Source organism: Eionea flava (genome assembly GCF_055393785.1).
The window spans coordinates 529,013-586,683 of the sequence record NZ_AP036018.1; the positions used below are offsets into that span (position 1 = coordinate 529,013).

The 57,671-nt window shown below is 43.6% G+C and carries 49 protein-coding genes and 1 pseudogene (2 of these 50 running past the window's edge); 40 read left to right on the forward strand and 10 right to left on the reverse strand.

From position 1 onward, the window contains the following. Together ACZ5O6_RS02465 and ACZ5O6_RS02470 are read left to right on the forward strand one after the other, a co-directional pair. Positions 1 to 881 carry the 3' portion of a DUF4166 domain-containing protein gene (locus ACZ5O6_RS02465; RefSeq protein ID WP_447092132.1) on the forward strand. It extends 127 nt beyond the left edge of the window, so 881 of the gene's 1,008 nt are visible here — the last part of the coding sequence; its start codon lies off the left edge, out of view; the stop codon is at positions 879 to 881. Next, positions 878 to 1,981, forward strand: coding sequence for a saccharopine dehydrogenase family protein (locus ACZ5O6_RS02470; protein ID WP_447092131.1), 1,104 nt, complete (start codon positions 878 to 880; stop codon positions 1,979 to 1,981). Before ACZ5O6_RS02465 ends, ACZ5O6_RS02470 begins: the two co-directional genes overlap by 4 nt. Positions 1,982 to 1,997: 16 nt before the next feature. Here ACZ5O6_RS02470 and hrpB read toward each other — a convergent pair whose 3' ends face one another. Next, positions 1,998 to 4,664 carry an ATP-dependent helicase HrpB gene (hrpB, locus tag ACZ5O6_RS02475; RefSeq protein ID WP_447092130.1) on the reverse strand — a complete coding sequence of 889 codons (2,667 nt, stop codon included), beginning with the start codon at positions 4,662 to 4,664 and terminating at the stop codon, positions 1,998 to 2,000. Positions 4,665 to 4,863: 199 nt separating this feature from the next. Between hrpB and ACZ5O6_RS02480 the strand changes: the two genes are divergently transcribed. Next, positions 4,864 to 5,250 carry a DUF6157 family protein gene (locus tag ACZ5O6_RS02480; RefSeq protein WP_447092129.1) on the forward strand — a complete coding sequence of 129 codons (387 nt, stop codon included), beginning with the start codon at positions 4,864 to 4,866 and terminating at the stop codon, positions 5,248 to 5,250. Between the two features lie 220 nt (positions 5,251 to 5,470). On the opposite strand, the gene ACZ5O6_RS02485 is transcribed toward ACZ5O6_RS02480, so the two are convergent. The 3 genes from ACZ5O6_RS02485 to fabA form a co-directional block, all read right to left on the reverse strand. Then, positions 5,471 to 10,291: an NAD-glutamate dehydrogenase gene (locus ACZ5O6_RS02485; protein WP_447092128.1), complete on the reverse strand. Its 4,821-nt coding sequence runs from the start codon at positions 10,289 to 10,291 to the stop codon at positions 5,471 to 5,473. A gap of 507 nt (positions 10,292 to 10,798) precedes the next feature. Next, positions 10,799 to 12,010 carry a beta-ketoacyl-ACP synthase I gene (gene fabB / locus ACZ5O6_RS02490; protein WP_447092127.1) on the reverse strand — a complete coding sequence of 404 codons (1,212 nt, stop codon included), beginning with the start codon at positions 12,008 to 12,010 and terminating at the stop codon, positions 10,799 to 10,801. A gap of 112 nt (positions 12,011 to 12,122) precedes the next feature. After that, positions 12,123 to 12,650 (reverse strand): bifunctional 3-hydroxydecanoyl-ACP dehydratase/trans-2-decenoyl-ACP isomerase, encoded by a 528-nt coding sequence (gene fabA, locus ACZ5O6_RS02495; RefSeq protein WP_447092126.1) that lies wholly within the window; start codon positions 12,648 to 12,650, stop codon positions 12,123 to 12,125. 10 nt (positions 12,651 to 12,660) lie between these two features. Between fabA and ACZ5O6_RS02500 the strand changes: the two genes are divergently transcribed. Genes ACZ5O6_RS02500 through ACZ5O6_RS02510 form a run of 3 tightly spaced genes read left to right on the forward strand, consistent with a single transcriptional unit; the run spans position 12,661 to position 15,075 of the window. Continuing rightward, the gene (locus tag ACZ5O6_RS02500) at positions 12,661 to 12,801 is read left to right on the forward strand and encodes a hypothetical protein (RefSeq protein WP_447092125.1); all 141 of its coding nucleotides are present in this window, start codon (positions 12,661 to 12,663) and stop codon (positions 12,799 to 12,801) included. A gap of 31 nt (positions 12,802 to 12,832) precedes the next feature. Further along, positions 12,833 to 13,663 carry a UTP--glucose-1-phosphate uridylyltransferase GalU gene (galU, locus tag ACZ5O6_RS02505; protein ID WP_447092124.1) on the forward strand — a complete coding sequence of 277 codons (831 nt, stop codon included), beginning with the start codon at positions 12,833 to 12,835 and terminating at the stop codon, positions 13,661 to 13,663. Positions 13,664 to 13,716: 53 nt separating this feature from the next. Continuing rightward, positions 13,717 to 15,075 (forward strand): phosphohexomutase domain-containing protein, encoded by a 1,359-nt coding sequence (locus ACZ5O6_RS02510; protein WP_447092123.1) that lies wholly within the window; start codon positions 13,717 to 13,719, stop codon positions 15,073 to 15,075. An 87-nt stretch (positions 15,076 to 15,162) separates the two neighbouring features. Here ACZ5O6_RS02510 and ACZ5O6_RS02515 read toward each other — a convergent pair whose 3' ends face one another. Continuing rightward, entirely contained in the window at positions 15,163 to 15,660 is a 498-nt protein-coding gene (locus ACZ5O6_RS02515) for a hypothetical protein (RefSeq protein WP_447092122.1), read from the reverse strand. Positions 15,661 to 15,788: 128 nt separating this feature from the next. Then, positions 15,789 to 17,216 (reverse strand): O-antigen ligase family protein, encoded by a 1,428-nt coding sequence (locus ACZ5O6_RS02520; RefSeq protein WP_447092121.1) that lies wholly within the window; start codon positions 17,214 to 17,216, stop codon positions 15,789 to 15,791. A 201-nt stretch (positions 17,217 to 17,417) separates the two neighbouring features. Between ACZ5O6_RS02520 and ACZ5O6_RS02525 the strand changes: the two genes are divergently transcribed. From ACZ5O6_RS02525 to ACZ5O6_RS02535, 3 genes are read left to right on the forward strand one after another with little or no spacing between them, the layout of a single operon-like run. Beyond that, the gene (locus ACZ5O6_RS02525; RefSeq protein WP_447092120.1) at positions 17,418 to 18,845 is read left to right on the forward strand and encodes an undecaprenyl-phosphate glucose phosphotransferase; all 1,428 of its coding nucleotides are present in this window, start codon (positions 17,418 to 17,420) and stop codon (positions 18,843 to 18,845) included. A 20-nt stretch (positions 18,846 to 18,865) separates the two neighbouring features. Further along, positions 18,866 to 19,267 (forward strand): hypothetical protein, encoded by a 402-nt coding sequence (locus tag ACZ5O6_RS02530; protein WP_447092119.1) that lies wholly within the window; start codon positions 18,866 to 18,868, stop codon positions 19,265 to 19,267. Beyond that, positions 19,260 to 19,673, forward strand: coding sequence for a hypothetical protein (locus ACZ5O6_RS02535; protein ID WP_447092118.1), 414 nt, complete (start codon positions 19,260 to 19,262; stop codon positions 19,671 to 19,673). Before ACZ5O6_RS02530 ends, ACZ5O6_RS02535 begins: the two co-directional genes overlap by 8 nt. A 12-nt stretch (positions 19,674 to 19,685) precedes the next feature. Here ACZ5O6_RS02535 and ACZ5O6_RS02540 read toward each other — a convergent pair whose 3' ends face one another. Then, complete coding sequence (locus tag ACZ5O6_RS02540) at positions 19,686 to 20,672, reverse strand: glycosyltransferase family 2 protein (RefSeq protein ID WP_447092117.1); 987 nt, start codon at positions 20,670 to 20,672, stop codon at positions 19,686 to 19,688. Positions 20,673 to 20,791: 119 nt separating this feature from the next. On the opposite strand from ACZ5O6_RS02540, the gene ACZ5O6_RS02545 reads away from it, so the two are divergent. The 15 genes from ACZ5O6_RS02545 to ACZ5O6_RS02615 all read left to right on the forward strand — a co-directional run bounded on the left by ACZ5O6_RS02545 (position 20,792) and on the right by ACZ5O6_RS02615 (position 38,239). Further along, entirely contained in the window at positions 20,792 to 22,969 is a 2,178-nt protein-coding gene (locus tag ACZ5O6_RS02545) for an AMP-binding protein (protein WP_447092116.1), read from the forward strand. Continuing rightward, the gene (locus ACZ5O6_RS02550) at positions 22,962 to 23,966 is read left to right on the forward strand and encodes a glycosyltransferase family 2 protein (RefSeq protein WP_447092115.1); all 1,005 of its coding nucleotides are present in this window, start codon (positions 22,962 to 22,964) and stop codon (positions 23,964 to 23,966) included. The genes ACZ5O6_RS02545 and ACZ5O6_RS02550 overlap by 8 nt, the downstream gene beginning before the upstream one ends. Positions 23,967 to 24,003: 37 nt before the next feature. Next, a complete protein-coding gene (locus ACZ5O6_RS02555) occupies positions 24,004 to 25,347 on the forward strand; it encodes an oligosaccharide flippase family protein (RefSeq protein ID WP_447092114.1) in 1,344 nt (447 codons plus the stop codon). A 3-nt stretch (positions 25,348 to 25,350) separates the two neighbouring features. Then, positions 25,351 to 26,580: a glycosyltransferase family 4 protein gene (locus ACZ5O6_RS02560; protein WP_447092113.1), complete on the forward strand. Its 1,230-nt coding sequence runs from the start codon at positions 25,351 to 25,353 to the stop codon at positions 26,578 to 26,580. 51 nt (positions 26,581 to 26,631) lie between these two features. After that, positions 26,632 to 28,077 (forward strand): O-antigen ligase family protein, encoded by a 1,446-nt coding sequence (locus ACZ5O6_RS02565; protein WP_447092112.1) that lies wholly within the window; start codon positions 26,632 to 26,634, stop codon positions 28,075 to 28,077. Positions 28,078 to 28,128: 51 nt separating this feature from the next. Further along, positions 28,129 to 29,190, forward strand: a complete 1,062-nt coding sequence (gene rfbB, locus ACZ5O6_RS02570) for a dTDP-glucose 4,6-dehydratase (protein ID WP_447092111.1) — start codon at positions 28,129 to 28,131, stop codon at positions 29,188 to 29,190. Positions 29,191 to 29,239: 49 nt separating this feature from the next. Further along, complete coding sequence (gene rfbA, locus ACZ5O6_RS02575) at positions 29,240 to 30,106, forward strand: glucose-1-phosphate thymidylyltransferase RfbA (RefSeq protein ID WP_447092110.1); 867 nt, start codon at positions 29,240 to 29,242, stop codon at positions 30,104 to 30,106. A gap of 108 nt (positions 30,107 to 30,214) precedes the next feature. Next, positions 30,215 to 30,775: a dTDP-4-dehydrorhamnose 3,5-epimerase gene (gene rfbC / locus ACZ5O6_RS02580; protein ID WP_447092109.1), complete on the forward strand. Its 561-nt coding sequence runs from the start codon at positions 30,215 to 30,217 to the stop codon at positions 30,773 to 30,775. Continuing rightward, positions 30,772 to 31,674: a dTDP-4-dehydrorhamnose reductase gene (gene rfbD / locus ACZ5O6_RS02585; protein ID WP_447092108.1), complete on the forward strand. Its 903-nt coding sequence runs from the start codon at positions 30,772 to 30,774 to the stop codon at positions 31,672 to 31,674. The genes rfbC and rfbD overlap by 4 nt, the downstream gene beginning before the upstream one ends. Then, complete coding sequence (locus ACZ5O6_RS02590) at positions 31,671 to 32,426, forward strand: 4'-phosphopantetheinyl transferase family protein (protein ID WP_447092107.1); 756 nt, start codon at positions 31,671 to 31,673, stop codon at positions 32,424 to 32,426. The genes rfbD and ACZ5O6_RS02590 overlap by 4 nt, the downstream gene beginning before the upstream one ends. A gap of 118 nt (positions 32,427 to 32,544) precedes the next feature. Continuing rightward, a complete protein-coding gene (locus tag ACZ5O6_RS02595; RefSeq protein WP_464283530.1) occupies positions 32,545 to 33,750 on the forward strand; it encodes an outer membrane beta-barrel protein in 1,206 nt (401 codons plus the stop codon). Between the two features lie 47 nt (positions 33,751 to 33,797). Continuing rightward, positions 33,798 to 34,358, forward strand: a complete 561-nt coding sequence (locus ACZ5O6_RS02600; RefSeq protein WP_447092105.1) for a polysaccharide biosynthesis/export family protein — start codon at positions 33,798 to 33,800, stop codon at positions 34,356 to 34,358. A 51-nt stretch (positions 34,359 to 34,409) separates the two neighbouring features. Continuing rightward, positions 34,410 to 36,710: a GumC family protein gene (locus ACZ5O6_RS02605; RefSeq protein ID WP_447092104.1), complete on the forward strand. Its 2,301-nt coding sequence runs from the start codon at positions 34,410 to 34,412 to the stop codon at positions 36,708 to 36,710. Positions 36,711 to 36,767: 57 nt separating this feature from the next. Continuing rightward, on the forward strand, positions 36,768 to 37,493 hold the full coding sequence (locus ACZ5O6_RS02610) for a tyrosine-protein phosphatase (protein WP_447092103.1): 726 nt from the start codon (positions 36,768 to 36,770) through the stop codon (positions 37,491 to 37,493). Between the two features lie 32 nt (positions 37,494 to 37,525). Next, positions 37,526 to 38,239, forward strand: coding sequence for a hypothetical protein (locus ACZ5O6_RS02615; protein WP_447092102.1), 714 nt, complete (start codon positions 37,526 to 37,528; stop codon positions 38,237 to 38,239). A gap of 76 nt (positions 38,240 to 38,315) precedes the next feature. Here ACZ5O6_RS02615 and pgi read toward each other — a convergent pair whose 3' ends face one another. Next, positions 38,316 to 39,929, reverse strand: coding sequence for a glucose-6-phosphate isomerase (gene pgi, locus ACZ5O6_RS02620; protein ID WP_447092101.1), 1,614 nt, complete (start codon positions 39,927 to 39,929; stop codon positions 38,316 to 38,318). Between the two features lie 67 nt (positions 39,930 to 39,996). After that, complete coding sequence (locus ACZ5O6_RS02625) at positions 39,997 to 40,962, reverse strand: polyprenyl synthetase family protein (RefSeq protein ID WP_447092100.1); 966 nt, start codon at positions 40,960 to 40,962, stop codon at positions 39,997 to 39,999. 311 nt (positions 40,963 to 41,273) lie between these two features. On the opposite strand from ACZ5O6_RS02625, the pseudogene rplU reads away from it, so the two are divergent. From rplU to ACZ5O6_RS02655, 6 genes and pseudogenes are all read left to right on the forward strand, one after another. Next, positions 41,274 to 41,576: pseudogene (gene rplU / locus ACZ5O6_RS02630) on the forward strand (50S ribosomal protein L21); the annotation flags it as partial. Then, on the forward strand, positions 41,574 to 41,849 hold the full coding sequence (locus ACZ5O6_RS02635; protein WP_464283554.1) for a helix-hairpin-helix domain-containing protein: 276 nt from the start codon (positions 41,574 to 41,576) through the stop codon (positions 41,847 to 41,849). The pseudogene rplU and the gene ACZ5O6_RS02635, both read left to right, overlap by 3 nt. A 12-nt stretch (positions 41,850 to 41,861) precedes the next feature. After that, positions 41,862 to 42,119, forward strand: coding sequence for a 50S ribosomal protein L27 (rpmA, locus tag ACZ5O6_RS02640; protein ID WP_447092099.1), 258 nt, complete (start codon positions 41,862 to 41,864; stop codon positions 42,117 to 42,119). A 125-nt stretch (positions 42,120 to 42,244) separates the two neighbouring features. Beyond that, positions 42,245 to 43,465: an Obg family GTPase CgtA gene (cgtA, locus tag ACZ5O6_RS02645; RefSeq protein WP_447092098.1), complete on the forward strand. Its 1,221-nt coding sequence runs from the start codon at positions 42,245 to 42,247 to the stop codon at positions 43,463 to 43,465. A gap of 157 nt (positions 43,466 to 43,622) precedes the next feature. After that, positions 43,623 to 44,783, forward strand: a complete 1,161-nt coding sequence (gene proB / locus ACZ5O6_RS02650; RefSeq protein WP_447092168.1) for a glutamate 5-kinase — start codon at positions 43,623 to 43,625, stop codon at positions 44,781 to 44,783. A 106-nt stretch (positions 44,784 to 44,889) separates the two neighbouring features. Next, positions 44,890 to 45,951 carry a pyridoxal phosphate-dependent aminotransferase gene (locus ACZ5O6_RS02655; RefSeq protein ID WP_447092097.1) on the forward strand — a complete coding sequence of 354 codons (1,062 nt, stop codon included), beginning with the start codon at positions 44,890 to 44,892 and terminating at the stop codon, positions 45,949 to 45,951. 140 nt (positions 45,952 to 46,091) lie between these two features. Here the strand turns inward: ACZ5O6_RS02655 and rpsT are convergent, their stop codons facing one another. Next, complete coding sequence (gene rpsT, locus ACZ5O6_RS02660) at positions 46,092 to 46,361, reverse strand: 30S ribosomal protein S20 (RefSeq protein WP_447092096.1); 270 nt, start codon at positions 46,359 to 46,361, stop codon at positions 46,092 to 46,094. A gap of 400 nt (positions 46,362 to 46,761) precedes the next feature. Here rpsT and murJ point away from each other — a divergent pair, with 400 nt between their 5' ends. The 10 genes from murJ to ACZ5O6_RS02710 all read left to right on the forward strand — a co-directional run. Continuing rightward, positions 46,762 to 48,375 (forward strand): murein biosynthesis integral membrane protein MurJ, encoded by a 1,614-nt coding sequence (gene murJ / locus ACZ5O6_RS02665; protein ID WP_447092095.1) that lies wholly within the window; start codon positions 46,762 to 46,764, stop codon positions 48,373 to 48,375. A 201-nt stretch (positions 48,376 to 48,576) separates the two neighbouring features. Beyond that, complete coding sequence (gene ribF / locus ACZ5O6_RS02670) at positions 48,577 to 49,527, forward strand: bifunctional riboflavin kinase/FAD synthetase (RefSeq protein WP_447092167.1); 951 nt, start codon at positions 48,577 to 48,579, stop codon at positions 49,525 to 49,527. A 224-nt stretch (positions 49,528 to 49,751) separates the two neighbouring features. Continuing rightward, complete coding sequence (gene ileS / locus ACZ5O6_RS02675) at positions 49,752 to 52,571, forward strand: isoleucine--tRNA ligase (protein WP_447092094.1); 2,820 nt, start codon at positions 49,752 to 49,754, stop codon at positions 52,569 to 52,571. Then, complete coding sequence (lspA, locus tag ACZ5O6_RS02680; protein ID WP_447092093.1) at positions 52,564 to 53,151, forward strand: signal peptidase II; 588 nt, start codon at positions 52,564 to 52,566, stop codon at positions 53,149 to 53,151. The genes ileS and lspA overlap by 8 nt, the downstream gene beginning before the upstream one ends. A 219-nt stretch (positions 53,152 to 53,370) precedes the next feature. After that, positions 53,371 to 53,823, forward strand: a complete 453-nt coding sequence (locus tag ACZ5O6_RS02685) for an FKBP-type peptidyl-prolyl cis-trans isomerase (protein WP_447092092.1) — start codon at positions 53,371 to 53,373, stop codon at positions 53,821 to 53,823. 42 nt (positions 53,824 to 53,865) lie between these two features. Beyond that, the gene (gene ispH, locus ACZ5O6_RS02690; RefSeq protein ID WP_447092091.1) at positions 53,866 to 54,801 is read left to right on the forward strand and encodes a 4-hydroxy-3-methylbut-2-enyl diphosphate reductase; all 936 of its coding nucleotides are present in this window, start codon (positions 53,866 to 53,868) and stop codon (positions 54,799 to 54,801) included. 128 nt (positions 54,802 to 54,929) lie between these two features. Beyond that, a complete protein-coding gene (locus ACZ5O6_RS02695; RefSeq protein WP_447092090.1) occupies positions 54,930 to 55,433 on the forward strand; it encodes a GspH/FimT family pseudopilin in 504 nt (167 codons plus the stop codon). Continuing rightward, a complete protein-coding gene (gene pilV / locus ACZ5O6_RS02700; RefSeq protein ID WP_447092089.1) occupies positions 55,430 to 55,954 on the forward strand; it encodes a type IV pilus modification protein PilV in 525 nt (174 codons plus the stop codon). The genes ACZ5O6_RS02695 and pilV overlap by 4 nt, the downstream gene beginning before the upstream one ends. Next, on the forward strand, positions 55,951 to 57,102 hold the full coding sequence (locus tag ACZ5O6_RS02705; protein WP_447092088.1) for a PilW family protein: 1,152 nt from the start codon (positions 55,951 to 55,953) through the stop codon (positions 57,100 to 57,102). The genes pilV and ACZ5O6_RS02705 overlap by 4 nt, the downstream gene beginning before the upstream one ends. A 15-nt stretch (positions 57,103 to 57,117) precedes the next feature. Further along, positions 57,118 to 57,671 carry the 5' portion of a pilus assembly PilX family protein gene (locus ACZ5O6_RS02710; protein ID WP_447092087.1) on the forward strand. Its footprint extends 115 nt past the window's final position, so the window shows 554 of its 669 coding nt (coding positions 1-554); it begins with the start codon at positions 57,118 to 57,120; the stop codon falls past the right edge of the window.

Below are 57,671 nucleotides of genomic sequence, written 5' to 3' on the forward strand. Positions count from 1 at the left end.
GAGACGATGCAGAGCATCCGTTAATGCAAACAATCAATGCTGAAGGGTTTGATTTAGATGAAGGGATGATTATTTATGATGGAGAATGTTTTTATCATGGTAAAACGGCTCTACGCTTCATGGCAAAGTATAGTGAAAATAAAGGCTTGTTTAACGTCGCGACAAAAATAGTGTACTGGTCTGATGTTCTTGCCAAGCTGACTTATCCTTGGTTGCGGGGAATGCGTAACTTATTACTACGCAGAAAAAATATCTCTAGAATTGATAATTTAAAGCAAAAAAATCAGCCTATTTTTAAACGCGTGTTTGGTGAAGGCTGGGATAAGCTTCCTGCTGTGATGCATAAACATTACGCTAACAAACCTTATTCTCAAGATATTACGGTGGTTGATGGTGTCTTAGACGTGTCGTGTTCAGGCCCGTTTAAATATTTTGCGCCACTATTTTGGTTGCTTCATGGTATTCCTCCTGCTAATGAAAAAGAGGTTCCTGTTACGGTTCGTTTTCAAAGCGATAAAAATACCCAGTCGTTCACATTTAATCGTATGTTTCAGTTTGATAATCGTAAGCCATATCATTTTCGATCTTACATGATTCCCATAAAAGAAAATGAAGTGATAGAAGTTATGCCATTGGGTTTATGCTGGAGAACGAATGTTGTTTGGGAAGATAATCGGGTTAAGTTAAAACATAAAGGTTATGCCTTACGTATTGCAGGGCATTTTATTCCATTGCCACTGACGCCACTGATGGGTGCAGGCAACGCAGAAGAAATAGCCATTGATGATGATAGCTTCGATATGCAAGTAGAAATCACTCACCCTTGGTGGGGCCGTATTTATGAATATAAAGGACGATTTACAGTGAGGAGTGCACCATGACTCAGCGCGTCTTAATTATTGGCGGTTACGGAAACTTTGGTCGCTTCATCGCCAAAGAACTCGCTAAAGAACACAATATTCAACTAATTATTGCTGGCCGCTCATTGTATAAAGCAACGTCGATGGCTGAGGAGATCGAAGCGCATTACTCTATTGAAGCCGTAGATTTGGATATCACTCAAAATTTACCCGCATCGTTAGCTAGTATTAATCCCCATGTGGTTATTCATACATCGGGTCCATTTCAAGATCAAGGCTATGATGTAGCAAAAGCCTGTATCGATCAGAGCGCCCATTATATTGACTTAGCCGATGGCCGTGAATTTGTTGCCGGTATTACAACGCTTAATAACCGTGCGAAAGCAAAAGGCGTATTGCTCATCAGTGGCGCGAGCTCAGTGCCATGTTTAACGTCGGCACTAGTTGATGATTATGAGCGAGAATTTACCCTGCTAGAATCGCTCGATTATGGTATCACCACCGCACAAAAAACAACACGGGGTTTAGCAACAACAGCAGCGATACTAGGTTATACCGGTAAGGCCTTCACCACTTTACTCGAAGGTAAAGTGAGCAATATATTTGGTTGGCAAGGGTTACGTGCTCGTAAATATCAGCATTTAGGCTGGAGGCTATTAAGTTATTGTGACGTACCTGATTTAGTATTGTTTTCTAAGCGATACACTAGTGTAAAAACAATACGATTTTACGCCGGATTAGAAATCCCGTTTATACATATTGTTTTATGGTTATTGTCTTGGGCGGTACGTTTGGGGGTAATCCGAAATCTACAATCTATTGCCCCTACGCTGTTGAAACTTTCCTTTATGTTTGACTGGCTCGGCACAGATAACAGCGGTTTTCATATGGAATTGAAAGGCAAGGGGAGTGATGGAAAAGAAAAAATAATGGTGTTTGAGTTGATTGCCCGTTCAGGTGATGGTCCTTATATACCCTGTATGCCCGCGATATTAATGACCAAAAAAATAATCAATAACGTCGTCACTGAAAGGGGCGCTTACCCTTGTATGGGCTTTATATCGAAAGATGAATACCTTCATGCACTTAAAGATTTAGATATTTCATGGTTAGAATTATAAAAATTAGAGTCGGGTATTATTTCCTTCGTGGCTTTCGTGAATGCCCAGGTGTGGCAAGCAGTGGCTCTTCGGGCCAGCGGTGCCGTGGATATTTGGCGCGCATATCTTTAGCGACTTCAATATAGGATGATGCCCAAAAATTAGCTAGATCACTGGTGGTTTGTATGGGCCTGCGCGCAGGGGATAACAGTTCAAAACGCAGTTGTACTTGATTATAAGCGAGTACGGGTGATGCTAATTCTCCAAACATCTCTTGTAATACAATAGACACCATCGCCCCTTGGTTTTTATCGTAAATAATATCTACGTTTTTACCGCTTGGGCTGGTGTAGCTGGTGGGGGCTTCAGTATCTAGTGCTTGTTGTTGCTCCCATGATAAGTTCGCGGTGAGTAAATCAAAAATATTCGTTGTTTTTAATTGCGCTAAGCTAGTAATGTGTGAAAGATAAGGCAGCAACCAATCGCTCACGGTATTTTGTAAATGCTCGCGGGATAATGGAGGAAAATCGCCAGAATAAATGGCTAGCCATTGCACGCGCTGTAACCATTGTTCACAACGTGGTGTCCAATTCAGTAATGCCAGCCCTTCACTGATAAATAAATCACTTAGGCATTCTATAAAAGCCTCTTGTGGGATATGCGACAGCGCTGTTTCCGATACGGTGATCGCTTGGTAACGTGTTTGTTTACGTCCGACGATTTTTTGTTTTTTATTATCCAGCGCATAAATATTGGTTTCAATGAGCTCATCACTTAGTAGTGAAAGCACATGTGTTGGCTCGATAGCATAAGCGGCATAAATTTTTCCTTCGCGTTTTTGCCCGTCACAATCGCTTACTACTAACCATTCGCTACCACACAAGGCATCGTCATCCGCTAATATCACGCCTTTACCATTCGCCATAATATAACGGTTGCTGTTCGATCTACGCTTGGCGAGTCGGTCAGGGTAGGCTCGTAGTAATAGCGCTGGAATGTGATTTTGCCAATCTTGCAATGAATCTATTATCGGTGTTGTTTGTGGCGAAGAATACTTGGGATATTTACTTAGGCTTTGATATAAGCCTTTCGCTAAGTGGGTTACCTGTTTCAATATATTACGTTTGACTCCGTAACGTTTAAGCGCAGCTTGTCTATCATTTTTATTGGTTGTTTTGCAGTCTTGTAGCGCCATAAAACGCTGACCAATATCGACATTATTTTCGCTGCTTTTGGGGCGACTTATTATATCTTGTTCGTTTAATAGCGCCGCTAAGTCACAGGCAATGCTCATTTCTGTTGCATTATCACAACTCAGTAGCATCGTCGCTAAACGGGGGTGTACACCTAAATGCACGGCCTGCTTTCCTGTGGCACTTAACGTGTTATTACGAATTAAACCTAATGCATTTAATAAGTTAACGGCGGTTTGATAATGGCCCAGCGGCGGGGCGGTTAGCCATGGCGTTTTGTGATAATCCGTTAGTCCCCATGCGTATAGTTCGAGTACGGTAGTGGCGAGTTCGCTGTTGATAATCTCTTCAGCTTGGTAATCGATGAGCGTGGCATGTGTGGCTTTTGTCCATAGGCGAATACAGTGGCCTTCTTGCACACGGCCCGCGCGGCCTTTACGTTGCTCAGCTGATGCCTTAGAGATAGACACCGTCGCTAAGCGACTCATGCCGCTGCTGGGATCATACTGTAAGCGCTTTTCTAAACCGCTATCAATCACCCATGTTACGCCATTAATCGTTAAACTGGTTTCGGCAATATTGGTGGTAAAAATAACGCGTTGACGACCATCGGGGTCGGGTTGTATGGCTTGTTCTTGCTGCGCCAAACTTAAGCCACCAAACAAGGGTAAAAATAGTGGAGAAGAAGCGGCGTTTTGCGCGCTCCCCCAACGTTGTTCAGCGGCGTTAATACAACGCATAATATCCGCTTGGCCGGGTAAAAATACGAGTACATCGCCCTGTGGCTTTTCGGTTGTATTGTGTTCATCTAGCGGTGTTTGTAGCGCCGCCAGTACCTGATGACAAAGGTGTTCGGATGGGTTCCCAGAACGCTGTGAGGGATAAGGGCCTTGATAGTCCACCGATACTGGAAATGCCCTTCCGGGACATTTTATCACTGCTGCCCCGTCTAAATAATTAGCAATACGTTGTGTGTCAATGGTAGCCGACATCACTAATAGTTTAAGGTCATCTCGTAAGGTTTGCTGTACCTCTAGTGCTAACATTAAACCGACATCCGCCTGTAATGAACGCTCATGAAATTCATCAAAAATAAGTAAGCTTATATCGTGTAGTTCAGGATCGTGTTGTAAACGGCGAATGAGTATTCCTTCAGTCACAATTTCTAACTGAGTATATTCACTGACTTTACGATCATTTTTCACATGATAGCCAATGCGCTCGCCGACATTTTCGCCTAATTGTTTCGCCAAATAATGGGCAATAGAGGTAGCGGCTACGCGCCGTGGCTCTAGCATCATTATTTTTTTAGCGTTGCTATTCCCATGATTTTTTAACCAAGGGGCATTCAATAAATGTAACGGTACTGCTGTCGATTTACCCGCGCCCGGCTCAGCTTGTAACACCATATTATTTTGCTTGCCAAGAGTTTGCTGAATGTCGTCTAAAAAGGCATGTATGGGTAACGTGTTTGTTGAGGTGATAGAGGAAGGCTTGTGAGAAGAAGGCATTAATAATCTCTGAATTAGTTATTCCGGTGAAAGTTGGAATCGACTAGATGTTTGTTTTACATGGATACCGGAACAAGCTCGGTACGACCGAATGCTCTTAATCAGAAGTATTGTAAGTATAAAACAAGGTATGAACCATAGTTTATTTTTACTTAAGTATGTGCTTTTTAATCAGCATCTTCCGTGTTACCGTTGATGTATGAGAACGACTAATTATCACAACACTTTTGTTGCCGTGGCCGAAAACTGCCGAAAAATGGTGGGTACAGTTCCACCTAAAAAAACGCCTCCTACCGTTGCTCAATTAACCTTCGATATTGTCAGTCAAAACCCTTATCAATACAGTTCAGATGAGATCTTATTACAAGTACATCGCCAGCGTAACGACGATTTTTCACTAGAAGACTACCAGCGAAAAAGTCAGGCATGCTTTCGCTGTTCGCCATTATCTAAAACGTATGGCTGGGGTTTTCACTTTAATGGCGATTGGAAAGTAGCTATCTACGGTATGGAGTCTCAGGAATATCACCGACTGTTACATGATACAAACATCAAACAGCGTAGGGCTTTTTCGTCTAAAAAATAGAACTTATATTCATTGTGGTGAGCCCAGCTCTTTTAATATTAATGCTAGAGTATACCAATCCTCCGGTTTTACCTTACGCTGTCTACTATGCGGGGTCGTATGGTCTTGTTGGGGGTGAATAATAAAGCGGAGGGATAAAATAAAAACGGGGGCTAGTATTAGCCCCCGTTTTAGTTGTCATAAAAAACGCTGTCAAAAAATGATGGCGTTTTTTTATGTGTTAGTTGTTGACCGTTGCTTGGCTCAAGTCTGACAGTTCACGTATTGCGATGCTTAGCATTGAAATATCGCCATCATTATGGCTATTGAGTTCAGTGATCATGTGTTTCCAGCGCGCGGTCAAGACTTCTTGTTCGCCCAACCAGTCATCCACTTTAGCCTGAACATCATCCGCATCGCAGGCATCAATACTGCCGAGCATATTCTTTGTGAGTTGGCGTTGTTGCCACTCAAGATCGTCGCGTAATGATTCGCGAGCGAGTGATTGCCAGTGTGTGGCTGTCGGCATTTTCTTTTCTAGATGGTCAGAAAAGTCATCGAGGTCGAGTCTTTCTGCCAGTGTGAAGAAGCTGCTGGCAACGACGGTGATGTCTTTGTCTAGCGAGTTGCTGGCTGAAATGATGCCGAGGAAGTCATAGAGGTATTCACAAGACGATAATGTTTCGGCCAGTGATTCAGGCGCGCCCATATTCATCAAGCCTTCTTTAGCGGCCTTCCATTGGTCATGCAATGCTTCGGGTAACAGAGTGGGTAATTTGCTACCTAAATTTTGAATACGCTCTGCATATAGTTCGATAAGTTTTGAAGCGTGCAATTGAGTTCGGTGGTTTTTGATCAGCCAGCGACTTGCACGTCGCACAAGGCGGGATACACGCAGCATCATATGATACTGTGACTCGCTGTCTACGGTGTAGTCGAGGGATTCAATAGCCGTCCAAATATCATTGAGTGCAAAAATTTCTTTCGTTGCAATGTAGGCCTTAGCAATATCGGCATGAGTGACACCTGTCGATTGCTGCATACGGTCAAGGTAAGAAATACTCATGTGATTGAAGATATCGTTAGCGATTTGAGTGCCAATAATTTCTTTTTTCAGCGGGTGATTGTTAACGGCCTCTGGAAATTTTTTCACGAGCTGAGCCGGAAAAGCGGTTTCGACAGGTTGTGACATGTAGTTGTCATCACCTAAGTCAGCATTCATTAATGCCTCTTTCATATCCGCTTTTACATACGAAATAAGAATGCTCAACTCAGCTTGCGACAAGCCTTCTTGACGAGCTTTACGTTCGACAAGAACTTCATCGCTCGGTAAAAATTCAAGCGCACGGTTCAGCTTACCTGTTGATTCCAAGTAATGAATGACGCGCTTGTATTCTTCCGTGCGGCGGTGAGTTTCGATATGGCTAAGAGAGATGGCTTGCGTTTGTTGGTAGTTGTTTTTAAGTACCAAATCGGCCACATCGTCAGTCATACTTTCTAAGTAACGATTACGTTGCTTTTCGGTCATCTCGCCATCAGCGACTTGCTTGTCGAGCAGGATCTTGATGTTGACCTCATGGTCAGAACAATCAACACCGGCGGCATTGTCGATAAAGTCAGTAAATACCGATCCTCCTAATAGACCATATTCTATCCGCGCTTTTTGGGTGATGCCTAAGTTACCGCCTTCACCAATCACTCGGCATTGAAGGTCTTGTGCATCGACACGAAGAATATCATTGGCTTTATCGCCCACATCGGTGTGTGTTTCGGTACTGGCTTTAACATAAGTACCGATACCACCATTCCACAACATGTCTACAGGGGCTTTAAGCAATAGCGAAAGCAATTCGGTCGGTGGCATGGTTTTTTTCGAGGTGCATACCAGCGATTGAATTTCCGGCGTTAAGGTAATCGATTTAGCTGAGCGACTAAAAATTGCCCCGCCTTTTGAAATTAACTTTTGATTGTAATCCTGCCATGTTGAACGCGGGAGATTGAATAAGCGTTGACGCTCTTCAAAGCTGCTGGCTGGATCGGGGGTTGGATCAACAAAAATGTGTAGGTGATTAAAACCTGCGACGAGCTTAATTTGGTCAGACAGCAACATGCCGTTACCAAAAACATCACCAGACATATCGCCTATACCCACAACACTAAAAGGCTCTTTTTGGATGTTCATGCCTTTTTCGCGGAAGTGACGCTGTACGCTTACCCATGCGCCACGGGCGGTAATGCCCATCTTTTTATGGTCATAACCATTGCTGCCACCAGAGGCAAAAGCATCACCTAGCCAATGACCATATTCATTAGAAATTTCGTTGGCAATATCCGAGAAAGTTGCTGTACCTTTGTCAGCCGCGACAACAAGATAAGTATCATCCTCGTCGTAACGAACAAGATCTTTTGGTGGTATAACTTCTTCCCCATTGAGGTTGTCAGTAAGGTCGAGTAGACCGCGAATAAATAATTTATAGCAAGCAATGCCTTCCTCTAAGAATGCATTGCGATCCGATGGCGGCGGTAGTTGCTTAGCAATAAAGCCACCTTTTGCACCAACAGGCACAATAACGGCATTTTTAACTTGCTGTGCTTTAACTAATCCTAATACTTCGGTGCGGAAATCTTCCGTACGATCTGACCAGCGGAGTCCACCGCGAGCCACTTTGCCGCCACGTAAATGCACACCTTCCACACGAGGTGAATAAACAAAAATTTCAAACTGTGGACGTGGTAAAGGAATTTCTTTGATAGCGTGAGGGTTCAGTTTTAAACTTAAATACTCTTTGTGACTTGCGCTATCGATACCTTTCTGAAAAAAGTTAGTTCGTAGTGTTGCTTGAATAAGCTCTATATACTGACGAAGTATTTTATCTTCACTTAAACTTTCAACTTGTTCGAAGAGGCTTTCTAACTGCTCGATAATACGTTGAGCGGTTTTTTCTGAGCGCTTTTTGCTAGGGTTGAAGCGACAATCAAATAGGCCAATAAGTTTTTTAGCAATGCTAGTGTGGTTGACTAGCGAATTGGCGATATATTTTTGGCTGAAGCCCATTTTTATTTGCTTCATATAGCGCGAGTAGGCTCGCAGCATACTCACTTGTCGCCAAGTTGCTCCTGCTTTTAAAACGAGCTCATTAAATGTGTCGTCATCCGCTTGTTTCTGCCAGATAGCACTAAAAGCATCTGCCAGATTTTCTTTGTGTTCATTCGGGTCAAGGTTAGGGTCAAAAGGCGACTCTACAGTAAACGTATGTATCCAAAACGTTTCCTTTTCTTGCTCAATTTCATAGGGGAGTTCTTCGAGTACCTTAAGGCCAAAGTTCTCCAGTACGGGAATCATATCTGATAAAGAAAGTTGCGTTCCTTTATGATAAATTTTTATTTTGAGTTCGTTTTCTTGAGCCGTAACGAGACGGTAAAAACTGACGGTTAATGCATTGTTGTCGCGAGATAAGCGTTGAATGCGTTCAATGTCAGCAACAGCAACGCGAGGGTTATTTTCTTCGATATAACTCGCGGGGAATGCATTGCGATACTTACGATAAAGTGTAATGCCTTTTTCTTCGCCGACGGCATCATTCAGTGCTGCTTGTAAGTCCTCGCTCCAGTCTTTTGCTAGCTCGATGATTTTGTTTTCAATGTCTTGCTGATCGAGGGTCTGCTTGAGCGGAGCTTTTAATCGAAAAACAAAACGGCAGCGCGCAAGTGATGATTCGCTGAAGAAGTTACTTGTGGTCGAACTTTCACTATCAATATGTTGAGCGAGTAGGTCATAAATTTGCTCTTGAAGCTTCGATGTGAGTCGATTTCTTGGCGCATATAAGATGGCGGTAATGAATTTGCTGTCAACACTTTCACGTAAGAATAATTTTATTTTGGCGCGCTCGCGCATAAATAAAACGCTGCGACCCGCATTTAATAAATAATCATTGGATGCGAGGAATAGTTCATCTTTAGGGAATGTATGAAGAATTCGTGATAGCTCAAAGTAGTCGTAAGTATCTGTTGCAATCGATGACTCATCAAGTATAGCTTGGATTTTTTGTCGGATTACCGGAATGTTGTTTGCACTGTTTGTATAGACATTGTGTTTATACAAACCCATAAAACGGTAGCCGCCAATCACATTGCCTTTGCTGTCAAATTTCTTAACGACAATGTAATCTGAATAAGAGGAGCGATGTACTGAAGAAATATGCCCCGATTTGGCAAAGATAATCGGTTCATGCGTTTTAGCAATATCTAGCTGGTCTTGGGTCATTTTCTCAAAGCGCTGCGCTTTAGGCTGACCGTATTGACGGAATAAGCCCAACTCTGTGCTTTTTACCGGCTTAACACCTTCTTTATCAACGGTGTATTCATCATAAGCAAGAAACGTGAAATGCCCATCGTTCATCCAATGTAAGAACGTTTTGCATTCTTCAAGTAACTCGGCAGGGATATGCTTGCTACTTTTGTTGAGCTCGTTGGCGATGTTGTCTACAGTGGAAGACATTGCGATATAATCTTGTGCAACTGCGTCAGTATCATCAATGGTTTGGTTAATGATTTTTCGTAGCTCTTTCAGATTATCGCTATGAGAGTGGTGGTCAATTTCTATATAGAGCAGCATCTCATTAATGTTAGACGCGTCGTGAGTGATGTTCTTTACTTCGCCTTTCGCTGAGCGCTCTACCGATAAATATGCATGGAATAGGTTGTGTATTTTAATGTCGCGTCGCGTCAAAGTGTTGCGAATCGAATCAATTAAATATCGAATATTGGGGTGATGTAGAAGGATAATTGTGTGCGGGCTTTGCCAGCCGTGCTCTTCCACATTAGGGTTAAATATGGTGGCTTTATCTTCCGGAGTATTTTGTATTTTGCGGTATAGCGATGTCATTAGACCCTGTAGGTCTTCATCGGTGTAGCGAGCAATGTCTTCATTGTCTATATGGCTAAAGAAGCTAGTCGTTAGCGTGTTGAACAAAGATTGGTCTTTTTTGGGGATGCGGGCGCTGATTTCAGCAGCGGCTTCATTGATTCTCACCTTTGGTTTAATAGGCGTTTGAATAGTCATTGATTCCTCGTGACGTATAGGTGTTGTTATTTAGGAGTAAGTAAAAAACGAATGTCACTAACGTATCTCTTATTACTTTTGTGATGGCGTAAGATGAGTCACGGTAGTGAGTAGAGAAGATAATTCTGTGTAAGCGGGGCGTTTGGATTGCACGGCCGATGCTCACTATTGGTCGATTTAGTGCTGCAGGGATGAATGTCTCTATAACGCAAGGTATAGAATAGACAATATTTTTCATCTGAGAGTATGTCTTATGACCAAGGAAAGTAGTGCCTTTCAGTAAATTAAGGCTATTCGCACAATATAGGTGCATCCTTTTTCATTGGCAAGTTTTTTTTGGTTTTAGACTAGAAAAAGTCATCATTTAGGTAGAATTCACTACGGCTCTATTTTATGAGCTGATGTCGTTAGGTTTATTTGGGGCTAGTTGGGAGTGGTAAGTAGTATGTTGGATAGTGAGGAAAGATAAAAAGGCCTTTATTGTCAGTGCAATAAAGGCCTGTACTATTATAGTTTTTTAAATGCTAGCGAAGCGTTGGTGCCGCCAAAACCAAAGCTGTTAGATAAGGCGTAGGTGATGTCGACATCGTCTTGTCTCTCGGTAACGATAGGTAAGCCGGTAGCTTCATCATCTAGCGTATCTACATTGGCAGAGGCACAGATAAAGCGATTTTTCATCATTAGCAAAGTGTATATAGCTTCTTGAACACCGGTTGCTCCTAATGAGTGGCCTGCTAGGGATTTTGTTGAACTAATCGCTGGAATTGTGTCGCTGAAAACTTCTTTGACTGCGCGTAGTTCTGCAAGGTCACCGACAGGTGTGCTGGTGCCGTGTGCGTTGATGTAATCAATCGGTGCGTCAATATCGGCAATAGCCTGTCTCATGCAGCGTGCCGCGCCTTCGCCAGAAGGGGCTACCATGTCATATCCGTCAGAGGTAGCGCCGTAGCCAACCAGTTCTGCATAGATAGTGGCTCCACGTGCTTTGGCGTGCTCATATTCCTCAAGAACTAAGCAGCCACCGCCACCAGAAATAACAAAGCCGTCGCGATCAGCATCATAAGCACGCGATGCCTTTTCAGGTGTGTCGTTATATTTAGTGGATAAAGCGCCCATTGCATCGAATAAGCAGCTCATTGACCAGTGCAGTTCTTCTGCTCCACCAGCAAATACGACATCTTGTTTGCCGAGTTGTATTAACTCCATGGCGTTGCCAACGCAATGTGCGCTAGTCGCACAGGCAGAGGAGATCGAGTAGTTGACGCCTTTGATTTTGAAAGGAGTCGCTAGGCATGCTGAAGTTGTACTGCCCATTGTTTGGGTGACGCGGTAAGGGCCGACGCGCTTTAATCCGCGTTCCCGTAATACATCAGCCGCTTCGACGAGATTTGACGATGATGCGCCACCTGAGCCAACAATGATTCCTGTTCGTTCGTTAGATACTTGTTCTTCGCTTAAGCCTGAATCATCGATTGCTTGCTTCATAGCGATATAGTTATACGCTGCGGCATCACCCATGAAGCGTAATGTTTTTCTATCGATATGCTCTTTAACATCGATATCGATTTGTCCGGCAACGTGGCTACGAAAGCCCATTTCGGCATAGTCTTCTTGAAAAGAAATGCCTGATTTGCCATTTCTGAGGGCGTCTAGAACCGTTGCTTTGTCATTGCCTAAACACGATACAATGCCCATTCCTGTAACAACAACGCGTTTCATAGGTATACCTCTTTATTATTAATCAAACGATGGTAAAAAATACGCAAAGATAGGCAGTGGTTACTCTGCCCACGCGGGTGGCATTATGCCATAAAATTATTGCTAGCTTATTTTAGAAGGCATCGGTGTTGGTAAACAAACCTACACGAAGATCCTTGGCAGAATAGATGTCTTTGCCGTCAACCGATACACGGCCGTCAGCAATGCCCATGACCAGTTTGCGCTCGATGACGCGTTTAAGATCGATGTGATAAGTCACTTTTTTTGCTGAAGGCAAAATTTGTCCGGTGAATTTCACCTCGCCAGAACCTAGTGCTCGGCCACGCCCCTGATTACCTTTCCAGCCTAAAAAGAAGCCAACCAGTTGCCACATGGCATCTAACCCTAAACAGCCGGGCATTACTGGGTCACCGGGAAAGTGACAATCGAAAAACCATAGCTCAGGTGTGATGTCTAGCTCAGCAATAATACTGCCTTTACTAAACTCACCGTCGGTCGCATTGATGTGTGTAATGCGGTCAAGCATGAGCATGTTGGGTAGCGGTAGTTGAGCGTTACCTGGGCCAAAGAGGTCGCCATTGCCGCACGCGATAAGTTCTTCTTTGGTGAAGCTGTTTTTGTTGTCGTCGGCTAAAGACATATTGCCCTCAATGAGTAGTTGTCATGAAAAATGGCAGGATTTTATCCCAAAGGCCGGTATTGTAGCGGCTAAATGCGCCTTGTCTAGCAGTATTGCTGTTATTGTCATCACATATACACAGAAAATTCGTGATGAATATGCTATCGTCTAAGTTTAAGTCTGTATTTATAGTGAGCGAATTTATGATTAAAAAATGCCTTTTTCCTGTAGCGGGTTATGGTACGCGTTTCCTTCCTGCGACCAAGTCGATGCCTAAAGAGATGTTACCTATCGTTAATAAACCGTTGGTTCAGTACGGTGTGGAAGAAGCACTAGAGGCTGGGTTAACTGATGTTGGTTTTGTGACTGGGCGGGGTAAGCGTGCCATTGCCGATCATTTTGATGTCAATTATGAATTAGAGAGCGAGATAAAAGGAAGTAGTAAGGAAGGTTACTTGGATAGCATTCGACAAGTCATGGAAAAAGGTAAATTTTCGTTCACTCGACAAACTGAAATGCGCGGTTTGGGTGATGCTATTCTTAATGGTCGCCGCCTGATGGGGGATGATCCTTTTGGTGTTGTTCTGTCTGATGACTTGTGTCTGACGGGTGATGATGAGGGTGTTTTAGCGCAAATGGTGCGATTATATAATCAGTTTCGTTGCAGTATTGTGGCGATTCAAGAAGTCCCTGATGACCAGGTGAGCAAGTTTGGCGTGATCGCGGGTGAAAAAATGAAAGAGGGGCTTTATCAAGTGTCGGATATGGTTGAAAAGCCTGATATCGCTGATGCGCCAAGTAACCTAGCTATTATTGGTCGGTATATTTTAACGCCCGATATTTTTGACGTGCTAGAAAATACACCACCGGGTAAAAATGGTGAAGTGCAGTTAACCGATGCCTTGCTGACTCAGGCGCAAAACGGTTGCGTCATGGCTTATAAGTTTAAAGGGCAGCGCTTTGATTGCGGTAGCGTTGAAGGCTTTGTTGATGCGACAAATTACGTTTACAGCAATGTTTATCGACCGCTGTAGCTGACTGCTAGCGGATTAGTCAATGATTGTGTCGTTCACCAATAGAGAAAAATATGAGTACTGAGATTACCTGTTTTAAAGCCTATGATGTGCGTGGGCGTGTGCCTGATCAATTAAATGAAGATGTGGCTTATCGCATAGGCCGTGCTTTTGCCTTGTTCCTTAACGCGAAGAAAGTGGTGGTTGGTCATGATATTCGTACCAGCAGCCCATCGCTGACCGAAGCGCTGATTGAAGGTATCACCGATGCGGGGGCAGATGTCTTGCATATTGGCCAGTGTGGCACCGAAGAGGTGTATTTTGCAGCCTTTCACCATAGTGATATTGATGGTGGTATTTGTGTGACCGCGAGCCACAACCCCATTGATTATAATGGTATGAAGTTTGTTCGAGAAGGTGCTCGCCCTATCAGTGGTGATACAGGCCTAATCGATATTAAGCTTATGGCTGAAAAAGCCGATTTTCCTGCAGTGGAGCGAAAAGGCACGGTAAGTGAGCTTGTGAGCCGCCCGAACTATATTGATCATTTGATGACATATATAGAAGATTCAGCCGCTCTTAAGCCGTTAAAGATTGTTGTTAATCCTGGCAATGGAGGAGCGGGTTTGGTGATGGATGAGTTGATTCCTCGCTTGCCTTTTGAGTGCATTAAAGTTAACTACGAGCCCGATGGCTCTTTCCCCAACGGCATTCCAAACCCTCTAGAAATAGATAATCGAAGTTCAACCATTGATGCAGTGGTAGCCAATAAAGCTGATCTAGGTATCGCTTGGGATGGCGATTTTGATCGATGCTTCTTCTTCGATGAGAACGGTCGTTTTATCGAAGGTTATTATGTGGTCGGCATGTTGGCAGCCGCTTTCTTAAGCAAGGCGCCCGCTAAGGTCGTTCACGACCCGAGGTTGACATGGAATACACAGGCGCTTGTCGCGAGCGCTGGTGGCGAAGCGATACAGAGTAAAACGGGGCATGCCTTTATTAAAGAGCGTATGCGTGCAGAAGATGCGGTGTATGGCGGTGAAATGAGCGCGCATCACTATTTTCGAGATTTTGCTTACTGTGACAGTGGAATGATTCCTTGGTTGTTGGTTGTTGAAATGTTATCTCGGTCAGGAAAGTCACTATCGCAGCTAGTTGATGATCGAATGAAAGCATTTCCTTGTAGTGGCGAAATTAATACGAAAGTATCTGACCCTAAAGCGTTGCTCAATAATATAGAGCAGCGTTATACAGCAGATGCTGAGAGTATTGATCATACCGATGGGCTCTCAATGGCTTTTGCTCATTGGCGCTTTAATGTGCGGATGTCAAACACTGAGCCGGTCGTTCGATTGAATGTGGAGTCAAGAGGTGATGAAAACTTAATGCAGCAGAAAACGGATGAATTGCTGGCTATGGTTTCTGTAGGGTAATCAGTTTCTTTTTACTGTAAATCGTAGACATAAAAAAACCAGCGTTAGCTGGTTTTTTTATGTCTTTGGTAAATGCCTAGCGTCTAACTAGCAAGCACTTGGTGGTGGCTCATAGTGGCAGTGACCATAACCGTTTCCATTGCCGTGACTATGATGGCCGTTTCCATATTTGTTATAACCGTTCCCATATTTTTTGTAACTTTTATGGCCTTTACCGTTGTTTCCGTATTTGGTGTATTTGCCATGGCATTTGTATTTGTTGTAACTACCATACTTATTGTAGCCATTGCCGTACTTGCTATAACCGCTGCCATATTTATTGTACGAGCCGTACTTACTGCCGCCGCTGTACTTGTTATGCGAACCGTAGCTGCTACCATATTTTTTATGGCTCGATGAACCGTAACTTGAAGAGCTATAGCTATCATATTTATTATAGCTCGAAGAAGAGTAGCTTGAAGAGCTATACGACGAACCGTAACTGCCGTAGGACTTATACGAATGATAGCCGTAAGTCGCTAGTGACTGTTGTGACAAGACTAGGGCAAATGCCGCTATCATGCTCATAATAATCGTTTTTTTCATTGTTCTATCCCCTCGGAGGGCACTTGTGTGTATGTCGATGTTTGAATTCTAGCAATGACATCCTTTGATTTCAATAGGAAAGTGAACTGCGTCACGTTTTTTTGGTGATTTTTTATACTGTTTAATGCTTAAGCTATGCCGCTCTTATGCTTATTTTGGCGCTGAATGTCTCTTTGATTCGATCGCCCCTTTGCGCTTGTCAAGTGCCTGGCAACCCATGCTAATGCCAGCAATATGGTTGCGGATGCAGCATTAGCCATAATTTGGAGGTTGAAATCAACAAGGCTGTGCAGCAGTAATGCGATAATTGTCATAAGAGCCGCAAAACTGGTTGCTTGCATCGTGGGGTTGTTTCTTTTAAAGAGAGTCACTATGGCGGTAAATAAACTAGAGATGACTAGTAGGGCAATAAAGGCAGTTCCAATAAGGCCGTATTCGCTAACAAACTGTAAGTAATCGTTGTGCGTGTAGTCGTAGTAGCCATTGACGTCGGGGCTCTTGTAATAGCTGTAAACTGAGTAGTAGCTGCCTCCGCCAGTGCCAAGCATTGGATTTTCTTTGATATAAACTAGGGTGTCACGAAGTACTTCATCTCTGGTTTCTGTGCTTGCGGAGGTATTTTGAATGCGAGCGGTGACTTCTTCAAAACCAAACCAGTTACCGACTACCCACAGGTCGATAATAATCAAGCTTGTGAGGAATATGATGGCATTTCGGCTTACTCGCTTGGTCAGGATCATCCAGATAAACCCAGCGCTGACTAAGCTGATAAAAAAAGCGGTATTTCCCATTCTTGAGCGGCTTAACACAATGCCAACAACGATGAGAGCGAGCCCAATACGAAATAGCATTTTACGGCTAAGCATAAAATGCAATAATCCGATAAGCATATTCTTAAGACCTTTTACTTTTTTCTTTGATAAGTCGATAAGAAGTAGTGCTGTACCCGCAGCGGCACACATCGATAAATAGTTAGCAAAGTGGTTTCTATTGATAAATGTGCCGGTTGCTCTACCGATGTAATGCTCTTTGGGTAGCCAAAGAACATACTCAATGCCGCTTAATGTCATGAAGGCGCCATAGCCTGCCTGGAATACCCCGCAAAAGAAGAATACTTGCAAAACGGTCTTGATGCGTTTCTCTGTGTTAACAAGGGCGATGGTAAGAATGAATAGGCCAATATAAGCGCTAGTTTTCAATAGTTGTTCTATAGTGGCATGAGGGTCGAGACTGAAGGTTGCCCAGTTTAGATCATTAAGCACGCTAATATTGTGAGATGAAGAGTTCAGAGGGGTGAGTTGTAATAAGCTGATCGCTGCAAAGCCGGTAAGGGCGAATAGCGCCGGCCAGCATTTTTTCCAATATTCCGGCATGCGTGCTTTTTGCTGAAAGCAGAGAAATATCCATACGAATAAAACGCTAAAAACCCAAGCTTCCAATATTGACCATGCTAAAAGCCGATGACTACCCAGAGGTAAAGGGAGGTAAATAATCATTCCTAATAAATTGTAAAACAGGAAGGGGTGATTATTATGTGCTGAGGCTGAATAATTCATATTTTCGGCTTTATGGTTAGGTGGCGTCTATTATTAGAGCAGGTCGCCATATTGTTGCATTGGTGTGCTAGGCTTTCTGTGTGATAATTGTCGTTTTGCACGCCATTCTTGCCATTAAGTTAAGAATGCTAATTATACACTAGATCCGGTGAGGCGCCTTACTGGTTGGTTTTTTGTTCGCGTTATTTCAAAGTGCACATTATGAAGACATATGATCAGCTATCCAAGCGGCGACAGTTACTCAAAAAGCGTGAGTCTATTGTTTATGTTTTTCAGATAGCCGTAGATATTATATTAACCGTGTTGCTTTTGGCTATTTTGGTGCAAGTTAAGTTGGGGGAAATACCGGCTGGCTACCGTATTTTAATGATCACAGCGGCATTGTTGCAGTTTACGACTTATAGCATTTTTGGCGTCTATCGGCGCTTTGGTTCATTCTTTGAGGCTGTATACCGATTGTTTGTGGCTTGGATGCTGTTTTTACTAGTGCTGCTTGCTATTGGCTTTGTGACTAAGGTTTCAGACTTTTTTTCACGAGAAGTATTTTTACAGTGGGCATTGCTTGGCTTTGTAATGCAAGTTATCACCTATGGTTTAACATCGAGGGCAATAGGTTTCTATCGGGAAAAGTTCTCTGATAGAACGGAGTGTGTCATTGTCGGGCAGGGTAGGCTTGCGGAGCATTTGTTTAGTAGTGTTAATGGTAATAAATGGTTGCCTGATAAAATTGTCGGCTTTGTCTCGTTTGGTGATGGTAATCCTGCCGGTCAGGAAGAGCGAAGAGAGCGACAAGCGCCATTGCTAGGGCATATTTCAGATATTCGCGGGATTATAAAGTATCACGATATTAAGCGGGTGTATTTTGCTGTTCCGTTAAATGATTCTGGCATGGTTGAAATGCTTCATGTGGAGTTACTGGATAGTAATGTTGACCTTATTTGGGTGCCTGATATTTATGCCTTAAAGCTGTTAAACCATTCTATTAGAGAGGTCGCGGGCTTGCCGCTGATCTTTCTTAATGAAAGCCCTATTACATCGACAAGAACCAGTATTTTATTCAAGGATGTTATGGATAAGGTTTTGTCCTTTTTGTTGTTGCTAGTGTTATCGCCTCTGTTTTTGGTGGTCGCTATTGCTATTCGAGTTGGCTCTAAAGGCCCTGCATTTTTTAAGCAGCAGCGGCATGGTTGGGATGGCAAGGTCTTCAATATTTGGAAATTTCGCACCATGTACCTTCATGATGATCTTAATGTAAAGCAGGCGACAAAAGATGATCAGCGAATTACAAAAATTGGTCGTTTTTTGAGAAGAACATCAATCGATGAATTGCCGCAGCTATTTAATGTGTTATCGGGTGAAATGTCGCTTGTAGGGCCTAGGCCTCATGCGGTTGCGCATAACGATTATTATGATGACCATATCGAAAACTACTTGTTACGTCATCGCATTAAGCCGGGTATTACTGGTTTGGCTCAGGTGAATGGTTGTCGTGGTGAAACAGAAGAGATGAATAAGATGCGTGAAAGGGTGCGTTTTGATGTTGAGTATATCAATAACTGGTCTTTGTGGTTGGATGTGAAAATATTGTGCAAAACCCCTTTTACGCTCACATCTAAGAATATTTATTAGGTGTTTATTAGAGGCTTAATGTGGCTGACTATTTAACGGGCATGGGGCATTTTGGCATTAGTTTTATGGCGGGTTATTGCCTGTTTCTATTACTTTTGCTTATATGTTCGCGGGTATTAACGGTGAGACTTTATAGTCCATTCCTGCCTTTTTTGTTGGGTTTTTTGGGTGCGGCGCCTTACTTTTTTATTGATCGTTTTACCTGTGAGTTGCCCGTTTGGCTGAACGCTTTCTTTTTTTATTCACAATTACATTGTCAGCCATTTGCGGTTCAGTGGTTAGGTAATATCCATGCGGTTGTGCTTGCTTGTGGTTTGTTATACATAATAATTATTTTGTACTACATTCATACTGTTAAGCAGTTGAGGCGGCGCGGTTTTAAACAGGTGCGTGTAAAAAAGCGAAGGAGGTCGCATGCCTGAAAAGCATTTTTATTTTGCTGTGGGTGGCGTCGTAGGTGCTGCGGCATGTGCGGTCATTGCTAGAAAGCGTCGGCAGTGGAAAGAAACTAGTCGCTTCTTTCAATGGCTATATCGGAAGGAGCCGCATTGGTTTTTGTATTGTCCTGTCGTCATTTTTTTGGTGGGTATGTGGGGGTTAATACCTGATATTGTTCATTTCTTGGGTCTATTGCCGAAGGAGATAACACGTAGTGCGCTATTTGACATATTCTTCTTTCATTCCACATTTGAGCATATAGAAAATACGATGCCGGTGGTTGATAAATATTTGAATTTTCTGGGGCAGGTATTGCTATTATTCATTTGTTTAGGTGTGATGATTTTTTATGTGGTAGAGGCTAAAAAAGCAGCTCCTGCTGACTCTTAATTGCTCAAATAGTTATTTCTTTTTAGTGATTATTGTTGCGAGGTAGCTGTGCTTTATAATGTCTCTGAGTAAGCATTTGGCCGTGTCATCATGTTTTTTTTGCAGTTTTGTGCGTAATTTCCATACCAGTAAACAAGTCACTTGGAGAAAATCGAGCAAAATAAAATATAGTCTGCCGTAGTTTTTTAGATAAAAGTAGCGTCTAGATTCAAACCAGTATTTTGGTTGGCGCTTAGGTCTTAGGTGGCTTTGCTTTTTTTGATTGATACCCGTGGATGCGCCTGATATGTGGAAGACTTTGCTGTCTGGAGCGCACCATGCGGACAGCCCTGACTTTTTTGCTCGATAGAATAGGTCAACTTCCTCGAAATATAAAAAGTAATGCGGGTCAAATGCTTCTAATTTCGTTATTGCTGACTTTTTAGCCATGAATGAAGCGCCAGTCAGCCAGTCAGCACGATAAGGCTTTTTTTCTATCGGTATTGCTGTTGTGTGTTGTGTAAATAAGCTGTCTAAAATGCGAAGTCTAAGAGTTGATAAGCAAATGTTTGTAATGGTGGGAAAGCGGAATGCGCCGGCTCGGATTTGTTGTTGTTCATCAGTTAATACACTTCCGACAAAGTCGGCTTCTTTGTGTTGTTGAAAGGTATCTAGGAGTTTTATTGCACTGTCAGCTAATGCCTCGGTATCTGGATTTAAAAACCAATAATATAAAGCGTCGCTTTTGGCGGCGGAACGTACCCCTTCATTACAGCCCCTGCCGAAGCCTATGTTTTTTTTCAGTTTGATAATTTGCACGCAAGTTTCTGGCAGTTTTACTGTTTGTGTAAACTGTTTTATGCGATCAACGGTGTCGTCGGTCGACGCATTGTCGACAATGATTAACCGGAAAGAAGAATCCGTTAAGTAACAGGATAGCGCGTTTAAATAGTTGGTGATAAAGCCACTGCTATTGAAGGTGACAGTAATAATGGCAACCTTGGCCTGTGTTATACTCATGGCAGTGTCTGGCCTGTAGTGATGCAGTTGTAATGTGACGACGTTAATGCTGCTAAGCAGCAACTATTTAGTTAACTAACTGTAATATTATCCATCAATGATAGCGATTGATACATCAAATGAAAAATAATCCTTCTTCTGACATCGTGGGTGTTGTTGAGCATCAGTCTACCTCTTATGTGCGGTCGGTTTTTGCGGCGCTAAATGCGGGCAAAACTGTGGTGCCTCTACGATCAAATCAAGATGAACAGCGTATTAGGGTTGCGGGTGTATCTGATGTCGTTACCGTCACGTCAGATGATAATAACTGGTATGAACCAAAGTTGGATATACCTTCGGCAGATTCTATTGTGTACATTGCTTTTACATCCGGTACCGAAGGCCTGCCAAAAGCCGTTCGCATATCCGGTGGCGCGTTAAATAATACTGTTGAGCGTTTGCAGGCTATTATGCAAATGGATTCAACCGTGAAAGAGTATATTGGTGTGCCTGTTTACCATTCATTTGGTTTTGGGCGTTGCCGGCATGTTGCTGCTGTTGGCGGTTGTTGCTATGTCCCTCCTAATGGTTTTGACCCTAGAGAATTAGCGTCTCTATTGGCGAAAGGTCGTGTCAATGCGCTTTCATTAGTTCCGAGCTTGTTGCGGCTATTGATCCAGTCACCGAGCTTATTGGATGGTCATGGGGATAAACTCCGTTGGCTCGAAATTGGTAGTCAAGCGATGACTGCAGCAGAAAAACGACAGATCAAAGTGTTATTTCCTAATGCAAAAATTATTCAGCATTACGGACTGACAGAAGCGTCTCGAACAACATTGTTATCGTTGGATAGTGTAATTGCCCCCCAGCTTGATAGCGTAGGTTGTTGCTATGGTAGTACGGCGATCAAAATTAATGATAATAATCGAATTTGCATCCGTGGTGAACATCTCGCCACGGATGTGCATAATGGCGAGCAGGGTGTCAGTGTTCCGGGGAAAGATGGTTGGTTTGAAACAACCGATCTTGGTCGTATCGATGAAGATGGCTTTCTCTATTTCTTAGGTCGTGCAGATAACGTCGTAAACTGCGGAGGGCAGAAGCTCTCAACGGAGCGTTTAGAAGTGGTGCTTCATCAGCGCTTATTATCCGAAAAAATAAATGGTGTAGAGCTTGCGGTTTCTCGTATTCCGAATGCCAGCTATGGAGAAGGCTTTTTAGTTTCTTACGTTATCACCGGTGTTGATGGTAATGCTCTTTCCCGCATTAAAGCGATTGCTCAAAAAGCGTTGGTCGAATTGGGTATTACAGCAAACAGTGCATTAAGCTATCAGGTTGTTTCTCAACTGCCAAAAACATCGACAGGTAAGGTTCAGCATCATGAGTTAACAAAGTCATACATGCAAAGCGAACATGATAGTCAGCAAGGGGATGATGCAGAAGTGATAACTGCATTGAGCTGGCATCAATTGATGAGTGATGTCGCTGCTGTGATTGGTGTGCCGATGGAGGATGTTGATTATGATCAAACGATAAAAAGTATTGGTGTTGATTCGTTACAAACAGTACAGCTCTCGATAAAAATCGAATTGTTTTTAGGGTCACTGCCGCCTAACTGGAGAGAGATTTCTTTTTCAGGTTTTAAAGAAATATCACGGACGGAGCGTTTGGTCTCGTCAGATTTTAAATCATCTGATGCTGCAGAAAATTCTGGCAAGTATAGCCATGCATCAACACAAGCATGTCGAACAAAAGCGCCTCCTCTTTGGGATGGTTCATCCAATAGAAACCCTAAAGAAGTGAGCTTTGTTGAGCTAGTAAAAGAAGATTACAGAACTCACGATAGTGCCTTTTTCTCTCAAGGTTTGTTTGCGCTTTTTGTGAATCGCTTTGGTAATTGGAGGATGGGTATTCGCTATCGGTTGCTTCGTTTTCCTATGACATTGATGTATCGTTTATTGCGTAAAATGGCTCAAGTGTGCTGTGGCATTAAGCTAGACTATACTGTGCAGGTAGGGCGTAGAGTGAAGTTAGAGCATTTTGGCGGGATGATAATCGGTGCTCGTCAAATAGGCGATGATGTTATTATTCGACAAAATACAACGCTAGGCATCCGTGATCTAACCGATTTGTCCGCTAAGCCAACGATAGAGCAGGGTGTTAATATTGGTACAGGTGCTGTCATTGTTGGCGATATTGTCGTAGGTCGCCACAGTGTCATTGGTCCTAATTGTGTCGTCACTGATAATATTCCCGCTTTTTCTGTCGTGTCTGCTGGTAAACCAACAATAACCTCGCTTGCTTCCGTTAATGAATAATTCGATAAAAACAGAATCCATGAGCCGTGTAGGCATTGTTGTGATTGGCCGTAATGAAGGCGAACGCTTAAGGGCTTGTGTTCATTCTCTAGCGACTTCTGATGTCCGTGTTGTTTATGTCGACTCTGGATCCACTGACGATAGTGTTCAATTCGTTAAAATGCTGGGCTACGACAGTATTGAGTTAGATATGTCTACCCCTTTTAGTGCTGCTAGGGCGCGTAACGAAGGTTATCGTTATTTGTTGGAGCACTACCACGATATATGTTACATCCAGTTTGTTGACGGCGATTGTGAAGTTAGTAAGCATTGGTTGTCGACGGCTGTCTCTCATCTGCAGTCTCACTCGCAAGTGGTTGCTGTCTGTGGCCGTAGGCAAGAGCGTTACCCCGAAGCGACTTGGTACAACTGTTTGTGTGATATTGAGTGGAACACACCTATTGGCTTGGCAATGGCAACCGGTGGCGATTTTATGTGTCGTGCGCATGCACTACGTGATGTCGGTGGTTTTTCTTCGCAAGTGATTGCTGGCGAAGAGCCTGAATTGTGCTACCGATGGCGACAAGGTGGTTGGTTGATTGAGCGTATAGATGCGCCGATGACTTTGCATGACGCGGCAATGACCAGTGTTAGTCAGTGGTGGAAGCGCTGTGAGCGGGCAGGACATGCCTACGCTCAAGGTTTTGATCTTCATGGGGCTGGTGGTGAAAAATACTACCGGGCTGAAGTGCTAAGGGCTGTGTTTTGGAGTGTTTTGGCACTGCTTATTATCACCTTGTCTATGACTATATCAGCCTGGGTGCTTATGTTTTTGGGAATATACTGCGCGAAAGTGATTCAGTTATCACTGAAAAATAAGAAACGGTTGGGCTTTATGACATCCTTTGTGTATTCGCTTTCGTTGGTACTGAGTAAATTCGCGGAGGCAAAAGGTGTGGCTACGTTTTACTACAAAAAGTTACTGCGCCGTGGGTTTCATATTATTGAATATAAGTAGTTGAGATTGCATCATTAATCGTTGTTGTTGAGTTTATATGTCCACTATTGTATCTACATTATTTAATAAGTTACCGCTTTCTTTTAAAGATAGCGGTATGCAAGCACTGGTAGTGACCAAGCTATTTGGTAATGTTATTCGTCTATTGAGTAACTTACTATTGGCGCGTTTTTTAAGCCCTGACGCTTTCGCTATATTTGGCCTTGCGTTTACTGTTATTTTTGCTTTTGAGATGATTTCTGATGGTGGTTTTCGTGCATTTATTCTTAAGCATAAGGATGGTGACGAAAAGTATTTGCTCAAAACATTATGGACGATAAAGCTGATCCGTAATGCCATATTAGCCATTTTGTTATACACCTCTTCTGGGTATGTTGCTGAATTCTTCATGATTCCAGAGCTGTCTTTAGTTTTGAAAGTAATGTGTTTATGTTTTTTTGCTGAAAGCCTAATTCCTATCGGTTTTATCGCTATCGAGAGACAGAATAGAATTGCTAGAGTGATGTATGTTCGTTTTGCATGCATGTTACTTTCGGTTATTTTTTCTGTCGTTGGTGTTTATTTAACGGGTAGCTACTGGCTTGTGATTGCATCTATGGTGCTTAACCCGACCTTGCAAATTATTTTGGGTTTGATTTTTATTGGTTCGCATGGAACCGGTTTTTATTTTGATCGAGCGATCATTTTTGAATTTTTGCATTGGGCTAAATTTATTATTCCTTCAAGTATTATTACTTTATTGCTGCTGCAGTTTGATAAGGTTGTGTTAGGGCGAATACTCAGTGTTTCTGAATTGGGGCTATATTTTATTGCTTTTAGTGTTGCTTCTGCAGCAAAAAGCTTCACTGTTGAATATGCTCGTGGAGTTTTGCAGCCCTATTTGTCGATCGTATACCGAGAGATGCCTGAGCAGTATCTTGAAAAAAACTATGGTAAAAAACAAAAAATCATATTGTTTATCGCTGTTGGTTTAGGTGCGCTATGTGGTGCGAGTTACTTATTTTTTGATCTTCTATATCCTGATGAATACATCTCAGCAGGCTTTTATCTGTCGCTGTTGTTGGTTACACCTATAATGACATTAATTACCTATCCTTCAGAAGTCTCTTTGATATTATACGGACAGTTAAAAACGACACTTATTGCTAATATTATTCGGTTGGTATGGTTTGTTGTTGGCGCTGCTTGCAGTTACTTTTGGTGGGGTGCAATGGGGCTGCTAATTACCATAGCGTTAGTGGAGGTACTTCCTGCTATTTATATGATGGCGCGTTTATATGTTCTTAAAGCAGTTAGTTTATCGAAAGAGTTGTATATTATATTGCTAGCATTCGGAGGTTTTATTTTTTCTCGAATGGTTTGGTCATCCTTAGGCTATTAATTTATGCACATTGTTATCATATCCCCATCATGGCCGCGGCAAGGTGCAGCTAATGGCATTGTGACTTATAGTGATAATATGGTGGTAGCTTTGCGAGCTCAAGGGCATGAGGTCTCTGTGTTAGCAAGAAGACGAACATGTCCCGATAGTGATGATTCCTTTATTGCTAATGATAATTGCACGTTTATTACCGACTATCAGCCCACATTTTTTGAAAAATTGATTGCTCGTATTGGAGAGGCTATATCAATCGGTTTTTCAGTTTATTACATTGGCGGGCGATCAATATTAGCGGGTATTCGTCGTATAGAAAAAAAGCGTACTATTGATATTCTAGAAATGGAAGAGTCCTTTGGTTGGCATTATTTTTTACAGCCTAAGGTGAATTTTCCCATCGTTATGCGTTTGCATGGGCCGCACTATGTTAACGGTACGCTCAGTGATAGACCACTCAATGAGTGGGACTCTCAGCGTTTTAAAAGAGAGGAACGAGCATTTAAGTCTGCACAATATGTTAACTCACCTTGTCAGTGGATGCTTGATGAGGTTCAGGCGAAGTATAATGTCCGATGGCCTTTGCAAGCGGTTTTTTTCAATCCATTACCTGTTCTCGATAAAGACGACTGTTGGCATTCTAAGTCATATACACCTAAGCAAATTTTGTTCGTTGGTCGTTTTGACTCCCATAAGGGTGGCGACATTGTCATTCAGGCGTTTGCTAAAATTATCGCTAAAGAGCCTAGTGCTACTTTATTGTTTGTCGGGCCTGACCCCGGCGTTGAACATGCAGATGGGAAAATGCGTATACAAGAAGCCATTGATAATTGTTTGCCAAAAGAGCAGCGGTCTAGTCTTCGTTACATAGGTCCGTCGAGTGGCTCACTTATTCAGCAATTAAGGCGGGAGTCGCATATTACAGTGATGGCTTCGAGGAATGAAATTTTAGGCTATACGGTTGTTGAGTCTTTGGCATCGGCGGCTCCTATTGTTGCACCTTATGTCGGGGGGGTGAGAGAAGTTTTTGACGATGGTGTTAGTGGTGTGTTTTTTCGTGGAGGCGATGCCGATGATTTGGCTCAAAAGGTCATGACACTATTTGATGATACCCCTACACTAGAAAAAATCGCGGCAGAAGGGTACAAGCATTGTCGGCAGGCTTTCTCGCTAGAAAAGATTGGCCGGCAAGCATCAAATTTTTATACCTTAGCGGTCCAGCAATATGAACAAGAATAGTCAGCGAGCTCTATTTAATATAGCCGCTATTCACAGGGCGAAGATGTAAATATGCTTATTTATGGTTTGAAACTCGCTTTGTTTATCGTTTTTTCAATGGCTTGTTTTGTCGCGGTCAATCATAGGATTTTTATCTCTGGCTTTGGTCGGCAGGCGCTCATATTTTGGGTGTCGATTCTGCCTTTTATTTTCTTGATTCATAATGAAACACTAACGTTGCTTGTTGCTATTCCATTGCTAGTCCTGCTTAATAAAGAGCATTCGCCAGTTATCGCTATTGCATTTTTTATTGCAATAGTTAGTGCCGTGCCAGATTGGGTAGAATATCGAATGTCAGCGCCAGGTATTAACCACTTGCTAGTGTTGTCATTCGATAAGGTTGCGGTGCTATCAATATTGTGTCCGTTACTATTTATGGCGTTTAAACAGTATAAAATTTCTTGGAATTTGACGGATGGATTGGTGTTAGCTTTTGTTGTGTTGACGACATTGTTGACTTTTCGTGAAGGTAAATTTACTACAGTTTTGCGTTACTTCGTGGATAGTATGCTTACCTATGCGATCCCCTATTTTGTCATGAGTCGTATTATTCGTACTGATAAGGATATGCATTACTGTTCACTAGCCTTTGTCATTGCTGCTGTTTTACTGGCTTCTGTTTTTATTATCAGCCAAGTGATAAAAATAGATATTTATGAGGCGCTTAACCCCCGTAGTCGTTACAACATGTTACGTGAATTTCGCGGTGGCTTTTTGAGATTGTCGGGGCCTCTGTCTGGTGTCTTGGTCAGTTTTTTAATGCTAGCAGGCTTTCTTGCGCTAGAAATGCTGAAAAAGTATCGATTCATTCCTTTAGCTGTTTACTTTCTATTACTTGGCGCTTTTGCGTTAAGTGTTTTGTTTGGCGGCTCTAGAGCAGGCTTGTTCGGATTTATTATGGGCGTTGGCATGTACTTTTATTTCCTTAGATTACAAGGCGCGCAACGAGTAATCTGTAGTGCGTTGTTAGTGTTGTTTATGGTGCTGGAATTTACTTTAGATATAACCAGTTTCTTTGTGTATGAGGATGAATATGGAACCTTTGATTATCGATCGTCCCTCTACGATACAGCTTGGCTGTATTTGCAGCAGCACCCTTTATTTGGCTCGCCATTTTATCTGACAAGTGGCTATTTTGATCACTTGGTGACGGGGCTGGGTATCATTGATATCGTAAGTGCTTACCTTCAGATAGCGCTTCAGTACGGTTATGTTGGTTTAGCATTATTTGTGGGGATTTATCTTTCTGTCATCATACCGCTGCTTAAGCAAGTGATGTTGGGATATGACCCGAATAATGATAGGGATAGATATATTATTATGTATTTGATCTTAAATGTTGTGATGGCTTTTATTCTTGTAACAACGAGTATGATTTCATTATTCCCAATATTTATGATGGCGAGTTTAGCGTTGGGCCGATCTTTATTAGTGGCTGAACCTCGTGTTCCAGGCTGAGAAAATCGGGCGGTATAGCCTGTACTTTTATTTTTTAGTAGAGCAAAAAACATGAACACAATTTTAGTAACCGGTGGCGCAGGATTTATTGGATCTGCGGTTATTCGACATATTATTAATAATACAAATGATCATGTTGTTAATGTTGATAAGCTGACGTATGCCGGGAATTTATCTTCTCTAAAAGAAGTTTCCCAGTCTGATCGCTATCATTTTGAGCAATCAGATATTGGCGACTCTGCGGCTATGCGGCGTATATTTGAAACGTATCAGCCGAATAGAGTGATGCATTTAGCGGCTGAATCTCATGTTGACCGTTCAATTGATGGTCCCGGTGAGTTTATGGCGACTAATATCATGGGGACTTATGTGTTGCTGGAAGCTGCCCGTAAATATTACGCTTCATTGGCAGACGTTGAGCAGCAAGCCTTTTTGTTTCATCATATTTCTACTGATGAGGTATATGGTGATTTAGAGGCTGAAGGCTTATTTACTGAAACGACCAGTTACGAGCCGAGCTCTCCTTATTCTGCGAGTAAGGCTGCATCTGATCATCTTGTGAGAGCGTGGCATCGCACTTATGGCCTGCCAACGCTGGTTACGAATTGCTCGAATAATTATGGCCCGTACCATTTTCCAGAAAAGCTTATTCCTCTTATTATTCTTAATGCATTAGCGGGTAAGCCGTTACCTGTTTATGGTGATGGTTCACAGATTCGTGATTGGCTTTATGTTGAAGACCATGCAAGAGCGCTTTATTGTGTTCTGTGCAGTGGAAGTGTTGGTGAGACTTACAATATTGGTGGGCATAATGAACGTAAAAATATTGAAGTCGTGGAAACCATATGCGGAATTTTAGATGAATTGCGACCCAATAAGCCTGATGGTATTGATAGGTATCATGATTTAATCACTTTTGTGGATGATCGTCCTGGTCATGATGTACGTTATGCAATTGATGCCTCAAAAATTCAAAAAGAGTTAGGTTGGGTTCCCGAAGAAACGTTTGAGTCGGGAATACGCAAAACTGTTGAATGGTATTTAAGTAACGAGTCTTGGTGGCAAAGCATTTTAGATGGTTCTTATCAGGGGCAGCGCTTAGGGCTTGTCTAGCGCCCATCGCTTACAATTCATTATCTTGATGATCTAATGAGGGTATAACGTGAAAGGTATTATTTTAGCGGGTGGCTCTGGCACACGCTTGCACCCCGTGACTATAGGGGTATGTAAGCAATTACTACCAGTATATGACAAGCCAATGATTTATTATCCGCTCACTACGCTGATGTTGGCGGGTATAAAGGATATTTTAATCATTTCTACGCCTGAAGATATTGGGCGCTTTGAGAAAATTTTGGGTTCTGGCCGTCAATGGGGTTTGTCAATTGCCTATAAAGAGCAGCCGTCACCCGATGGTTTGGCTCAGGCATTCCTCATTGGTGAAGAGTTTATTGGCGATGATTCTTGTGCGTTGGTATTAGGTGATAATTTATTTTTCGGACATGGTTTGAGTGAGTCTCTTCAGCGTGCGGCGCGCTGTGAAAAAGGCGGGACGGTATTTGCGTACCCTGTCAGAGATCCTGAGCGTTTTGGCGTGGTCGCATTTGACGATAACGGCAAAGCGACGTCGATTGAAGAAAAGCCAGAGAAACCAAAATCTCGATACGCGGTGACCGGTTTGTATTTCTATGATAATCAGGTGGTAGATATTGCTAAGTCGATCAAGCCATCGCCTCGTGGAGAGCTGGAAATTACAGATATCAATAAAGTCTATCTGGAGAAACAGCAGCTTGCGGTTGAGATGATGGGGCGAGGAACGGCGTGGTTAGATACAGGTACACACGATTCGCTAATGGAAGCTGGGCAGTTTGTACAAACACTTGAGCAGCGCCAAGGCTTAAAAATTGCCTGTCCCGAAGAAGTGTCGTGGCGAATGGGATGGATTAGTGAGGAGCAGCTGCGCGATTTGGCTAAACCGTTGATCAAAAGTGGCTACGGTAAGTATTTGCTTGATGTGCTGGAGTTTTAAGTGGTTCCGCTCTCTTTAAGTCTGGCTTTGTCCTTTTAGATGCCCGCCGTGTGTGGTTGGGAGGTTAAACGGAGCAGCCGCTAATTTTCAGTGAAAGAAGATAATTTAATGAATGTAATAGAAACAACTTTGCAAGACGTATTGATTATAGAGCCTAAGGTTTTCGGTGATAACCGTGGTTTTTTTATGGAAACGTATCAGCGAGAGCGCTATCAAGAGTGTTTGGGGGATGATGTCGAGTTCGTTCAAGATAACCACTCGCGATCATCAAAAGGTGTGCTTAGAGGCTTGCACTTTCAAAAGACCAGGCCCCAAGGAAAGTTAGTTCGCGTAGTTACTGGAGAAGTCTATGATGTGGTTGTTGATATTAATCCACAGTCTCCAACGTATGGGCAGTACGAAGGTGTAATGTTAAGTGCTGACAATAAACGCCAGCTTTGGGTACCGCCGGGTTATGCGCACGGCTTTTTAGTGCTCTCGGAAACCGCCGATTTTGAATATAAGTGTACAGATTACTATGATCCTAGTGATGAAGGCGGCGTCTTGTGGAACGATCCGTCGATTAATATTGCTTGGCCGCTTCTTGATGATATTTCTCTGTCCGAAAAAGATAAGTCTTTACCGTTATTGAAAGACCTGTCATTTATGACGAGTCGCGGCTCATCATGAGTTCTCAAGCAAAGGTATTATTAATCGGTGCTACGGGCCAAGTTGGCTCAGCCTGCCATGAATCTCTTGCCCAGGCAGGATATAACGTGATTGCGTTATCTCGGTGTGAGCTAGATATGACAGCGTTGGATAAGATTGCTGGCGCTGTAGCGCAATATGATCCCGCTATTGTGGTTAACGCCACGGCATATACAGCCGTTGATAAAGCGGAGTCAGAGGCCGATTTAGCCGATACAATCAATCATCTAGCGGTAAAGCGCTTGGCGGAAGTCTGCGTGAGCCGGTCTATCCCTCTCATTCATCTATCGACAGATTATGTATTTGATGGCGCTGGTTCTGAGCCCTATACCGAGGATAGCCTTGTCGGCCCCCAAAGCGTCTATGGTAAGACCAAGTGCTTAGGTGAGTTAGCTGTACAGTCTACAATGTCGGATTACCTTATATTGAGGACGAGTTGGGTCTTTGGTTTTCAAGGTAATAATTTTGTAAAGACAATGTTGAGACTGGCCAAGGAAAGAGATGAGTTGGCGGTGGTTGCTGATCAATATGGTTGCCCAACTTACGCTGGTGATATTGCTGACGTGATCACTATCTTTGCCAATCGTTACCTGTTGCAACAACCAATAAGCTGGGGTGTTTATCATTGTGTGTGTAGTGGTAGGGTGAGTTGGCATGACTTTGCTGTGTCAATATTTAATAAAGCTCACGCATTAGGCGTGATTGAATCTATGCCTATTGTGCGTCCTATTGCTACGAGCGATTATCCCACACCCGCTAAGCGTCCTAAAAATTCGACTCTCGATAATCACAAATTAGAACGGGTGCTGGGCTATCCAATGCCGTCTTGGGAGATAGGGTTATCTTATCTGCTGGGTACTTTCCTTGATATTAGAAGATGAGTAACGCACCTGTTAGTGTAGAGTTTCTTAATGCTCACGCATCGACCATTTATTTCGCTAAGACTGCAGACTTTGATGTTGATTCTTTATCTGTTGTCTTATCGGAAGAGGAGAATGCTAAAGCCGGCCGATTTCGACAGCTTGAGGATCGGCAGCTTCAGATACTCGCTCATAGTCTAAAGCGTGCTGTACTCTCAAAATATTTAAGTGTTTCTCCAGCTTCTTTAGAGTTTTCTACAGAGTTTAATGGCAAACCGGTCTGCGTCTACCCTAATGCCCCTTATTTTAATCTCACGCATAGCCATGGTTGGGTTGCTTTGGCTGTATCAATGTACTCCCAGGTTGGCGTCGATATTGAGTTTGAGCGATCGAACATTCGAATTGATGATATTGTAGCTAGGGTAGCATCACCGCAAGAGCTGTCTATTTATCAGTGTTCAGAAGATCCTATGCAAGCTTTTTTGTGTTTATGGACGCAAAAAGAAGCATTAAGTAAAGCGTGTGGTTTAGGGTTGTCGGTAGGGCCGCCCTCGATTCCGAGTTCCAGTGTTACGGGAAAGGCTCGGTTGGAGTTTTTACATACTAGCTATACATCTTATACCTATTCGATCCACTCTAAAGCTGTTTTGACTTATGTTGAAGAACATTACGAGAGTAATAATCATTCGCCCCCAGTTCTCCTCTATGCTAAACCTCATAAAGAGCTAGATACCGAACAATTGTTTGAGTTTGATGTATTTACACTATACTAATATTGATGGTGCTTTTTAACAGAGCCAATCATAATTCCCCGTGCAGCACTAGCGTGATAGAATTGTCACCTAAATAGGCAGTCTGATCTCTGTCGTGTTACCCAAACAGGCATTTTATATGATATCCCGCTTATCGCATCAATCCATGAAATATTATTTTGCCGCCATGTTCGCGAGCTTGAGTTTTAGTGTTTCTAATGTTTTTGCTCAAGAACAGGAACCTGCAGCCATCTATGTAGGCCCTTTTGATGTAACGCCAACGCTGGGCGTGAATGCGGAGCGTAACGATAATGTTTTTTTGGAGCAGGCAGGTAATGAAACATCCTCTACATTAACACGCATTACCCCTCAATTATCAGCGGTAGCTGATAATGAAGTGACACGGTACGAAATAGCTTATGGTTTGGAAAATGGCCGTTACTCAGGTATTGATAGCAACGATTACACGGACCATACTCTTGAGGGGAAGCTTGGTTGGCGGCCTAGTATCAGGCATTTAATTGAGCTGGGAGTGAGTGAAGTAAGAGGTCATGATGAACGAACTGTGGATAGTGTAACAACAGGGCTCAATCTCACCGAACTTGATAAAACAAAGCGGCGTGGACTATCAGCTAACTATACCTTTGGTAGCGAAGGAGCAAGAGGCCAAGTAGTTATTGGTTTTACGACCAATAGCTTACGTTATACCACTAATCAGTCTGAAACAAACATCTTGGAATCTGATACAGATAGTGTCAGCGCTCGATTTTCTGTAGGTGTGGGTGCAAGTACGCGAGCACTAGTAGAAGTTAGGCGTTCGGAGAATACATTTCGAGCGAATAGCGCTAATGACCGAGAGGATCGTAGTTATTCGGTAGGAGTGGAGTGGGAAATTACGGACCTTATTAAAGGTGAGCTCAGTGTTGGCCGAGCCAATAATAATCTAGTAAATCAAGTGGGTGACACCTCTTCATCAGTAGGTGAAGCTTCTATTATTTGGTCTCCAGTGGATCATTCTTCGCTCACGTTAACAGCAAATAAGAGTGCTGAAAATAGCGAGAATAACATCGGCTCCTTTGTTGATCGTAATAGTGTTGAATTAGGCTGGAGGTACGATTTCAACGATCGCTTTTCGACAACTACAACGTTGGGCCGACAGCGTGATACCTTCGTTGATGCCAACCGTCAGGATACGACAAACGAATCACAGATTCAGGTTAATTATGCTTTTCGCCGTTGGATGTCTCTTGGCTTGGGACTTTCAAGAGAAAAAAGGGCGTCGAGTGACTCATCACGTGATTATGATAACAATAAGCTGATTCTATCTATCAGTAGCTCCCTGTAGTGACTGTCTTTCTATGTTAGTGCTACTCGACAAAATTTTAGGTCAATATGAATAGTCAACTCGCCAAATTAATGCGCCTTTGCCTCAATGCTCTTGTTTTTATGTTTTTGAGCGGTACTTCAGGCACAGTAGTTGCAGACTTACCTCCTGCTTATTCATTGGGCTATGGTGATGTAGTTAGTATTCGCGTTTATGGCGAAGAAGATTTGACGGTTGAGACTCAGCTTAATGATCTTGGCGTTATTTCTTACCCTTTTTTGGGGGAGCTCAATGTTTTTGGGTTGACGGTTACTGAAATTCAGGAAAAGATAGAGATAGGTCTTAAAGATGGCTATTTAGTAGATCCCAAGGTGAGTGTCACCGTGGTAACCTACCGGCGGTTTTATGTTAATGGTGAAGTAAGACAGCCCGGAGGTTTTGCCTTTCTCCCCGGATTAACCGTCAGAAAAGCAATTAGCTTAGCTGGAGGTTTTACTCCGCGAGCTTCTCAAGGCAAGATATATATTATTTCTGATACAGAAGAAGGGCGCTCTTCACCTCAGCGCGTCGATTTAAATTCTTCCGTGAAACCTGGTGACGTGATTACAGTAAAGCAGCGCTTTTTCTGAGTAACTTTCACATGTTATTTTATGTAATAACCTAAATAGGTTTTTCTTTTTATGAACGAAATTAATTTTTCTTCACCTAATAATAGTAACCAAAGTTATGGTGACGTTGTTAATAAAGCGCCTAACGATAGCTCGATGGATCTTATACATTATTATCGCTTGATGTTGCGCAATCTTTGGAAAATTGTATTGTTTTCCTTATTTGTGGGCGGATTTTCTATATTTTACGCGCTGTCTTTACCGCCGATCTTCTTTGCCAAAACAACGTTACTCATTGAAGATCAGCGAGCCAATGTTGTTTCTTTCCAGGATGTTTATCAGGTCGATACTAGGGATCGTTCTTATTTGAGGACCCAATTAGAAATTTTTAGATCTCGAGCTATTGCTGAGCGTGTGGTTGATCGTATGCGCCTTGTCGAGAACCCGCAGTTTAATGGTTCGGGTGCGGTGCCTAGTCGATTATCTATTGAGTCTATCAAAACCTTATTTTCTTCGCTCGTTTCGCCTCAAGGTCAAGCAGATAAACAATCGGGCTCAGCGGAGATTAATGAACCTGTTAGGCTTGCTGATGCGGATGAAGAAGATCAGTATGATCCTGTTTTACGTAAAAGCATCATAGATAGAATTATGCGTTCTGTCTCCATATCCCCCATCTATGGCACTAAATTAATTAGCATTCAAGCATCTGCCGGAGATCCTCAATTGGCAGCAGATATCGCTAATGAATTTGCTGAGGTATATATAGAAAGCCATCTAGAGGCAAAGCTGGAGGTCACGCAAAAAGCAAGCGCATGGCTAAGTGATCGTTTGGGCAGCTTGCGCCAAACATTGAGGGAGTCTGAGCGGGTTTTGCAAGATTTTCGGGAGCGAGAGCAGCTCGTTGACACCGGTGATGTACGTTCTATTGATGTTGCAGAGCTTGAGCAATTAACACAGAGCTTAGTCGAATCAACAAGAACAAAAAATGATGCCAAAACATTATATGATCAGATTTCAGGCAGTGGACTTAGTGTTGATCGCATGCTGGCTCTACCGGTTGTAGCTAACAATTTAGTCATTCAAGGTTTAATTGAATCAAGGGCAACTTCTAATAGATTAGTTGCTGAGCTTGGTGAGCGTTACGGGAAAAAGCACCCGAGAATGGTTTCAGCGTTGTCCGATTTATCCCAGGTTGAAGGCGAATTAAAAACTCAAGTCGATAATGTGGCTGCAGGCCTTAAGGTCAGTTTCCGCGCTGCACAAAATGCTGAAAGGCAATTAAAGCGGCAAATAGCGGTGGTAAAAAGTCGACTGCAGGGTGTGAGCCGGAAAGAATTCGAACTGAGAGAATTGGAGAGAGAGGTAGATGCCAACCGTCAAGTGTATGAGGTTTTTCTCAATCGGGGTAAAGAAACTAATGAGACCGCAGGTTTGGAAGCTGTAAATGCACGTGTTATTGATCCCGCCTTACCACCAGATTATCCATCAAAGCCAGAAAAGAAAAAAATAGTGATGGCTGCGGTGCTGTTGAGTGGCTTGTTTGCTGTAGGTATCGTCCTATTACTCGACTGGTTAGATAATACGATTAAAACGCCCGAAGATGTTGAAGAAAGATTAAAAGTACCTTTGTTAGGCTATCTGCCTTTAGATAAATCGAATAAAGATGAAACGCCATTTTTAGGTTTTCTTTCTGATGAAAAGTGGCACTTTGCGGAAGCAGTGCGAACGATAAGAACGAGTTATGTGTTGTCTTGCTTAGATAAGCCGGCCAAGGTAACCGTTATTACTTCTACAGTACCTAATGAAGGTAAATCAACAGTATCCCTTTGTTTGGCGCATGCGCTAGGGCAAATGGAAAAAGTACTGTTGATTGATGCAGACATGCGTAAGCCATCTATTGGTAAAGCATTAGATATATCGTTGTTAACCCCCGGTCTATCTAATTTGATTGCAGGTACTGCGGGTATAGAAGAGTGTGTTTCTAGGTTACCTAATTCTGAAGTAGATATTATTACTGCCGGTGTGGTGCTGGGTAACCCACTTGATTTAATCGCTGGCGATCGATTTGCGATGGTCATGAACTCATTAAAAGAGAAGTATGATCGAATCTTAATTGATTCCGCTCCAATTCAGGCGGTGAGTGATTCTATTGTAATCGCTAGTCATGCAGATGCACTTATTTATGTCGTTCGTTCTGACGGATCTTCTACGCCACTGATTAAAAAGGGGTTGCGCCGCCTTAGTGAAACGCAGGCGCGTTTCTCTGGTGTAGTATTGAATCAGGTAGACATTGATAAAATGAAAAAACAGTCAGGTTATGATTCAGAATATTATGATAACTACGGTTATGCCTATGGTGACACTAAATCATAGCCTTTAAAGTATGATGTCTGAGGGTTTAACGAATAATCAGGGTTGGACGTATTTGCTGTGATAGATATACATTGCCATTTATTGGCGGGAATTGATGATGGCCCATCAACGATGGATGAATCGCTAGCCCTTGCACAGCATGCGGTTGAGAGAGGTATTACACACGCTGTTGTCACTCCTCATATTCATCCGGGTCGCTGGTCTAATGAGGCCCTCACTATTCGTGACAGTGTGGATAATTTCCGTAAGGCGCTAGGTGATAAAGGTATTCCTCTCGTCGTTGGTATGTCGGGTGAGTTGCGGGTTGGTCTTGATGCTCTGCAAATGGTAGCTAATCATCAAGTTCCCTTTTTAGGCAAGTGGGATAGTAATTATGTCATCCTCATTGAAATGCCTCATAGCCATATTCCCACAGGCATGTTGCAGATGATCCAGTGGCTTAAGCAGCGCAATATTCGACCATTGATCGCTCATCCCGAAAGAAATAAAGATATCTTAAGAGATATAGAAAAAATTCAGCCTTTGATTAGTGCGGGCTGCTTATTTCAGGTGACTGCAGGGTCAATTGCCGGACGATTTGGCTCCACGGCAAGAGATAGAGCAGTTCAGCTCTTAGAAATGGGGGTAGTCACTGTTTTAGCGACTGATGCACATAATCTCAAGCGTCGCCCTCCTAGTCTCGACGAGGGAAGGAAAGCAGCGGCACTGATTGCAGGAGAGGAGGTGGCTAATCGATTAGTGCTTGGCAATCCTTGGAAGATTGTTTCTTGCCAGTTTGAATAATTTCGCTTTATCTATTAACGAATGACTTGTCTATGAATGTTCTGCGTAAACTGCGTTATCTTATCTTGTTGCCGTTGCTTTTTCTGGTTCTTTTTGTGCTGTCTAAAGCGGTTGCTGGCCTGGTTGTAGGGCAGGCATTTGATTATGAGCGCCAGTGGTCGGCTCAGGGAGGGGTCGAAACTCAAAAAGAATGGGATGACGCGATTGCATGGGCAAGTCTGGGGATGTCAATTGACCCTTTCAATCCTAACTATCCAGAGCTATTAGGGCGCCTGCACTTTTGGCGCTTCTTTGTACAGGATGCACCTATTGAGTCATTTCAACAAGCGCAGAGTGTGGTGAATCAAGGGTTGCCTCACTTGCGGCGTGCGATTGAAATGCGTCCCACATGGCCTATGGCTTGGGCGAGTTTGTTGCAACTAAAATCGATTGGCGATCAAATTGATTATGAATTTGAGCAGGTGTGGAATAAAGCAGTAGAGCTGGGTGATTGGGAGGCGAGTGTGCAAACAATTTTGCTTGAGGCTGGCATTATTCATTGGGGTGGTTTCAGTGATGTGTTAAGACAAAAGACGATTGATATGTTTGTCGCAATGACCAGTAAGCCATACAGTGAAATTAGGGCGATAGCTGTTATTGAGCGCTTAGGTGCATGGCCTTTGGTATGTGATGTGTTGGTTGATCCCATCTTGGCTGTTGGGCGTATGCGGCAGGAGTGCGCTAATTTAGAGCGGCCTGTTTTTTAACGGCGTATTGATAGTTTTCTTTTTTAGGTTTTCTTTACTTTTGTGTAATCACTTTCTTTTACCGGCTTAGTTGTTGTTATTTTAGTTTATTGATCAATTGCTGAGTTGAGCTATCCCACGTCTCATCACTAAGGCCTGTTTCCAATGCATGAGCAATGGGTTTTGCTAGTTGCTTACCTAATTCCACCCCCCACTGATCGAACGCATTAATGTTTAATAAAATGCTTTGTGCATGTACTTTGTGCTCATAAAAAGCCAGTAGCGAACCTAAATTATAGGGGGTTAGCGCTTCTAGTATCAGCGTGTTGCTCGGTTTGTTGCCCGCTACTACTTTGTGTGGCGCTAAGCGATTAATGCCTTCTTCTTCTAGCCCCTGTTGTCTGAGTTCTCTTTTTGCATCTGTTAGGGTTTTGCCCTGTAGTAATGCTTGAGATTGGCTGATGCCGCAGGCCAGTAATTGTTGGTGTTGTTTATCATGGGGGCTCATCGATTGCTTGACAAGAATAAAATCAACGGGGATCGTGTGCTGCCCTTGATGCAATAATTGATGATAGCTGTGTTGGCCATTGGAGCCTTCGGTGCCCCATACAATGGACCCCGTCGAATAGGTTAGGGGTTCGCCGTTTCGAGAGGTGCTTTTACCTAAACTTTCCATATCCAATTGTTGTAGAAAGGCGGGTAGGCGAGCGAGCCGCTGTGCATAAGGGAGTATGGCATAAGACTGGCTGTCCCAAAATTGACTATACCAAAAGCCGCATAGAGCAGCGACAGCAGGCATATTTTTTTCAATAGGTGCTTGTCGGTAATGTTCATCCATCGCGTGAGCGCCTGCTAGCAACTCGCGAAATTTATCCATGCCGATTGAAATGGCAATGGGAAGACCAATGGCAGACCAAAGAGAATATCGCCCACCCACCCAGTCCCACATGTTAAATATATTTTCTTCGCTCAGTCCCATATCTATGGCTGCCGCAGTATTCGCGGTAATAGCGATAAAATGCTGAGCAAGGGCGGTGTCTGAGCAGCCGCTATCTACTATCCATTGCTTGGCTGACAAGGTGTTTGTCAGTGTTTCTGTTGTTGTAAATGATTTTGATGCGGTAATGAATAAGGTGGTTGCAGGGTCAATCTCAGCTAATGTGTCGCTGAGGTCGGCGCCGTCAATATTCGCAACAAACTTAACTTTTCCTAACCATTGTTTGTGTTCGGATAATGCTTCGGTCACCATTCTTGGGCCTAGGTCGGACCCCCCAATACCAATGTTTACTATGGTGTTTATGGGCTTGTGTGTATGTCCTAGCCATTGCTGTTGATGCAATTTATCCACGCATGACTGCATCTTGATTAGCGTTGCGTGTACCGCGTTTTGCTCTGCGCTTGAAGGATTGCCCTGAAATCGTAATGCGGTATGTAGTGCAGGTCGCGCTTCGGTATTATTAACGCATTCCCCAGAAAATAACGCTTCAATGGCTTTTGGGAGCTCGCATGCGTGTGCGAATTGCGTAAGCTGTTTAAGGGTGTTGCTTATTAAGTGATTTTTAGAAAAGTCGAAATAAATACCTTCCAGCTCAAGGCTGAATTGTTCTGCTCGCTGATTGTTTTCTTCAAACAGGCGTCTCAGGGATAGCCCTTGTACCTTGCTATGCTCACTGCTTAATTGTTTATATGCCGCTTGTCTGGAGAGTTTCATGAGTTTACTAACGTTAATGGATGTTTATTATTGCTCGAATCGCGTAAGGTTAATCGATAAATTGTTTTTAGGTGGAGCGAGCAACAGAAAACTCGGCAAGCTCAATCATTGCCTGTTTGAACGTTGACTCCTCTAAAGTGCTTAATGAGGCAATAGACTGGTTGGCATGCGTTTTTGCAAGATGCAATGTGTAATCTAAAGCCCCAGATTGTTCAATAATCTGGATGATGCGATCTAATTGTGAAGCATCTCCTTGACGAATACTTTCTGCGATTAAAGCTGAATCCTCTTCATTGCTCTCTTTCATGGCATAAATTAGCGGTAGTGTGGGCTTGCCTTCGGCTAAATCATCGCCGACGTTTTTGCCTAACTCTTCCGTATTACCAGTATAGTCCAGCGCATCATCAATGAGTTGGAAAGCAATGCCTAAGTGGTAGCCATAAGCTGTTAATTGCTCCGTTTGTGCTTGTGTTGCTCCAGATAGTAATGACGCAGTTTTGCAAGCCGCTTCAAATAGTATAGCGGTTTTTTTATGAATCACTTCTAGATAAGCCGCTTCGGTGATATCGGGCTGTTTGGCATTGATGAGTTGTTGGACTTCACCCTCTGAAATGGTGTTAGTGGTGTCTGCCAGCGTTTTCATGATGTTCATATCACCAATGGCGACCATCATTTGAAAGGCGCGAGAATATAAAAAGTCACCAACGAGTACACTCGGTGCATTGCCCCATCTCGCATTAGCGGTGAGTCGTCCTCTGCGTAAATCAGACATATCGACGACATCATCATGTAGTAGTGTTGCCGAGTGAATAAATTCAATAATGGCTGCTAGGGTATGGTGTTGTTTTCCGTTGTAGCTAAGCGCGTTAGCAACGAGTAGAACAAGCAGTGGCCGTAAACGTTTGCCGCCAGCCTCTACAAGGTATTGCCCTATATCTTCAACTAAGGCTACGTCAGAGTCTATTTGATTGATAATTAGCTGGTTAACAGCTTCGAAGTCTGTTGCGACAGCCTGATGGAAAGAGTACTTCATTGGATACCTAGTTTGTAAGGGCGTAAATGCCTGACCGATGATGCGAGCGGATAGACCTAGGATGCTATGGGTGAGGCCAAACAGTGTCAAGTTTTGAGTGTCTTAAATTCTGGTATTCTGGGTTATTTCTTTGGCGTGTAAAATAGCGATGGAAAACATTGAACTGCTAGGGTAAATGTCGTAGAATTCGCTCCCCTAAATTTACTAAATGATCTATAAACGCCGCAAGTATTCTTTTCAAAGAGAGTGGGAGCTGAATTGTCAGCACTTCGTGTCGTCCATGAGTTCATAACGCAATGATTGGAGCAACTATGTACGCAGTAATTAAAAGCGGTGGTAAGCAGCACCGTGTCACTGAGGGCGAAGTCCTTAAGTTAGAAAAAATTGAAGCAGCAACAGGCGATACGATTCAGTTTGATGAAGTATTGTTAGTAACCGATGGTGATAGCGTTACCATCGGTACGCCAGTTGTTGAAGGTGCAGCGGTTTCTGCTGAAGTGTTGAGTCATGGGCGTGGCGAAAAAGTACGTATTATTAAATTTCGCCGCCGTAAGCACTCAATGAAGCGTCAGGGTCATCGTCAGTGGTTTACTGAAGTTAAAATCACAGACATCGCTGCTTCAGGTGCTAAAAAAGCACCGGCTAAGAAAAAAGCAGCACCTAAAAAAGAAGCGGCTAAAGAGTCGACTTCGGGTGATGATCTCAGCAAGTTGACAGGTGTAGGCCCTGTGCTTGTTAAGAAGTTAGCTGAAGCTGGCGTTAATAGTTTCGCGCAAATCATTGCTTGGTCAGCAGAAGATATTGCTGCAATCGATGAAAAATTAAACCTTAAAGGTCGTATTGAGCGTGATGATTGGATCGCTCAAGCAAAAGAATTAACTAAGTAGGAGTGTTGAAAGATGGCGCATAAAAAAGCTGGTGGTAGTACTAATAACGGCCGCGATTCCATAAGTAAACGCTTAGGTGTTAAGCGTTTTGGTGGTGAAGCGGTACTTGCGGGTAATATTATTATTCGTCAACGCGGCACGCGTGTACATGCAGGTGATAATGTAGGTATTGGCAAAGATCATACTCTTTTTGCTAAAGCCGATGGTGCGGTGCAGTTCGAAGTGAAAGGCCCGAAAAACCGTCAATTTGTAAGTGTCGTTACTGCGTAATTGATCTTTTCTGCCCTGTAACGGGGTGGTGTTAAAAAAGCCCTATCGCAATGCGGTAGGGCTTTTTTGTTGTTGTGTTATTATTTTTAGCAGCTCAATAATTGTTGCTCCCAATAGGATGTGCCATGAAATTTGTCGATGAAGCGCCGATATCAGTCTATGCAGGTAATGGTGGGGGCGGTTGTTTGAGCTTCCGTCGTGAGAAGTATATCGCCAAAGGTGGGCCAGACGGTGGTGATGGTGGCGATGGTGGTAGTGTTTATTTGGAGGGTGATGCGGACTTGAACACGCTGGTTGACTACCGTTATCAGCCTAAATATCGTGCTAGAAATGGTGAGTCGGGTCGGGGTAAAAATTGTGCCGGTGCTAAGGGTGATGATTTAGTGCTTAAGGTACCTGTAGGAACATCAATTTTTGATGTGGAAACTGAAGAGTTGTTGGGCGATATTACGGAAGATAAACAGCGTTTGCTGGTTGCTCAAGGTGGTTTTCATGGTTTGGGTAACACGCGTTTCAAGTCAAGTATCAATCGTGCGCCTAGACAGACATCGCTCGGCAGTGAGGGTGAGCAGCGAGAGCTTAAATTAGAGCTTAAAGTATTGGCTGATGTGGGTTTGTTAGGTTTGCCTAATGCGGGTAAGTCGACATTTATTCGTGCGGTCTCTTCAGCTAAGCCCAAGGTGGCAGGCTATCCGTTTACTACCTTAGTGCCTAATTTGGGGGTGGTTAAAATTGAGGAGCATCGCAGTTTTGTTGTTGCGGATATTCCGGGGTTAATTGAAGGTGCTTCCAATGGTGCTGGTTTAGGTATTCGCTTTCTTAAGCACTTAACGCGCTGTCGAATATTGTTGCATATCGTCGATATGGCGCCTTTTGATGAATCAGATCCGCTAGAGAGTGCGCAAAGTATTATTCGAGAAATCGAACAGTTTAGCCCTAAGCTGGCGAATAGAGAGCGTTGGCTGTTGTTGAATAAAACCGATATGTTGCCGGCTGATGAAGTCGATGAGCGATGCCAAAGGGTGATTGAGGGCTTGGATTGGCAAGATCCCGTATTTTCCATTGCGGCGATTAGTGGCAAAGGAACATTGCAAGTATGTCGTGACATTATGGAGCATATTGAAGCAGTTAAAGCTGCAGAAAAAGAGGATCCAGAACTTGCGGTGCAAGAGCGAGAGTACCAGTTAGAAATGCAGCGTGATGCTCGTGAGCGTATCGAAGCGTTGCGCGCCAAGCACCGAGCTGAGCGTTTGCGTGCCAAGGGTAAGGTGGTGGATGATGAATATAATGAAGATGATGATTTTGATGATGACGACTACGATGTCGAAACTGTCTATGCTGAATGATAAAAGTCTGTCGTTATTGGTTAGTACCGTGAAAGATTGCCTTTGAGCCAGTTCAAAAATTGAGAATATTGTTGTGGTTGCTAAAGTGTTGAAAAAAACAGCTAAAAATTCATCCGATCAAGTAAGTGGTTCTAGTGCTGAAGTGCCCGGTGCAATAATGGCGCAGGCTTCTGATACTGAGAGTTGGGTTGATGGAAGTGCCGGCAGAAGAAAAGTCTCTCAGGCTCGCCGTTGGGTTGTTAAGATTGGTAGCTCTTTGTTGACCAATGATGGTCAGGGGTTGGATGTTAGTGCTATTGCGGGCTGGGTTGAGCAGATGTCGTACTTGCGTCAGCAAGGTATCGAGCTGGTGTTGGTCTCTTCTGGCTCAATTGCTGTTGGTATTACTCGCTTAGGTTGGAGCGAAAGGCCGACACATATTCATGAGCTGCAAGCGGCTGCGGCTGTTGGGCAAATGGGTTTGGTGCAAACCTATGAGCAAGCATTTCAGGCATTTGGACTGCATACAGCCCAGGTGCTGTTAGATCATGATGACCTGTCTAATCGTGAGCGTTATTTGAACGCGAAATATACGCTTAAAACGCTGATGCGCTTGGGGGTAGTGCCTGTCGTTAATGAAAATGACACGGTAGTGACCGATGAGATTCGTTTTGGTGATAATGATACCTTGGCGGCGTTGGTGGCTAATTTAGTTGAGGCAGATTTGCTGGTGTTGCTAACGGATCAGGAGGGTATGTATGACCGTGACCCTCGTCATCACGCTGAAGCGCAGCTGATCAATAATATATCGGCTTCGACGGATTCGCTGGATAGTATGGCGGGTGATGGTGGGAAATTGGGGCGTGGTGGTATGGTTACCAAGGTGCGTGCGGCAAGATTAGCGGCTCGCTCAGGAGCCAATACGGTGATTGTTGGTGGTCGCCTAGAGAGTGTGTTGACTGATTTGTCGGCGGGCAAGGAAATAGGTTCTTTGTTGTTGGCTGATCAGTTGCCTCAGGCGGCGCGCAAACGCTGGCTGGCGGGGCAGTTGCAATCGCGTGGTGAGTTGATTTTGGATAATGGCGCTGTCGATGTATTGCTTCGCTCTGGAAAAAGCTTGTTGGCGGTTGGTGTTGTTGCAATATCAGGCCGCTTTTCTCGAGGGGATATGGTGATTTGCAAGTCGCCGGATGGTCAAGAGGTTGCTCGCGGTCTGGTTAATTACTCTTATCAGGAATCACAAAAAATTATCGGCCGATCTAGCGAAGATATTGAACGTTTGCTGGGTTACAAGAATGAAGAAGAGTTGATTCATCGAGATAATTTAGTGTTGGTCTGATTTTTACGGCTATTATTCTTAGTCGTTAGCGCTTTCTGTTTTCTGATATAAAGTTACCTTGGCTATTTTGCAGATTGTTCTGCGTATTAATTTTTCTGGAAATATTATGTCTGTGATTAACTCGCATATCGTTGCTTTGTCGGCTTATAAGCCGCCGCTAGAAGGGCGTAATCCCGATGCTTTTACGCTATTAGATTTTAATGAGCGCACGATTCCTATTGCGCAAAATGTTAAGCAGGCGTTGCATGATTATATTGATGCAGGTCGTTTGCAGATGTATCCATCTTATGGTGATACGGTTGAGCGCTTGGCGAGTTATGCGTGCGTTAGTGGTGAGCAATTAATGCTAACGAACGGGTCTGATCAGGGTATTGATCTGGTGTTTCGTGCAGTGGCCTGTGTTGGTGCAGAGGCGATTATTCCGGGGCCGTCATTTGCCATGTACCATCAGTGTGCAAAAGTAGAGTCGATGCGTATGCATGAGCCGCTCTATACGCAAGATGGCGGCTATCCGATGGCTGAGGTGCTTTCTCTTATTAATAGCGAAACACGTATTGTTGTGGTGTCTAATCCCAATAACCCTTGCGGTACTGTGGTCACGGCTGATGTTGTTGAAAAAATTGCGCAGGCGGCACCTAATGCAGCGGTTTTGGTGGATGAGTGTTATTTTGAATATAGTCATGAAACGGCAGTGCCTCTAATTAATCAATATTCAAATATCTTTGTTACTCGTACTTTTTCTAAAACGTGGGGTATGCCTTCTTTGCGTTTTGGCTATCTAATGAGTGCGTCTGAAAATATTGCCGCACTGTGCAATATCCGGGGCCCTTACGATATAAATCAATTGGCTGTTGTTGCCGCTAATGCTGCCTTAGATGATCCTTCTGAGACGATTGCTTATGTTGACGAGGTAATGAGTCGTGCTAAGCCTGTGTTAGAAAGTTGGTTGTCGCAGTCCAATATTAATTATTGGGCAAGTGCAGCAAATTACTTGTGGTGTTTTCCTGATAGGCCCGACGAGGTTGCTTGCCATTTACAGGCGCAGGGCTTTTTAGTGCGGCCAAAGGCCTATGGTGAGCAGATCGGTTTGCGTATTACGGTTGGGACTGTTGAGCAGATGCGGCGTTTGGTTGAGGTCTGGACATTATGGCTTGATGCTAAGCGATAAGGTTTGACGTGTTGTTATAGGTTTGCTTGTGTGGTTATTGTTGTATTAAAAAGCTTACGTTTTATTGCGTTGTGTTTATCATAAAAAAGCCCCCTGTTGCTAAGCAATCAGGGGGCTTTTGTGTTTTTGAATAGCAGCTATTAAGCGGCGGCTACGGCTTTAACTTGTTTGTTTAAGCGGCTTTTATGGCGAGCGGCTTTATTTTTGTGAATAATGCCCTTGTTTGCCAGCTTATCAATAATAGGTGCTGCGGCAGTATACGCAGCTTGTGCTGCTTCTGCATCGCCAGCTTCAACAGCAGCGATCACTTTTTTGATGTAAGTACGAGTCATCGAGCGTAAGCTCGCGTTATGTTTGCGTGCTTTTTCGTTCTGAATGGCACGTTTTTTAGCTTGAGGTGAATTGGCCACCGCAGTGCTCCTGTATAAAGTCAATAAATAATCGGTAATAAAAACCAGGACGTTTCTGATAGCTTAAAATTAGCCTAATTTTTCGCCCAACACTTGCCTAACGCCCTGATACGGAATTTAGGGTGCGCAATTATGCCACCGAAAACAATGAAGTCAAGTGACAATTGCCATTCAGCCCGTATATCAAGTGGTTATAATGTTCAGAGGTTCCTTATATTCCTATTCAATAGACGTTTTTTCGCAACGCGTTGAGAGTGGGATGGGGTTTTATGATGATTTATTGTTTGAGTCTTGGCGCTTGAATGGTGTCGGCATTCATTATCCAGTAGTATTGCGCTATGTAATGTGCAAAGCATGCGCAGTCCTTTCTTAAGATTTGATAGTGGTCACGACTTCTTCGATGAACGATTCCCCTGATTCCCCCCAGCAGCCTAATAAGCTGCCCAAAAAGTCGCAAGGCTTATTGGGTTCAGGTTTAGTGGTGAGTGTTATGACGATGCTCTCGCGCGTGTTGGGCTTGGCTCGAGATGTTGTGTTTGCGAACACTATTGGTGCCGGCGCGGGTGCTGATGCCTTCTTTGTTGCTTTTAAAATTCCCAACTTTTTGCGTCGCTTGTTTGCAGAGGGAGCTTTTGCGCAGGCGTTTGTACCCGTGTTGTCGGAGTATCGAGAAAAAGGCTCAATAGAAGCGGTTAAAGGGTTTATCGATCGAGTGTGTGGTTGCCTTGGATTTACGTTATTGCTGCTGACGATTATTGTGGTGGCTGCCGCGCCTTGGGTTACTCTTGTGTTCGCTCCCGGTTTCTGGTCTTCCCCAGAAAAGTTGGCGCTTACACAAGAAATGCTGCGAATTACCTTCCCCTATCTTTTATTAATTTCTCTAACGGGTTTTGCGGGGGCGGTACTCAATAGTTATGACCGCTTTGCTATTCCTGCTATTACGCCAGTGCTGCTAAATATGACCTTAATCGCAGCGGCTGTTTGGGCGAGCCCGCATTTTGCACAGCCGGTTATTGCTATTGCGTGGGGCGTGTTGGCTGCCGGCGTTGTGCAGTTGGTATTTCAGTTGCCTTTTTTATGGCGCTTACGTTTGCTGCCTTCACCGGCGGTGGATTTTTCTGATCCTGGTGTAAAGCGCGTATTGCTGTTAATGGCGCCGGCTATTTTTGGTGTTTCTGTTTCGCAAATTAATTTACTGCTCGATACCGTGTTAGCCTCATTTCTGCCTACGGGGAGCGTGTCATGGTTGTACTATTCTGACCGCTTAGTCGAGCTGCCGCTTGGTATTTTTGCTATTGCGATCGGCACGGTTATCTTGCCGAGCTTATCGCGGCAGTTTGTGGGCGATGATACACGGCGATTTAGCGAGACAATTGATTGGGCGCTCCGGCTTATATGGCTAATCGCCTTGCCTGCGGCAGTTGCGTTATTTATGTTGGCTGTGCCCATTTTAACGGTGCTGTTTGAATACGGTAAAACGACGACGGCAGATATAGCGATGTCTGCGCTGAGCTTGCAGGCTTATTCGCTAGGGCTAATAGCTTTTATGCTGATTAAGGTATTGGCTCCCGGTTATTTTGCTCGGCAAGACACTAAAACACCCGTGAAAATTGGCATTATTGCGATGGCCGTTAACATGCTATGTAATATTGCGTTGGTTATCCCGTTTCATTATTTGTGGCAGATAGGTCATGTCGGTTTAGCCTTGGCAACGGCACTTTCTGCATGGCTTAATGCGGCCTTGTTGTATCGCGGGTTGCGTAAAAGTCAGGTATATCAGCCGCTTGCTGGATGGGTAAAATATATTGCCTGCCTGCTGGTGGCGAATGCTGCGATGGGGTTGGTCTTGTGGGTATCGTTTTATTGGGTGCCCGATTGGTCGGTGCTCAATATTATGCAGCGAGTACTAACGATGGCAGTGTGTTGTTTGGTGGGTGGTGTGACTTATGTGTTGGTGTTGTTTATTTTGGGCTTGCGCATCAGTGATTTGCAGCAGGCTAAACATGATTCGTAACCGTTAGTTTTGGCGACTATAAATCCTCAGCGACATTCTTGTATTTTAGCGATACCGCCTTACGTTTCTTCGGGTTAAAAGTTATACTTGCGCACTTTGCATTTTATCATATGGCCTTATTGCGCAGCTATTAAGCATCGGGCAAGTATCAGGAGTACCGTGGCTCAATTACCTTTCGTTTGTTCTGGTGTTTCTTCCGGTATGCCCTCTGGCGAATTTTTGCGTGGCTTGCATAATGTCCGGCCTGAGCATCGGGGTAATGTGGTTACCATTGGTGCATTCGATGGTGTTCATTTGGGGCATCAAGCCATCTTGAGGCAAGTGGTTGAGCAGGCGCGTGAACGTGATTTACCATCACTAGTTATGATTTTTGAGCCGCAGCCTCATGAGTTTTTTTCGGGTGAAACCGCGCCCGCGCGTTTAATGCGATTAAGAGAAAAAATTAGAGCGCTGTTTGCAGCGGGAATTGATCGTGTGTTTTGTCTGCCATTTAATCAATGGCTAAGTCAGTTACCTGCAGACGCCTTTATTCAGCAGATATTGCTCGATACTCTTGGTACGAAATCGCTGGTGATTGGTGATGACTTCCGATTTGGTCGTGGTCGACAAGGCGATTATGCCTTGTTAAAAACAGCAGGGCAGGATAAAGGCTTTGTTGTTACTGATACAGCTACTTACCTTGTTGATGGTGAGCGGGTGAGCAGTACGCGTATCCGTCGAGAGCTAGAGTTGGCTAACTTTGATCGGGTGCCTTCATTGCTAGGGAGTGACTACACAGTGAGTGGGCGGGTGGTTAAAGGTCAGCAGCTAGGGCGGCAGTTGGGTGCGCCGACGGCCAATGTGCATCTACACCGTTATCGCTCACCATTAGCAGGAGTGTTTGGCGTAACGACGACACTTGAAAGCGGAGAGGTGCTGCCCGGTGTCGCTAACGTGGGTGTTCGACCAACCGTATCGGGTGATGCGAAGCCCATACTTGAAGTACATTTGTTTGATCGCGATGATGATTTGTATGGGCAAGTGATCAATGTGAAATTTGAACACAAAATCCGCGATGAGCAGCGCTTTGATGGCATAGAAGCTTTGCGAGCGCAAATACAGCGTGATATTCAACAGGCAAGACAGTGGTTCGATAATATAATTATCGGCTAAAAATAATATTCATTATTTGTGGTGCATTCTAAAATTTCGAACAAAAAACAGGCTATTTCCTCAGCAACACGCTGTCAATATATCCTATAAGCTTCGCGGCAGCTTCCCTGCTGCCGAGAGTTGCTGAGGAAATAGCCTGTTTTTCTGTTCTATGAGTGCAATTTAGCTCAGAATACATCACAGATATTTACTATTACGATTATTTTCGATTAAGAACAGACATTATGACTGATTACAAAGCAACACTTAACTTACCGAATACTTCTTTTCCGATGAAGGCGAATCTTGCGCAGCGTGAGCCGCAGATTTTAAAAAAGTGGAACACGAATAATATTTATCAAGCAATTCGAACAGCAAGAGCGGGTAAGAAGCCATTTATTTTACATGATGGCCCTCCCTACGCTAATGGCAATATCCATATCGGCCATGCGGTTAATAAAATTATTAAAGATATTATTGTTAAGTCAAAAACCTTGAGTGGCTTTGATGCCCCTTATGTACCCGGTTGGGACTGTCATGGTTTGCCGATTGAGCATAATGTAGAAAAGAAAGTGGGTAAGGCAGGGCATAAAGTAGATGTTAAAACCTTTCGCCAAAAGTGCCGTGAATATGCCGCTAAACAAGTGGCTGGGCAAAAGGAAGATTTTATTCGTTTAGGTGTGTTAGGTGATTGGGATAAGCCTTATCTGACCATGGATTTTAAAACCGAGGCGAATACCGTTCGCGCCTTAGGTAAGATCGCAGAAAATGGTTATTTGGTGCGAGGCTTCAAGCCAGTTTACTGGAGTGTCGTTGGAGGCTCTGCGCTGGCTGAAGCAGAAGTGGAGTATCAAAATAAAGTGTCCTATTCCATTTATGTGCGTTATCCAGTGGCCGATGATACGGATCTGCGTCAGCGTGTTGATGGCCTGTCGGGTGAAGGGCCATTGTCCGTCCTTATTTGGACAACAACGCCTTGGACTCTGCCTTCTAGCTTGGCGGTAAGTGTGAATGCAGCGCTGGATTACGTCGTTGTACAAGCGGGAAGTGAACGTTTATTGGTGGCCGAAGCGTTGGTCGATGATGTGATGCAATGTGGGGGTGTTGAAGATTATCGCATCGTTGGTCGCATTCAAGGGGCTGAATTAGATAAATTAACCTTAAATCACCCATTCTATTCGCGTCAGTTACCGGTCATTTTGGGTGATCATGTGACGACGGATGCTGGTACGGGGTGTGTACATACTGCTCCTGATCATGGCCCTGAAGATTTTCAGGTCTCTCAGCAATATGGCATTGAAACGCTCAATAATATTCAGGGTGACGGTACTTTCCATTCCGGTGTTGAGCTGTTTGCCGGTGAACATGTTTACAAGGTTGATGATCGTATTGTTGCGCTACTCGATGAGCGGCAAGCACTGTTTTATCAAACCAAGTTTGAGCATAGCTTCCCCCATTGCTGGCGTACTAAAACGCCTCTCATTTATCGTGCAACACCGCAGTGGTTTATTACATTGAACCATAACGATCTGCGTCAAAAAATTAAAACCACCATAGAAGGTGTTGAGTGGATCCCGCACTGGGGTGAAGCGCGTATTCAAGGCATGGTTGATGGTAGTCCAGACTGGTGTGTTTCACGTCAGCGTACCTGGGGTGTGCCTATTACCTTGTTTGTACACAAGCAAACGCAAGAATTACATCCCGATACGCCTGCGTTGATTGAGCAGGTGGCACTACGTATTGAGCAAGAGGGTATTGATGCTTGGTTTGATCTTGATGCCAGTGAGTTGCTCGGCGGCGATGCCGCTAATTACGATAAAGTAACCGATACCCTCGATGTATGGTTTGATTCTGGTGTCACGCATCACTCGGTATTGCGTGATCGTGATAATTTACAGTTTCCTGCCGACCTTTATTTAGAAGGTTCTGATCAGCACCGAGGTTGGTTTCAGTCGTCGCTCAAAACATCGATGACGATTAATGGTGAACCACCCTATAAGCAAGTATTAACCCATGGTTTTACCGTTGATGCCGACGGTAAAAAAATGTCTAAGTCATTAGGTAATGTGATTCCTCCGCAAAAAGTGATGAATGATTTGGGTGCTGACGTTCTACGTTTGTGGGTGGCCGCCACCGACTTTAGTGCCGAAATGAGTGTGTCGGATGAGATTCTAAAGCGTACTGCAGATTCTTATCGCCGTATTCGTAACACCGCTCGCTTCTTGTTGGCTAACCTAGAAGGCTTTAATCCACAAACCGACTTGCTGCCTGCGAATGAGTTGATTGCACTAGACCAATGGGCAATTAATCGCGCGCGTGAGCTGCAGGAAGAGATTATTGCTAATTACGATACCTATCAATTGCATAATATTTATCAAAAACTACATAACTTCTGCATTGTTGATATGGGTGGTTTTTATCTCGATATTATTAAGGATCGCCAATACACGACTAAAGCAGACAGTGTTGCGCGTCGCTCAGCACAAACGGCTTTGTATCATATTGCCGAAGCGTTCACTCGCTGGATTACACCAATTTTAAGTTATACCGCTGATGAGCTTTGGGATGCCTTGCCACAAGCCAATAATCGTGAATCATCTGTCTTTTTGTCGCAATGGTATAACCTGCCCGTGATTGACAATGAGTGCAGTAATAGTGCAGAAATGAACGCGGATTACTGGGCGCTGATTGCTCAAGTGAAAGATGTGGTCAATAAAGCCATCGAATCGAAACGGAACGACGGCCTTATTGGTAAGTCGCTGTCGGCGTCTGTGACGTTATATTGTCAGGACGATTTATTTAATCATCTATCACGCTTGGGTGAAGAGCTGCGTTTCGTACTGATTACCTCGTCGGCAACAGTGAGTGATTCTGCAGCGTGCGATCAAGCGATTTCTACTGATATGGATGGTTTGTCGGTGTTGGTAGAGGCGAATGCCGATACAAAATGTGCTCGTTGTTGGCACCAGCGTCCGGATGTAGGCCAGCATGAACAGCATCCAGAATTATGCGGTCGTTGTGTTGATAACATAGAGGGTGAAGGTGAGGTGCGTCACTTTGCTTAATGTTTGGTTAAGCAAAATGGTGCTACAGCTAAATCAGCAAATAAAAGCGCCCCAGAAAAAAGTGGTTTGGTTTGGTATGGCGTTATTCATACTATGTGCCGATCAAGTAACAAAGGTTATCGCATCAGACCACTTGGCGCTTTTTCAGTCGGTAGAATTTTTGCCTTATTTTAATTTTACCCTGCTGCATAATTACGGCGCAGCCTTTAGCTTTTTATCCGATGCGGGTGGCTGGCAGCGCATTTTTTTAGGTGCGGTGGCATTCGTTGTGAGCCTTTTTTTGGTTGTTTGGATTTTGTGTGCTGAACCCACTAAAAAAATTGAGATCACTGGCTTGTCGTTAGTGTTAGGTGGGGCAGTAGGTAATCTTTGGGATCGTATTTATTTAGGCTATGTGGTCGATTTTATTGATTGGTTCTATGTGGCAGAATCCAGCGAATGTATTGCGTTTTTTTATCCTGTTGCTTTCACGCAAACGTGCCATTGGCCAGCATTTAATATTGCGGATGCCGCTATTATGCTCGGTGCTGCTTGTCTCATTGTAGATATGCTATTTTTTGCGAAGCCGGATAAAAGCTAAGGCCGTATAAATTTTAAGAAAACTCTGAGCACGTCATCCCAGTAAAAATCGGAAACGAGTGCACATTTATTTTTTAGACTGTCGCGTCAAGTTCGGTATGACGAAATTACATTAACAAAGCCGCAATAATTATCGCTAAAGCGCGTAAAATTGGCTAAGCAGTTTTTGCGAAAGTTTCGCGCGGCTGCTTCTTACTACTAAACAATTTAAGGTATGGCTATGGTAACGGATGTTGTGGTATCTGAAGGCACGGTGGTAACGTTACACTTTTCGATCGCTTTGCCCTCCGGCGAATTAGTTGATTCAACGTTTGATGGCGAGCCTGCTACGTTCACCGTGGGTGACGGTAATCTGTTAGTTGGATTTGAAGAAGTGGTGATGGGATTGGTGGCGGGTAGCCGCGAAACGTTCACTATTACTCCTGAGAAAGGTTTTGGTCAGCATAACCCCAGTAATTTACAAACGATCAAACGCGATCAATTTGGCGATGATATTACCTTAGAGAAAGGCTTAGTGCTTTCTTTTGCGGATGCGCAAAATGCTGAACTACCCGGAGTGGTATCTGAATTCAATGACGACGAAGTCGTGGTTGACTTTAATCACCCGCTTGCTGGTAAAGATGTACTTTTTGATGTGCAAATTATTAAAGTTGAACCTGCCGTGCAGCACTAGGCTGTACTTGTAAAATTGTCATGAAATGGGAATACGTTAATCATGCAAGTTAAATTAGCCAACCCGAGAGGCTTTTGTGCCGGTGTTGACCGTGCTATTGATATTGTGAATAGAGCGCTCGATGTTTACGGCCCCCCGATCTATGTTCGTCACGAAGTGGTTCACAATAAATTTGTCGTTGATTCTTTACGTGATCGCGGCGCTATTTTTGTTGATGAGCTCGACGAAGTGCCTGACGATAAAATTGTTATTTTTAGTGCGCATGGTGTTGCTAAAGCCGTAAAAAATGATGCGGCAAGACGCGAGCTCAAAGTATTCGATGCCACCTGTCCGCTGGTGACTAAAGTGCATGTAGAGGTGACTAAGTTTAGCCAAGAAGGTGCAGAATGCATTTTGATTGGTCATCAAGGGCATCCAGAAGTGGAAGGCACCATGGGGCAGTATGACGATACTAACGGTGGCCACATCTATTTGGTCGAGGATGAGCAAGACGTGAGTGAGTTAACGGTGAAAAACCCTAATGCTCTCAGCTATGTAACACAAACGACCCTGTCGATGGATGATACCGCCAAAGTCATTGATGCCCTGCGAGAAAAATTTCCCAACATCGAAGGTCCTCGCACCGACGATATTTGCTACGCCACCCAGAATCGCCAAGATGCTGTTAAACAACTCGCACTGGAGTGTGACTTAGTACTTGTCGTCGGCTCTCCCAATAGCTCCAACTCTAATCGCCTGCGCGAACTGGCCGAACGATGCGGCACAGAAGCCTATCTTATTGATTCCTCTGATGATATAGATGCTGATTGGCTTAAAGGGAAGCAGTCGATAGGTGTAACCGCAGGCGCCTCTGCGCCAGACATACTCATCCAGCAAGTGATCGCTAAACTGCAAGCATTAGGCGCTACTCCTCCACAAGAATTGGCAGGCAAACCGGAGAATATTAGTTTTTCCTTGCCTAAGGAATTGCGGTTGTAGCTTGTTGTAGTTGTTTTTAATGTGATATTGATCACATTACCCTTGCCGATTAATCCTAAAAAGTACCGCTTATCAGTTAAGCTCTCAATAACTCTTAATTAAATGCTTTGCTGTGGTATAAACAAGTTATGAAAAATTATATTCAGTCGCTAGGCTTTACTCTCGTTGAGCTGCTAATTACGCTAGCAATTGCTGCTGTATTGTTGTCTGTTGCTGTGCCTAGCTTTAGAACTCTTATTGACGGCAGTAATGTAAATAACGCGATGACACGTATGTCTAATACTTTTGCTTATGCTCGAAGCGAAGCGGTTGCTCGCTCCGCAATAATCAATGTTTGTGCCAGTACGGATGGTGTTAATTGCGGAGTCAGTGATAATGACTGGAATAATCGCTGGCTTGTTATGACCGCAGCGAATGAAATTTTAAAGGTGGAGAATGTAACAGATTTTAATCTTACCGTTAACGCTTTTGATAACGCAGGTTTAGATCTCGATGGCTTGGCTCAGGTTTGTTTTAATAATTTTGGTGAGGAGTGTAATCAAAACTTTGCGTTTGTGACCTTTACAGCAACGGTGAATGGTCAGGCAGCAAGTTTAGTTTTAAATCGGAGTGGGGCTGTTGATACACCATGATTTTTAAAATTCATAAACAATCTAGATGTTGGTCAAAGCAGAGAAAGTATCAAAAAGGCGCAGGCTTTATTGAAGTTCTTGTTGCTTTAGTTATTCTGGCAATCGGTCTTTTGGGAGTGTTAAGTATGCAGTCCCGAGGCTTAGGTAGCAATCAGCGAGCTATTTTTTCATCCGAAGTTAATATGTTGGCTGCAGATATGACAGATCGTATTCTGTCATTTGGTATTGCCGGAGCTGATAGTGCTGAATTCGACGGTGTTGATGTTAGTGCGGCACAAGTTTTTGCGGATCCTGTTGTGAACCAGCATGTCGCTGACTGGAGAGCATTAGTGAATGGATCGAGCTTACCATCATCCGTTGGAACGGTTGTTTGGACTGCGGCAACAACGAGTTACTTAATAACTATTCAATGGGATGATGAACGCTCTGGTGTGATGAATCAGGATTGTAATGATAATACTCGTGATGCCAACGGTAATCGTAACTCTTTGACTTGTTTTCAGTTAACGGTGAATTTGTGACTAATTATTGCGCCTCTTCTAAGTTCTACAAACGTCAATTAGGGTTTGGCCTCGTTGAGATAATGATATCCATAACGATTAGCTTGGTCATAATGGCAGGTGTTATTCAGCTCTTTGCTTCGTCTAGGCAAACGTCTACAGCAGCCGATGCCACCTCTAATATTCAAGAAAATATGCGATATACCATGCAACGTTTGGGTGATGATATTTATCGTGCCGGGAATATGGGTTGTTTAAGTTTTGCTGCTGCAGGTAGTCCAGTTGCATCAACATCAGCCCCCGCGTTTGTTGATGGCGTTGAGTTGCCATTGGGCCAGTATATCTTTAATCGCCTTTTTATTGATGGTGATGCCGATGGTGTTGCTGATACAGATTTGCAGCATAGTATAGATCCAGCGACTAGAAATTTAATTGCGCCTGCTCAAGACGCTAATATCAATGATTTTGAGGGGTCATTCATTTCTGGAGTCGATAATGACTTAGATAATGGCAATAATATTTTGGATGGAACTGATTCACTTATCGTGAAATATGTTGATACCTCGTCAGCAATTAATGGTGTCAATGTTATTAATAGTACACAAGTTATTGTTGCCGATGATCAGACGGGAGGTATTGGTGTTGGTGATGTGGTGTTTGTAGGAGATTGTAATGGTATTTCTGTATTTAATGTCGCGGGTGTTTTGTATGATGCTGGAGCAGATACTTCAACCATTACAATGAGGACCGATGTTGGCACTACACTGACCCATGGACTTGACTTGGGCTTTTCAAGTGCGAAGTCTCTTTATGCTGGAAATTCTGGTTCTTATGAGTACTTTGTTGATCAGAGTGTGGCGGCCGGTTTGTTAGGTAATCCCTGTAATGCAGGTAATCCGCTTAACTGCTCATTGTATAGAGTCAGTAATGATGGTGTTCCTAGGGAGCTAATTATAGGTGTGAGTGATTTTCAAATAGCCTATGGCTACGAGAATTCTGTTAATTGGCATGCAAATGCAGCCGCTGCAATAGCTGCCGGAGAAGGTGATAGAGTGAGCATTGACCGAGTTCTAGTGACGGTTACTTTTAATGCTGAAGATAATACTCAGGCAGCGGGCTTCATCAGTCGCCCTTATACCCGAGTGTTTGCTGTACGTAACCAATTGTAAATTGAGAGCTGTACGATGGATTGCTACCGATATGTTATAAACGCCCGTTCAGGTTCGCCGTGTGCTCGCCAGCAAGGTGTTGTACTTATAGTATCTTTGGTGATGTTATTGGTTATGACGGTTGCCGGTGTTACCACTATGACGGGCGCTACGCTTCAAGAGAGGATAGCGGGTAACCAACGCCAGCAAATAGTAGCTCGTGTTAATGCTGAGCGAGTGTTGAGACAGGCCGAGGTGTTCTTGAATGGTTTGTCTGTGGCTGGATCTTTCGGCGATAATCAGCTGAGCGCTAACTTTGCTGCTGTAGACGATGGTTTATATTTTACAGAGCCTGTCGTGGGAGGTGGAATTACTCAACCGTTAGGGTTTACTCGCCAAGATAGCGCTCAGTGGACAGCTCTTAATAGTGCGTTAGCGAACAATGATAATAATAATCCAATAGGCAGATACACCATTGAATATATGGGCATAAGTACCTTTTCTCGCGACTCGGTAGGTAGTCCAGAAGGTTTTGGTGGCAGCAATAATTATGATGATTCTAATCGGCAGCAGGATGGTGCGGATGGGCG

What these genes read in the sequence shown, in the direction of transcription:
- ACZ5O6_RS02470 (WP_447092131.1), top strand. Translation starts at nt 878, where the DNA reads ATGACTCAGCGCGTCTTAATTATTGGCGGTTACGGAAACTTTGGTCGC.
- hrpB (WP_447092130.1), bottom strand. Translation starts at nt 4,664, where the DNA reads ATGCCTTCTTCTCACAAGCCTTCCTCTATCACCTCAACAAACACGTTA.
- ACZ5O6_RS02480 (WP_447092129.1), top strand. Translation starts at nt 4,864, where the DNA reads ATGAGAACGACTAATTATCACAACACTTTTGTTGCCGTGGCCGAAAAC.
- ACZ5O6_RS02485 (WP_447092128.1), bottom strand. Translation starts at nt 10,291, where the DNA reads ATGACTATTCAAACGCCTATTAAACCAAAGGTGAGAATCAATGAAGCC.
- fabB (WP_447092127.1), bottom strand. Translation starts at nt 12,010, where the DNA reads ATGAAACGCGTTGTTGTTACAGGAATGGGCATTGTATCGTGTTTAGGC.
- fabA (WP_447092126.1), bottom strand. Translation starts at nt 12,650, where the DNA reads ATGTCTTTAGCCGACGACAACAAAAACAGCTTCACCAAAGAAGAACTT.
- ACZ5O6_RS02500 (WP_447092125.1), top strand. Translation starts at nt 12,661, where the DNA reads ATGAGTAGTTGTCATGAAAAATGGCAGGATTTTATCCCAAAGGCCGGT.
- galU (WP_447092124.1), top strand. Translation starts at nt 12,833, where the DNA reads ATGATTAAAAAATGCCTTTTTCCTGTAGCGGGTTATGGTACGCGTTTC.
- ACZ5O6_RS02510 (WP_447092123.1), top strand. Translation starts at nt 13,717, where the DNA reads ATGAGTACTGAGATTACCTGTTTTAAAGCCTATGATGTGCGTGGGCGT.
- ACZ5O6_RS02515 (WP_447092122.1), bottom strand. Translation starts at nt 15,660, where the DNA reads ATGAAAAAAACGATTATTATGAGCATGATAGCGGCATTTGCCCTAGTC.
- ACZ5O6_RS02520 (WP_447092121.1), bottom strand. Translation starts at nt 17,216, where the DNA reads ATGAATTATTCAGCCTCAGCACATAATAATCACCCCTTCCTGTTTTAC.
- ACZ5O6_RS02525 (WP_447092120.1), top strand. Translation starts at nt 17,418, where the DNA reads ATGAAGACATATGATCAGCTATCCAAGCGGCGACAGTTACTCAAAAAG.
- ACZ5O6_RS02535 (WP_447092118.1), top strand. Translation starts at nt 19,260, where the DNA reads ATGCCTGAAAAGCATTTTTATTTTGCTGTGGGTGGCGTCGTAGGTGCT.
- ACZ5O6_RS02540 (WP_447092117.1), bottom strand. Translation starts at nt 20,672, where the DNA reads ATGAGTATAACACAGGCCAAGGTTGCCATTATTACTGTCACCTTCAAT.
- ACZ5O6_RS02545 (WP_447092116.1), top strand. Translation starts at nt 20,792, where the DNA reads ATGAAAAATAATCCTTCTTCTGACATCGTGGGTGTTGTTGAGCATCAG.
- ACZ5O6_RS02550 (WP_447092115.1), top strand. Translation starts at nt 22,962, where the DNA reads ATGAATAATTCGATAAAAACAGAATCCATGAGCCGTGTAGGCATTGTT.
- ACZ5O6_RS02555 (WP_447092114.1), top strand. Translation starts at nt 24,004, where the DNA reads ATGTCCACTATTGTATCTACATTATTTAATAAGTTACCGCTTTCTTTT.
- ACZ5O6_RS02560 (WP_447092113.1), top strand. Translation starts at nt 25,351, where the DNA reads ATGCACATTGTTATCATATCCCCATCATGGCCGCGGCAAGGTGCAGCT.
- ACZ5O6_RS02565 (WP_447092112.1), top strand. Translation starts at nt 26,632, where the DNA reads ATGCTTATTTATGGTTTGAAACTCGCTTTGTTTATCGTTTTTTCAATG.
- rfbB (WP_447092111.1), top strand. Translation starts at nt 28,129, where the DNA reads ATGAACACAATTTTAGTAACCGGTGGCGCAGGATTTATTGGATCTGCG.
- rfbC (WP_447092109.1), top strand. Translation starts at nt 30,215, where the DNA reads ATGAATGTAATAGAAACAACTTTGCAAGACGTATTGATTATAGAGCCT.
- rfbD (WP_447092108.1), top strand. Translation starts at nt 30,772, where the DNA reads ATGAGTTCTCAAGCAAAGGTATTATTAATCGGTGCTACGGGCCAAGTT.
- ACZ5O6_RS02590 (WP_447092107.1), top strand. Translation starts at nt 31,671, where the DNA reads ATGAGTAACGCACCTGTTAGTGTAGAGTTTCTTAATGCTCACGCATCG.
- ACZ5O6_RS02595 (WP_464283530.1), top strand. Translation starts at nt 32,545, where the DNA reads ATGATATCCCGCTTATCGCATCAATCCATGAAATATTATTTTGCCGCC.
- ACZ5O6_RS02600 (WP_447092105.1), top strand. Translation starts at nt 33,798, where the DNA reads ATGAATAGTCAACTCGCCAAATTAATGCGCCTTTGCCTCAATGCTCTT.
- ACZ5O6_RS02605 (WP_447092104.1), top strand. Translation starts at nt 34,410, where the DNA reads ATGAACGAAATTAATTTTTCTTCACCTAATAATAGTAACCAAAGTTAT.
- ACZ5O6_RS02615 (WP_447092102.1), top strand. Translation starts at nt 37,526, where the DNA reads ATGAATGTTCTGCGTAAACTGCGTTATCTTATCTTGTTGCCGTTGCTT.
- pgi (WP_447092101.1), bottom strand. Translation starts at nt 39,929, where the DNA reads ATGAAACTCTCCAGACAAGCGGCATATAAACAATTAAGCAGTGAGCAT.
- ACZ5O6_RS02625 (WP_447092100.1), bottom strand. Translation starts at nt 40,962, where the DNA reads ATGAAGTACTCTTTCCATCAGGCTGTCGCAACAGACTTCGAAGCTGTT.
- rpmA (WP_447092099.1), top strand. Translation starts at nt 41,862, where the DNA reads ATGGCGCATAAAAAAGCTGGTGGTAGTACTAATAACGGCCGCGATTCC.
- cgtA (WP_447092098.1), top strand. Translation starts at nt 42,245, where the DNA reads ATGAAATTTGTCGATGAAGCGCCGATATCAGTCTATGCAGGTAATGGT.
- proB (WP_447092168.1), top strand. Translation starts at nt 43,623, where the DNA reads ATGGCGCAGGCTTCTGATACTGAGAGTTGGGTTGATGGAAGTGCCGGC.
- ACZ5O6_RS02655 (WP_447092097.1), top strand. Translation starts at nt 44,890, where the DNA reads ATGTCTGTGATTAACTCGCATATCGTTGCTTTGTCGGCTTATAAGCCG.
- murJ (WP_447092095.1), top strand. Translation starts at nt 46,762, where the DNA reads ATGAACGATTCCCCTGATTCCCCCCAGCAGCCTAATAAGCTGCCCAAA.
- ribF (WP_447092167.1), top strand. Translation starts at nt 48,577, where the DNA reads ATGCCCTCTGGCGAATTTTTGCGTGGCTTGCATAATGTCCGGCCTGAG.
- ileS (WP_447092094.1), top strand. Translation starts at nt 49,752, where the DNA reads ATGACTGATTACAAAGCAACACTTAACTTACCGAATACTTCTTTTCCG.
- ACZ5O6_RS02685 (WP_447092092.1), top strand. Translation starts at nt 53,371, where the DNA reads ATGGTAACGGATGTTGTGGTATCTGAAGGCACGGTGGTAACGTTACAC.
- ispH (WP_447092091.1), top strand. Translation starts at nt 53,866, where the DNA reads ATGCAAGTTAAATTAGCCAACCCGAGAGGCTTTTGTGCCGGTGTTGAC.
- ACZ5O6_RS02695 (WP_447092090.1), top strand. Translation starts at nt 54,930, where the DNA reads ATGAAAAATTATATTCAGTCGCTAGGCTTTACTCTCGTTGAGCTGCTA.
- pilV (WP_447092089.1), top strand. Translation starts at nt 55,430, where the DNA reads ATGATTTTTAAAATTCATAAACAATCTAGATGTTGGTCAAAGCAGAGA.